Below are 47,682 nucleotides of genomic sequence, written 5' to 3' on the forward strand. Positions count from 1 at the left end.
CCGATAGTGGATTTATTTACCCAGGAAGTCGTGTCTTACCGAGTAGCGAAGAACATCCGCTTGCCTTTGGTTACAGACATGCTGAAAGAGGCAATAGACAAGCTTGATAAGGGAACCTCTCCTATTGTCCATAGCGACCAGGGTTGGCAATACCAGCACAAGTCTTACCAAAAGCTCCTTGTAGATAATGGGCTTCAACAAAGTATGTCGAGAAAAGGAAACTGTTTAGATAATGCAGTGACTGAAAACTTCTTCGCTTTACTCAAAACAGAGATGTATCACGGTCAAAGCTTCACTGATGCTGATGAACTGATTGCAAATATCGAAGAATATATAGAGTATTACAATACAAAACGGATTAAGGTGAAATTTAAAGGCCTGACTCCGATAGAATATCGAAATCAGGCCTTGCAAGCCGCTTAACAGAAATGTCCAACTTTATGGGGTCACTTCACTCTGCGTGGGAACGAGAGTTATGTCTTTTTGAGCTTAACTGACAGACATTAGTCATCAGACTGGTTTTTATTTATTGGTTACCAGTTGATATCAAAGACCAAGATCTTCAGATAATGCTTTAATTTGCTCCAAGTCCATCTGATGGATTCTCAACATCTGATCTATTTGGCTAATACGCGAGTTCGCTGCATCCTGTTTATCACAAGAGTCTGAAGTAGCATCCCATGACTTGCCTTCAAGATACACATCGCACTCTTTCTTCAACGTTTTCAGTTTCGGAACCAGTTCATCGCGTTCTTTTTGCAGAGTTTCAACCTCTTGCTTAATTTTCAGTTCTTGCTGGAACAACTCGCGTGAACGTTCAAGCATGGTTGTTTGCATATCTGACTGGCGATTAAGTTTATCGTTTTGCTGACTCGCCTGCTCTAGCTGAGATTTTTGTTCAGCCACTTGAGCTTCTAACGACATGTTCACTTTTTCAAGTTCAGTTAGCTGTGATTCAATATCCGAAATAGCTTGTTGATGTTTCTGCTGCTGCTCTTCCAACGCTGCTGCTAACTGTTTGTCGAACTCTTCTTTAGCGTTAATCTTGTTTTGTTCGACTACTGCCGCCTGCTCAGTCTCTGTATCCTGACTTTTCTGATATTGAATTTCCAACACCTGATAGGTTTTTTCCCACTTAGACGCGGTCAATGACGAACCGAGCAACCCTCCAAGCGCTAGACCCAATGCTGCGGCAACCGCTATGTATATGACACCGTTTTTATCACGCTGTTCGATGACAACAACATCATCATCATTCTCATCTAAATCTGTTTGATTCATTGTTAACTCCTAGTTCAAACATCAGCGGATCAATTCAGCCACAACAACCGTCACAACATAAATAACAAACGCAGAAGCCAATGTAGTGACAATCCACTTTTGAAATTTCGCATTAGTACCATAACGGATCAACAGAAAAGCGAGTATCACCAATACAGCGATAGCGATTAATCTATTCATGGATTCCTCCAAATCGTTGACTAGCTTATAACACGTATTATTGCCCAAAAGGTCATGAGAAAGTATATAAATCCGTAACTTGAACCACAATGTTACATTAAATTGATCTATCGCGTGACATCACATTTTGATTTCGCTAATATCCCAACGCAAATTATCCATTCGTATGGATAATTGTTCCGATGAAGACTGCAGGAGAGAGGTTATTAATCTAATAACAAATTGTTAGATTAGTGTTACCCGCCGAAGAAGTAAATCTTTCAGGTGCTTTATTCCATATTGGGAATGAGCGAGGACTGTAGTTGGAGGAACCTCTGGAGAGAACCGTTAAATCGGTCGCCGAAGGAGCAAGTCCTGCGTTTAGCAGGGTGAAACTCTCAGGCAAAAGGACAGAGGAGTGAAAGGCACGTTTGTATTCGTAGTGTTCTGCGCCACGGATCTGTTTATATTATTTAGCACCCTTTCTCTCTTCTCCTTATGTGTTGTTTTTTTAAGGGGAATTCATGACAAACCTTCAATCGTTATTACAATCCATCGACAATTTTATTTGGGGTCCACCACTTCTTATATTACTTGTTGGTACAGGTATCTATTTTACATTTCGTCTTGGCTTACTTCAGTTTCGCCATCTTCCGACCGCGTTAAAAATGGTCTTTTCTAAAGACAAACATTCAAACAAAGAAGGCGACGTATCCAGTTTTGCGGCCTTGTGTACTGCTCTATCTGCCACTATCGGTACAGGGAATATTGTGGGTGTTGCAACGGCTATCAAAGTGGGCGGTCCTGGCGCTTTGTTTTGGATGTGGCTCGCTGCGGTATTTGGCATGGCGACTAAATATGCCGAATGTCTACTCGCAGTAAAATACCGTAAAACCGACGCTAACGGTCAGATGGTTGGCGGACCAATGTACTACTTGCAAGACGGTGTTGGCTCAAAAGCGCTGGCGATTCTCTTTGCCGTTTTTGCTGTCGGCGTAGCCTGTTTTGGTATTGGTACTTTCCCTCAGGTGAACGCAATTTTGGATGCTACCCAAATATCATTTGGCGTATCACGCGAAGTAACGGCTGTTGTACTAACCCTACTAGTCGCATTTGTAACGATTGGCGGTATTCAATCGATTGCGAAAGTTGCCGGTAAAGTCGTACCAACAATGGCGGTATTTTACATCGTTGCTTGTTTAAGCGTTATCATCACCAATTCAGATCAACTGCTCAATGCGATTGAGCTAGTACTGGTTTCGGCGTTCACTTCTACTGCTGCAACGGGTGGCTTCTTAGGCGCAAGCATTATGTTGGCTATCCAGTCTGGTATTGCACGGGGGGTGTTTTCAAACGAATCTGGGCTTGGTAGTGCGCCTATGGCAGCAGCAGCTGCCAAAACCGATTCCTGCGTACGTCAAGGTTTGATCTCCATGACTGGCACATTCTTCGATACCATCATTATTTGTACCATGACAGGTTTAGCATTGATCCTTACAGGCGCATGGCAAACAGATTTGGCTGGTGCTGCGATGACAACGCACGCCTTCGCTGTGGGTTTAAACGCAAGCACATTAGGACCAATGCTGGTTTCAATCGGTCTGATGTTCTTTGCGTTTACGACTATCTTGGGCTGGAACTATTACGGTGAACGCTGTGTCGTGTATCTACTCGGTACTAAAGCCGTATTGCCATATAAACTCGTTTTCATTGCTCTAGTTGCATCTGGCGCATTCCTTCACTTGGATATGATCTGGATTCTCGCAGACATCGTAAATGGGCTAATGGCGATTCCGAACCTTATTGGTCTGATTGCTCTTAGACATGTTGTGATTGAAGAGACGAGGCGTTATTTTGAGGCGCACGTAAGTTATTCAAAAGCGGTCGCTTAAACGCGAAATAAGAGTATAAAAATAGCGCCTATTGGGCGCTATTTTTTTCATTCGATATAGAGAACGGTTTAAACCGATTCTTTCTCTAGCAGCAATTTGATACCTAAAGTCACCAGTACAACCCCTGTGGTACCTTCCATCCAACGCATAAATGAAGCATTTTTAAGTAAGTTTTTCGCAGAGCTTAACGCGGCAGCCAAACCACATTGCCAAATCATCGCAATCACAAAATGAATCGCCGCCATCAATAAAGATTGAAACAGTGGTGAATGCTCAGGATTAATAAATTGTGGCAAAAACGCTAAATAAAACACCGCTGTTTTGGGATTTAGAACGTTTGAGAGGAAACCTTCACGTAATGAACGCGTTAGGTTCAATGTAGAATGTGTTGCCACTGCGACATTAAGCCCTTGGCCTGAAGCCATAAGCGCTCTCAAGCTCGATAAACCAAGCCAAATGAGATACGCCGCACCAATCATCTTCACAAAATGAAACAGCTCCGCTGACTGAGCCAAAATGGCAGAAATACCGATTGCAGAAAAGGTAGCATGGACAAAAAGTCCCGTACAAATTCCCAAGCTAGTAGTACAACCATCGGCTAATCCCGCTCGCGAAGTATTGCGGATAACCAACGCGGTATCCAAACCTGGAGTGAGAGTTAAAATGGTAATTGCAATAAGAAAAGCTTCGAAATTTTGAATGTACATTATCAATCCCTGATGAATTATGAGATCTTCGTTATACAACAAAGATCTCATAGTGTCTCTATGACTTTTAAGTTAAATAACAATTAGCTGGCAAGCTGAGTTAATCGATGAGAAAAAGCGCGACAACATCGGTCTGTAACGATAAAGTAACTACCTCTCTGCTTTAACTAAGTCACCCTTTATTATGCAATCCAACCCATTACTGACGATCCCTGTTGGCGTTCGTTTTATGTTTCTTTCTGCACTGGGCTTTTCGTTGATGACTGCCAGTGTAAAAGCAGTACACGAATACGGTATTCCTGTATTTGAAATTGTCGCCGCAAGGGCTTTGGTATCTTTTGTTATCAGTTACGCTGATGTAAAGCGTAAAAGAATATCCATGTGGGGATTGAATAAGCCATTACTGGCACTGCGAGGTGCAGTAGGAACCTTCTCTCTTATTTGTGTGTATTATGCCGTGACCTCTTTACCGTTGGCTGAAGCGACTATTCTTCAATACACACACCCCATTTTCACGGCATTGCTTGCTGTATTTTTTTTGAAAGAGCGCATACAACCAACAACGTTAATCTGTATTGTGCTATGTGTATTAGGTTTATATTGCATATTGATACCGGAGTTAGACGGTTCAACAGATGTGACCTTACCCACCTTTAGTGTCGTGATTGCTCTTGTCGGTGCCTTTGGTAGTTCAATTGCTTATGTCATCGTACGGAAATTAAGCCAAACTGAAGACAGCTCCGTTATCATTCTTTATTTCCCAATGATAGCAACCCCCATTTCAATACTGCTCGTTTGGAATGATTTCATCATGCCAGATCTAAAACTGAGCTTCATGTTGATTATGATCGGTGTTTTCACTCAAATTGGACAATATGGATTAACAAAAGCAATGAAGACCCAAGAAGCGGGCAAAGCATCTGCTTTTTCTTATGTTCAGATAGTGTTCTCGATAGTGATTGGTGTTGTTTACTTTAACGAAATTCCGGCAATGTGGACTTATATCGGTGGCGCTCTGATTGTTACCGGAGCATTGATTAACGTATTCGGTCAGCGTTTGGGTCGCCTTAAAGCCAAACCGTTATAATGTGGTATATTTCGCTTGTGTTCAGAAAAAGGAAAGCTTTCTATGAGTTCATTCAGCAGTTTAGTGCAACATTTTAAAACCATTTCGCATTTCAGCCACCTATCCGCAATATGTGGTTGGGACCAAGCTTCCATGATGCCAAATGGCGGTGCTCAGGCGCGCTCAGAAGCCATGGCTCAACTCTCGGTTCACATTCATAGCTTAATGACTCAACCACAACTTGGTGAATGGTTTGAAAATGCGAATTCTGAGTCATTGACCAATGCTCAACAATCCACATTACGAGAAATGGAACGTCAATGGCAGCAAGCTAACGTACTGCCAGAGAGTCTGGTTCAGGCTAAATCGCTTGCTGGTTCTAAATGTGAACACGCCTGGCGTAGTCAGCGTAAAGCGAATGACTGGGAAGGTTTTGAAAAAAACTGGGCTGAGATTGTTAAGCTTTCTCAGGAAGAAGCGAAGATTCGAGCCGAAGCTACCGGGCTTACTCCTTACGATGCCATGCTCAATATTTATGAGCCAGGCACAACCACTCAATCTCTGAACTTAGTTTTCGATGATGTTAAAAGCTGGCTGCCAGATCTCATTGATACCGCGATTGAAAAACAAAAATCAGATCAGCTAATTTTGCCTAATGGCCATTACTCTCCAGAAAAGCAAAAAGCACTTGGCTTAGACGTAATGAAACTGCTGCAATTCGATTTTAATCATGGGCGTCTGGATGAAAGTGTTCACCCATTCTGTGGAGGGGTTCCATCGGATGTGCGCATCACAACCAGATACAGAGAAGATGAGTTTGTTCAGTCACTAATGGGAATCGTGCATGAAACCGGACATGCCCGCTATGAGCAAGGATTACCTTTATCTCTCGCCGGAACTCCTGCGGGAGAAGCCCGCTCTATGGGTATTCACGAATCTCAGTCCCTGTTTTTTGAAATGCAAATTGGCCGCAATGAAAACTTCATCCATCATTTAGCCGCTTTAACAGCGAAGCATTTCCCGGATGCTGATAACAAAGTACTGGATGTTGAAAATATGAAGAAGCTTTATACTCGGGTGAAGAAAGATTTCATTCGTGTCGATGCTGATGAGCTCACCTACCCTAGCCATGTCATTCTACGCTATGAAATTGAGCGAGATCTGATGAATGGTAAAATCAAGCATACTGATGTGCCAGAACTGTGGGATGCAAAAATGCAGTCTTACGTCGGACTAAGCACAAAAGACAATTACAAAAATGGCTGCATTCAAGACATCCACTGGTGTGATGGAAGCTTCGGGTACTTCCCTAGCTACACGTTAGGTGCCATGTATGCAGCTCAATTTATGGCTGCGATGAAGAAAACTGTGGATGTAGATAGCGTGATCAAATCAGGTAATTTAACGCCTATTTTCAATTGGTTATCTGAAAATATCTGGAGTAAAGGTAGTTTACTCACAACTGATGAACTGGTTAAGGCGGCAACCGGGGAAACACTGAATCCTGTTCATTTTCAGACCCACTTAAAAAATCGTTACCTTTAGTTCGGTTATTTAGATATGGGCTACTCTGAAGTAGCTCGTATATTTCTATTCACAGCCTTTTAGATGAGCGTAATAGCCCCACCCTCACAGATTATGTCGATTGAAAAAATAGCCGTACATAATGTAGCATCAATACTATATGGAATTGCTAATAGCAGAAGAAATATGAAGACAGAAAAAAAGAAAATCACTCAAAAGATGATCTATCGTGCGGTGGCAAGCTCGACTGCAATTGAGACAGGATCTCCTGTTCAAAATATTGAACAGCGTCTAAAAGCAAACAAGCGAAAGTATAACTCCTTATCATTAGCTAGCTAATGGTGTCTCTAACCAGTCTTTCCATATGCTGAAATTCATGCGCCACACCAGCTTGAATAGAAGCGATATAGAAGTCTTTGTGTTTGTCCCACAAACTGTAGTCTAATAGCCCTAATCCTGCCTTGTTGCACATCACGTCCATAAGTAGTCGACTTATTCTGCCATTCCCTTCCCGAAATGGATGGTTCAAGATAAATTCAATGTGGCTCCTAGCCAGTTTACCAATATTTAATTAGTAGATATTCTTAACATCACGATAAAAATTTTCATGTGAACCAAGTGCTATCAATTCAAGCGTAACAGTTCCATCTTCATAGCTATAACCCAACAATGTCAGTTGCTTTACCATTTTGAACTTATAAACACGCAGAAATGAAAGATCACCTTTTTTCTGTTCGCCTGCTAATGGTTTATCCATCAAAACTCTGATTGCAGTATCAAGATCTTTCTTTTGATTTTTATGAAGTTTTTTAACAGCTTTCTTAAATGTAGGCGTCTGAAGTACATTGGTTACTTTAGTCAAAGCTATAAGACTCCAGTTTACCTGCCTCTTTTTCCGCTTTAGCAATAATTGCCTGTTTTACAAACTCATAGGGCAAATCTGGGTTATCTTCCATCATTTCACCAATTTTAGCCCAGTGTTCAATTTGCTTTGGTGTCGTACGATTAAGAGCCTTAGCCATGATAGATGCTTTTTCGACAAGCTCTTGGTCAATTCTGATACTTGAAGTTGTCATAATTCATTCTCCTCTAACCTTTCTCGATTGTAGCAACACGCTACAATTGATGCAAATTGATACAAATTAACCATACTAACTTTTCTGTAATCACTATCTACACAACATTTTTAATCCGTGATACACGTAAAATCCCCATTGCATAAATGTCGCCATTACGGAATCAAATTGTGACTTTGTGGGTAAAATTGTAATCGAAATGATGCAAATTGATTTCCATCAAGTTTGTAGGGTTTTTATGTGCTACTTTGCCGCACAAATAAAAAATAAATAAAAACACTTTAATAATTAAAGCCCTACAACCAACAAAAGGAAATACAATGAAAAAAACATTATGCAGTGTTGCAGCTCTAACTCTTCTTGCCTCTGGAAGTGCTTTTGCACACAAAGAAGGAGACTTTATTGTTCGTGGCGGTTTAGCTGCGGTGTTACCTAATGACAGTAGCGATGCTATCTTAGATAGCAGCGAAGAACTGAAAGTCAATTCTGACATTCAGCTAGGCTTAACTTTAGGTTATATGATTACTGATAATATTAGTGTCGAATTACTTGCTGCTACGCCTTTTAAACATGATATTGATACCAACCTAGTTGCTCCCAGCAATATTGCTGATACCCAACATTTGCCACCAACACTAATGGTTCAATACTATTTTGGTCAGGCTGAAAGCAAAGTTCGCCCATATGTGGGTGCCGGTATCAACTATACATTCTTCTTCAATGAAGGGTTCAATGACAATGGTAAAGCGGCTGGTCTGGATAACCTGAAGCTGGATGACTCTTGGGGGTTAGCGGCAAACTTAGGTGTGGATTATAAGCTGACAGATGATTGGTTCTTAAATGCATCGGTTTGGTACATAGATATCGATACAGAAGCGAGCTACACAGCTGGCGGAACCAAATACACAACAGATGTTGAAATCGACCCTTGGGTATTGATGGTCGGTGGCGGCTACAAGTTCTAACCGCATCTAACATAACAAAAAAGCCAGCTCTGGTTTGGAGCTGGCTTTTAACATCATACACAGATGATGTTATAAAAAATGGAAAGTTACGTTTAGTGAGAATGAATCGACATCTTCGTCATCGATTGTGTAGTTGTTATAGCTAGCACCCACGGAAAATGGTCCCATAAAGAAGTATTCAGCACCAACGCCATACATGATATCTACACCATCATCAACTTTGCTGCCATTGACATCTTCGTCCCAAGAATGCAAACCACCTTTTGCGTAAACATGCAATGGTCCAAAATCAATACTTGGTTTTAGAGCTAAGTACATAGAGCTCAATGAAACTTCATCGGCACCGATATCAAAATCACCGTGGTTAGTGTAACCAGCTTCAACCCCAATAATTGGCAGGATACCTGTACCGACATGTATATTGTACGAAGATCCGTCTTCACCTTTATAGCTAGACTGACCAACAGTTGCACCACCGTAAATCCATGAATCAGCCAATGCTGCCGTTGAAGCCCCGATAAGAGCAATTGCTAATAGAGTCTTTTTCATAATAAACCTTCTCTGATAAAGCGAAGCAACTTGCCAGTTTTAGCTATCCGTTGCCGCATAACGCCAAATTATAGTGATTTCATTCAACTAAGCAAATATTATACCGAACATGCATCAATGGCGTTTTTCACTCGCTTATCCGAGACAGGATAAGGCGTGCCGAGCTGCTGTGCAAAGAAACTGACACGCAGCTCTTCAATCATCCAACGCACTTCTTTGATGTTTTCCGGCAATGCCATTCCCTTCGGTATTTTATTGAGCAGTTCCTTATAGTCATCGCGAATCGATTCCACTTTAAGCATATGCAGACGATCTTTATTCGGATCAATCGGCAACTTCTCTAAGCGGCGTTCTATTGCCTTCATATAGCGCAAAATATCCGGCAGTCGCTTCCAACCGCATTCTGTCGCAAACCCTTTGAATATCAGACCTTCGATTTGTGCCTTAACATCTGACAATGCGAATGCCATCGTAAAATCAACCTTACCTTTCAATCGCTTATTGATATTGAATGCCATGGTTAAAATCGCTTCTACTTGCTTCGCGATATCAACCACGGTGTCTCCCAGTTCCGCTCTAACAAACTCTTTAAGAGATTCAAATTCTTCTGGCGTCCAAGCTAAGCCACCACGTTCTTCAAGTAGCTTATCGATACCGCAAGCAATACAGTCATCAATCAAGTCCATCACTTTACCAAACGGATTGAAATACAATCCAAGTTTAGACTTGTTCGGTAAGTTAGTGTGCAGATATTTAATTGGCGACGGCACGTTAAGTAAAATCAAACGGCGTTGACCTTCGCGCATCGCACTTTGCTGCTCTTGCTCTGTCTCAAACAGCTTAATCTCGACACTGTCTTTTTTATCCACCAACGCAGGGTAAGCTTTGACTTGAAAACCACCACGTTTCTGCTGGTAAACTTTTGGCAGTTCACCAAACGACCAAGTGTGTAAACCCGATTGTTCGATATCATCATCGGCAACTTGAGACAGTGTTTGTTGAACTTTCTCTTTCAAACTCTCCTTAAGTTCGTAGAGATCTTTGTTTTCCTTCAGTTTATGGTTGCGGTGATCTACCGCTCTGAAGGTTACTTTCAGATGTTCTGCAACTTGCGATAAGTTCCAATCATCACGCGAGACTGCAACACCTGTCATTCGGCGTAGTTCTTTTTCCAATGCATCAAGCAAAGGAAGTTCCATTGCCGTTACGCGAGCTAAGAACGCATCCGCGTAATTTGGCGCAGGTACAAAGTTCTTACGTACCGTTTTAGGTAGTGACTTAATCAGGCTAACGATAAGTTCATGGCGCAAGCCCGGTATTTGCCACTCAAAACCCAGAGGCTCAATCTGGTTAAGGATAGGCAACGGAATATGCACAGTGACACCGTCACTATCCTCACCGGGTTCAAACTGATAACTCAGCTTGAGTTTGAGTCCATTCTGGTACCAGAAATTCGGATAATCTAACTCTGTGATATGGCTGGCATCACCTTTAAAAAGCATCTCTTTTTCAAAGTTCAGCAGATCTGGAGTTTTCTTGCTGATCGCTTTCCACCAAGTATCAAAATGGCGACCAGAAACCACTTCTGTACCAACGCGCTGATCGTAGAATTGAAATAAGTCTTCGTCTTCAACCAATATGTCACGACGACGTGACTTATGCTCTAACTCTTCCACTTCCTGCAATAGCGAGCGGTTAAGTTTGAAGAAGTTATGTTTGGTTTCCCATTCACCTTCAACCAGAGCACTACGAATAAAGATTTCCCGACTCAATACTGGATCAATATTGCCGTAATTGACTAGACGCTTAGGCACAATCGCAATGCCGTAAATCATCACTTTTTCATACGCCATAACAGCTGCACGTTTTTTCGACCAATGCGGCTCACTGTAACTGCGTTTGATCAGGTGTTTCGCCACTGGTTCAATCCATTCTGGCTGGATTTTCGCAACGATACGTGCCCATAATTTCGAGGTTTCAACCAGTTCAGCAGACATCACCCACTTAGGTTGTTTCTTAAATAGACCCGATGCCGGGAATATGTTGAAACGAGCATTACGAGCACCTTGATACTCATTCTTCTCTGGGTCTTTCATACCGATATGAGACAGTAAGCCCACCAGAATAGAGGTATGAACAGCGTCATAGCTTCCCGGTTCATCGTTCAGCTTGTACTCCATTTCTCGCATTGACTGATGCAATTGGAAATAGACATCCTGCCATTCACGAATGCGCAAATAGTTCAGATAATCTTGTTTGCATTGACGACGGAATTGATTGCTCGTTAACGCCTTCTGTTGTTGCTTAATATATTCCCATAAATTCACCAAAGTGAGGAAGTCAGATTCTTCATGGTGGAAACGACGATGTTTATCATCAGAAGCTTGCTGCTTATCGCTCGGTCTTTCACGAGGATCTTGAATAGAAAGCGCCGACGCAATAATCATCACCTCTTTCAAACAGCCCATACGTGGCGCTTCCAACACCATACGAGCTAAACGAGGGTCAATCGGCAGACGTGCCAGTTTACGCCCCACCTCCGTGAGTTGTTTATTGCTGTTTTTCGGCTCTTCTTTTACTGCACCTAACTCTTCAAGCAGGCGTACGCCATCTTGAATGTTACGCTTATCTGGCGCTTCCACGAATGGGAAGGCTTCGATGTCACCCAAACCAAGCGCTGTCATTTGCAAAATAACCGACGCCAAATTGGTGCGCAGAATTTCAGGATCGGTAAATTCCGGACGAGATAAGAAATCTTCCTCGGAATACAAGCGAATACAGATACCCTCTTCCACACGACCACAACGACCTTTACGCTGATTGGCACTCGCCTGAGAAATAGTTTCAATAGGAAGACGCTGTACCTTAGTACGGTAGCTATAACGGCTGATACGTGCCGTACCCGGATCGATCACATATTTGATACCCGGAACCGTTAGCGATGTCTCCGCCACGTTGGTCGCCAGCACAATTCGGCGCCCCGTATGTGGTTGGAAGATTTTATTTTGTTCACCCGCAGATAAACGAGCATACAAAGGCACAATTTCGGTATCACGAAGATTACGTTTAGAGAGTGCATCTGCGGTATCGCGGATTTCACGCTCACCGTTCATGAAAATGAGTATGTCACCCAACCCCTCATCGCAAAGCTCGTCAACCGCTTCAAAGATACCTTCTAGCTGGTCACGATCACTGTCCTCGTCACTCGCCAATGGACGATAACGGGTATCCACCGGATATGTCCGACCAGAAACCTCAATAATTGGCGCACCACTAAAGTGGTTAGAGAAACGCTCAGGGTCGATAGTTGCTGAAGTGATAATGACTTTAAGATCAGGGCGACGCGGCAGCAATTGCTTCAAATAACCAAGAATGAAATCGATGTTTAAACTGCGTTCATGCGCTTCATCGATGATAATCGTATCGTACTGATTGAGAAAACGGTCATGCTGAATTTCAGCCAGTAGAATACCGTCGGTCATCAATTTGATTTGAGTCTGGTCTGAAATCTGATCGTTAAATCGGACTTTGTAACCAACAAAGTTACCCAGTTCCGTTTCCATCTCTTGCGCAATACGGCTAGCAACCGAACGAGCTGCAAGTCGACGTGGCTGAGTATGACCAATCAAGCCATATTTACCTCGACCGAGCTCGGCACAGATCTTTGGTAGCTGAGTGGTTTTACCCGAGCCCGTTTCACCAGCCACGATCACCACTTGGTTCTCTTGGATGGCTTTTGCAATATCATCACGCTTTTGACTGACGGGCAAAAGCTCTGGATAGTCGATGGTGACTTTCTGATTGAGTCGTTGCTGCACAACCATCATTGACTGCGCAATATCTAAAGCAATTTCATCAAACACCGCGTTACGAGCAGCATCTTTGCTAATCTTACTTGCGCCTGAAATACGCTTGCTTAAGCGAAATCTGTCTTTTAGCAAGCATTGCTTCAGTGCTTTCTTCAAAGATTCTGCACTGTTCGCTTTTACTGAAGCATTGGCTTCTGTATTTGGCTGTGACTGAGTCAAAGCGTTTACCTATTCTTTTATTTAACAAAACTGCGCGGATTGTACCACAGTGTGGGCGTAGGATTAGCAATTCCTCTTATTCAATTTTTTTGAATGAGTTATGCGAATATTCCTGCTTTTTATGTGTTCCGCCTCTCATTATTATGCAAGCATCAATGTGATACCTTCAGCAAAGGAAAAATTATGTCTCAAGTACTTGCACTTAAATCCAGCATCCTTGGTGATTACTCTCAATCAAGTAAGCTGATTGATGCTTACCTAACCAAATTTGATCAAGAAAAACTTGTTGTTCGTGATCTGGCTGCTTCTCCACTTCCAGTACTTGATCTATCAATTGCAACAGCTCTTCGCGCTACCGACGATCTCACGGCAGAACAAAAAGAGGTTGTAGCACTGTCAGACACACTAATCGCAGAAGTAAAAACCGCAGATACGCTTGTTATCGCAGCACCGATGTACAACTTTACCATCCCAACTCAGCTTAAAAACTGGTTTGACTTAATTGCTCGTGCAGGTGTGACATTCAAATACACTGAAGCTGGCGTGCAAGGTCTTATTGAAGGCAAGAAAGCGGTTGTGATCACGACTCGTGGCGGTATCCACAAAGATTCAGCAACAGACATCGTAACGCCTTATCTAAAAACGATTCTAGGTTTTATTGGCATCACAAACGTTGAGTTTGTGTATGCAGAAGCTCTAAACATGGGCGAAGAACCAGCAGCTAAAGGGATTGAATCAGCACAATCTCAATTAGCAGCTATCGCACTGTAATCTCCAATCGTTGTAAAGCTACGACATAGCCCGTAGTCCATAACTCAGTGCCACTATAAAGCAGCCCATTGCGGGCTGCTTTTTTCTTGCTTGTGCAGAAATTGGACAAAATTGGTGGCACAAACCACATTTATTTAGACAAAGAGCTTATTTATTTAGACAAAGAGATTAAGAATACTTAGTTTTGATAACGTTTGGCCGTTAATATATGCAGACTAAAATACTAATAAGACTCGATTTTGAAAGCATCCGAACTTAAAGCGATATTAGACAATCTTCCACAAGGTTTCGACCCAGATATAGTAATGGGTGAAGAGTGGTTACCTGAGCGTTTGATCAATACCCATCTGAATGACGATTTTTTATTCCTCGAATTTGATAATGCCCCTGAAGAAAACCAGGGAGAGGAAGAAGGTCGCGGTTTTGTCGAACATGAAATCGAAATGATTCGCAGCCAGATCAAAGGTCTGATTGATGATAAAGATAAGGGGATCAAAACCAAAGCAGAGATGTTGCTGACCTTACTGATCATGGCACATGAACGTACCAGTTCTGAATTTATCGAGCTCATTGAACCTTATGCTGATGACCGAGAGTTTTAAAGCGAGAATTTTAAACCAAGAGTTTTAAAGCGTGTTTTCGTCATTCAAGCTAGATTTAGTGAACTGTTTATTGTGATATTGGTCTTTATATTAAGGTCTGTTGACCGAACAATCTGAATAAGCGAGCGAGATTTTATTATGTTCAACGCAATTACTTCTTTGTTTAAACAGCTACTTGAAGGGCAAGATCTTAGCCAACAACAAAGTCCAAATCTGGCGATTGCTTGTTTATTAAGTGAAGTTGCAGGTGCCGATTACCAAACGGACAGTAAAGAGCAAGAAGCCAAGCTGCATCTGGTTCAACGTTTACTCAGCTTGGATGACATGGAAGCACAACTGCTAGTGAACAAAGCAGACGAACAAATTAAACAGTCTGCCTCACTGTACGATTTCACTTCCCAATTGCGCGAACTTTCACAGGAAACGCGTTTCGAACTGATCAAAGCAATGTGGGAAGTCGCCCATGCCGACGGCGAAATCGACCCGTTAGAAGACGCGGTTATCCGTAAAGCCTCAGAACTACTCTACGTAGACCACCATCAGTTTATTCGCGCGAAATTGATGACAGCCAATAAACAATAAACGGCGACAGATACCACAAGGGGCACCGCAGTGTGTAATACCAATCAGTTATGTAATACCAATCAGTTAAGAGAATCCTCGTTCCCATGCTCTGAAGTGACCCCCAATAGTTGGACAACCAATTATTGGGGGTCACTTCAGGGGACCGTGGGAATGAGAAAATTCTGGAATAACGATAGGGTTTGTCAAAGCATAGTTAATGCAAGCTTCGCTAAGTTGTAGGCATCGACATATCCAGAATGCTGGCGACCTTCCCACTCAATACCTTTACCTTCTTGAGCCGCACGATGTCCAATACGCTTATCTTTAAGACGATTTTGAACCCGGTAAATAGTGGCAAGATTGAGGAACTCTTTAAACGGGACTTCAATGCCCTTTTGTTGGCACTCTTTAAGTAGGATCTGATCATCTCGCCCCCAAGAAGCGTAGATTTTATGCGGACCACCAAAGTTCTTTACTATTGATTTAAGTACTTCCGCCAATGGACGGCCTTGCTTTTCAACCTTTCTTGGCGTGATGCCTGTCAGCTCGCTACAAAACAGTGAAATCTCATCGTGTTCAGGTTTCACATAATATTGAGCCCGTTTGACAATTTCACCTGCTGACAAATCAATTTCAGCCAGTCCTATTTCAATGATCTCGCCAGTCGTGCCCACTCCGTTTTCATTCCAACAGCACATTTCCAAATCGAAGCAAACAACACGGTTATAATTCATTGATAAATCTAGTCCCTTTCTTTTAAAACTGAAAATCTAAAACGGAAAAGCCGCTATGTTACCTGAACGAAAGTAAAAACTCGACGTTCAAACGCAATTTTGCTCTGCATAGCATCTTAAGCACATTCATTCGCTTTTCAATTCTTCAAATGTGTTTAAAAGATAGACTATTGAACTAGATTAATAGTGAGAAAACCGCTTTTGTGTAAGTCTTAATCCTTGAATATGATAAGATCCACCCCTATTTTTCTGCTAACTTTTATCCAATAGTGCAAGTGCTTTTGTTCAACATTATCTGCATTATTAATCTATAGAGAATTCATCATGAACTTCGACTTAAACGCCATTCCAACCACCTTCGATATGCTTCATGCTGGTCTAGCCGCGTCTAGCGTTCTACTTCTTCTGATTGCCGTATCTCGCAAATCCAAAGTGATTGAGAAAGTGATTGAAAAGCCTATCGAGAAAATTGTTGAAGTCGAAAAACCTGTTGAGAAGATTGTAGAAGTTGAGAAGGTTGTCGAAGTAGAAAAAATCGTCGAAAGAGTCGTTGAAGTTGAATCGAAACTGGCAACGGCAAATACAGATTCAGCAATGCAGCTACTTTCTTTATTCCAACAGGAAGCTCGTTTGATTGATTTCCTAAAAGAAGACGTAACTGGTTTTTCTGATGAGGAAGTGGGGGCCGCAACACGTGTGATTCACGCAGGTGGTCAAAAAGTACTGAAAGAGTATGTGGCTCTCTCTCCTGTTCGTAGTGAAGAAGAAGACACACGTATCACTCTGCAAGAAGGCTTTAACGCTCAACAAGTGCGTCTAGTTGGTAACGTTTCAGGTTCAGCGCCATTTACTGGCACTCTGATCCACAAAGGCTGGAAAGCGGATTCGATGACGCTGCCAAAACTTGCAGAAAACTACGACACTTCTATCATTGCGCCAGCTGAGGTTGAGCTGTAATGGAACAAAACGCAAAATTCAGTATTGGTATTGATTTAGGCACGACCCACAGTGTGCTTGCTTACGTGGATACTCAAGTAGAAAACCCAACCGTCAATGTCATGGGCATCGCTCAGATGACAGCGCCGGGGACAGTGGAAACACGTGATCAGCTCGGATCTTTTTTATATCAGCCGCATGAGCATGAGATGTCTGAGTCTTCAAGACGTCTGCCTTGGACTGACAGACCACCCGCTCTAGTCGGCGCTATTGCTCGTAACCTTGGTGTCAAAACGCCGATTCGTTTGGTGGCAAGTGCGAAATCTTGGTTGTGCCACGGAGGTGTAAACCGACGCGAAGCATTTCTACCACAAGGCAGTCCTGAAGAGGTGGCAAAAGTTTCACCATTACGTGCGACTGAGCTGTACTTAGAACACATTAAACAAGCTTGGGATCATCAGCACCCTACTCATCCTATTTCAGAGCAAGATGTCACGATTACTGTCCCCGCATCTTTCGACCCGGCAGCGCGTGATCTGACTGCTGAAGCTGCTCGTAATGTAGGGTTCACCCAGCTAACTCTGTTAGAAGAACCGCAAGCTGCGCTATACAGTTGGATCAACAATAGTGCCGATGCATGGCGCAATGAAGTGTCAGTTGGTGAAGTGATTCTGGTGGTTGACATCGGTGGGGGTACCACTGACCTATCTTTGGTGGAAGTCACCGAAGATCAGGGCAATCTTTCACTGAACCGTATTGCAGTTGGAGAGCATATTCTGCTTGGTGGCGACAATATGGACCTTGCGCTTGCTTACCGTCTAAAAATGAAGCTGGCTCAGGAAGGCAAAGAGCTACAACTTTGGCAAGTTCAAGCAATAACACACACTTGCCGTGATGCAAAAGAAGCGCTTCTAAAAGATTCTGAGCTAAAATCTGTGCCGATTGTGGTACCAAGCCGCGGTTCGAAACTGTTGGGAACGACGTTAAAAACGCAACTGACCAAAGAAGAAGTTCAACAAACGCTGGTTGACGGCTTCTTCCCGCAAGTTGCAATTTCTGACCATCCAATTCAGAAAACACGCGGCGCATTAACACATATGGGTCTGCCTTATGCGCAAGATGCGGGTATTACTCGTCACATTGCAGCTTTCCTGTCAAAACAAGCTGATGCTCAAAGACACAGTGATACAAGCAGTCAGAGCTATGGCGAGCAAACTCCATTCAATATGGCAGGCATACCGGGCATGTCTACGCCTACTGTAGACTTCATTAAACCAAACGCAATTTTGTTTAACGGCGGTGTGCTTAAATCAGACCTGTTAGCCAATCGTCTGTTTAACACCATTAATGAGTGGTTAAGCAGCGCACAAGCCCCACAGGCAAAACGTCTGTCGGGTCTGGATCTTGATCTAGCCGTTGCTAGCGGCGCCGCATACTACGGCAATGTCCGCCGTGGTCAAGGTGTTAGAATTCGCGGTGGTATCGCTTCAGCCTATTACGTCGGTATCGAAAGTGCTATGCCTGCAATTCCGGGAATGGCGCCACCGATGGAAGCTTTATGTGTCGCACCATTTGGTATGGAAGAAGGCTCCCATGTTGAAGTTACCAACCAAAAGTTTGGTCTAGTCATTGGTCAGCCAGTTCACTTCCAGTTCTACGGTTCAACGACTCGCCGTGAGGATACAGCAGGTACTCACCTTGACTATTGGGCTCCAGAAGAGCTAGAGCAATTACCTGAAATTCAAGTAACACTTACTGTGTCACAAGGACGTCGAGAAGGCGAAGTCGTTCCTGTCACGCTCGCTTCGCGAGTAACAGAGCTAGGTACTCTCTATCTTGAAGCGATTGCAGCAGACAATGGTCAAAAATGGCATGTTGAGTTCGATGTAAGAGAATCCAACCAAGAATCCGTAGATTCATAATACTAACGATTAAACGGCATCCCCTAGCGATGCCGTTTGTCTATTATAGTCTCTTAATTAACAAAGGCTCTAACGAGGTTTCTCTAAATGGCAGCACCACGTTTTCTTGTCGGGATCGATTTAGGAACCACCAATACGGTGGTCGCATTCTGTGAAATAACGGAAGATCTTGAGCACGCCGCTGTAGAACTTTTTCCGATCGACCAACTGATTGGTCCTGGCGAAGTTGTCCGAAAACCACTGTTACCCTCCTTCCGCTATCATCCGGCACCGGGACAAATTGCTGCCAGTGACCTAACGCTTCCTTGGGATAACAAACCTGTTACTGGCGACATTGATCTTGCCATTATTGGACAATGGGCGAGAGATTTAGGCGCTAAAGTCGAAGGTCGTCAAGTCTCCAGTGCAAAAAGCTGGTTATCTCATCCGTCGGTTGATCGCTCAGAAGCGATTCTTCCTTGGGCGGGTGCAACTGATGTTGAAAAGGTTTCCCCTGTGGTGGCAAGTGCAAGCTACCTAAATCATATTCGTCAGGCATGGAACTACCGACATCCAAGTAATCGATTAGAAAATCAGCAAGTGGTCGTTACTGTTCCGGCTTCATTTGATGAGACTGCGCGAAAACTCACTCTAGAGGCAGCGAAACTTGCTGGGTTAGAGAACATCATTTTATTGGAAGAGCCTCAGGCAGTTTGCTATGACTGGTATTCCCGACACAAAGATTCTGCAAGTGAGCAGCTAGCTGAAGTCCCATTGATTCTGGTTTGCGACGTCGGTGGCGGCACAACCGACTTAAGTCTTATTGAAGCAAAATTTGATAATGGTAATTTGGCTCTTAACCGTATCGGCGTGGGCGAACATTTGATGCTCGGTGGTGACAACCTCGACCTAGCGCTCGCACACTTAGCAGAAAGTCGATTTAATCAAACGAAAAAACTGACAGCGGCAGGTCTGACGAAACTGATACAGCAGACACGGCAAGCAAAAGAAAACTTGCTCTCAAGTCACGCTCCAGAATCCGTTAAAATAACCATGCTTGGTAGTGGTTCCAAGCTACTTGGTGGAACAAAAAGCGTAAGCCTCAACAAAGAAGAAGTACACCAAATCGCTTTAGATGGTTTCTTCCCTATTTCCGATTTCTCTCGGTTGCCAAATAAACGCCGTAGCGCCATGATGGAATTTGGTCTTCCTTATGTTGCCGACCCTGCGGTGAGTAAACATGTCGCTGAATTTCTGACTCAACATCAGCAAGTATCAAAAGCCGCGCTTAACGAAATCGAGTCTGACCAGCCTTCTATCCCTGTAGGATTGTTGCTCAATGGAGGTGTGTTCAACAGCGAACTGATTACAGAGCGCATGAAGAATTTACTCGCTCACTGGCGTGGTACGAGTATTACTCAACTTGATAATCCGCATCCTGACTGGTCTGTAGCTCTCGGAGCGGTAGCGTTTGCTAAAGCTCGTCGTGGTGCTCAACTTAAAATTGGTGGCGGCTCGGCTCGCTCTTACTTCCTTCATCTGCAAGAAAAAAACAGCATGGGTAAAGCCCTATGCCTGTTGGCTAAAGGAACAGAGGAAGGTCAAGAGATTCGATTAACTAGTCGTCGTTTCTCATTAACGCTAGGCATGCCTGTACGTTTTAACCTGCTCACGTCAACGCACGACCAAATAGCTAACGACATCAGAATACAAAATGGTGTCTTGGTTGATATTGACGCGGATAAATTCCAGCCATTACCCCCCTACATCACCTCGTTACAAGGTGATGAAAACATTCAACTGCAAGCCAACCAAAAGCAGCGTGAAGAAGTACTCCTCGCCTGCCAGCTTACTGAAGTCGGTACACTGAAAATGGAATGTCTATCCACCAGCGATGAAACTAAACGCTGGTTGATGGAGTTTGAAGTTCGTAATAATAACCATCAGCAAACTAATGAAGAGTTGGCTAAGCCGAATCCAAAACTTGAACAGGCGAAAACACTGGTGACGCAAATATACAGCGGCAATAAAAACAGCGCTGATAGCAACGCCGTGAAAACCTTGAACAAAGATCTGGAGAAATTGCTCGGTAAGCGCGACGAGTGGGACTTTGACGTTCTGCGTTCGCTATTCGATACTTTGGCATTAGGTAGAAAACGTCGTCGTCGTTCTGAACAACATGAAAAAAACTGGTTACGATTAGCGGGTTTTGCATTGCGCCCAGGTTTTGGCGATGCCACTGATAGTTGGCGAATCGAACAAATTTGGGGTTTATACCAACAAGGCATTCAGTTCCAAAACCATCAGAGTTGGAGTGACTGGTGGGTATTCTGGCGACGTATCGCCGGAGGTTTAAACCAAGAGCAGCAAGAAACCTTGTTAGCGGACATTGCCAAATATTTGCATCCGGGCGCGGCTCGTAATCCTAAGTCCCATCAAGAAGCACAAGACAAAGGCTATGAAGCCATGGTTCGTCTGGCGGCATCTTTAGAACATTTGGATGTGGAAGACAAAGTACTGTTAGCAACTTGGTTTATTAGTAAGGCATTGAATCAAACTCAATTTGAACAAGCACACTGGTGGGCAGTCGGTCGTCTTCTGTCCAGAAAACAACTTTACGGCAGTACACATAATGTTGTGTCCCGCGAACAAGTTCAGCAATGGTTACCAAAGCTATTGGATAAAGATTGGGTTAAAGAGCCAATGATCGCGTTTGCCGCTGTAATGATTTGTAGAAAGACCGGCGATAGAACGTTAGACATTTCAGATGACTGCAGAACTTCTGTACTGGAAAAACTTAAACAAAGTCGAGCACCAGAGGCTTGGATCCAATTGGTAAAAAATGTGAGTGAGCTAAGTGAAACTGAATCGAAACGTATTTTTGGTGATGCGCTACCTCACGGTCTAACACTCATCCCCCATTAACCTTGCAGAAATTGGATAATAAAGCCGAATCCAAGTCAGTATTTTGTGGTTCGGTTGACTTTATAGGCACAGCTTTGAAATCAAACGATACAAAATTCCTCGTTCTTCAGTCGTTTTCATCACTGTTTTCTTTCAATTAGACGATAAAATGCACGTATTGAGGCTCGCCTTTAAACTATAAACCGTTGTAGAATATGCGCCCCAAGGTATAGAGTGACCTCACTACCTTAACATTCGAAATGGCAATAACTTTCGTACTAATTCTCTGACAGCATGATTCAAAGATTGTGAAAGCTAATGGATAAAGATAAGTTTACTAACGTTTATCGTCTGCCGGGTTCTATTCAGGTTCGTATTGCCAAATGGCAAGCGACATTCCGTGGTACTTCGGATATTGTTCTGCATGAAGCTCTGCTTGCTCGTAACAAGCAATTTCAAAAAGCAGCTTTCCTTCCACGAGGTTGGTGTTTAACGCCGTTCTCTGAAGATGATATTTCGATTACTCATCATGGCAAATATATTCAAACAACGATGCTCACCATGATTGATAAGAAAGTGTCGTATAAACGCGTATATTTGTCTCGAGTTCCGCTTGAACAAGCTGAACCGGCCTTGCGTCTGTACAAAATTGAGTGGATGCGTAAGTACAACGACATCGTCAATAAATACAACAAAATCAAAAAGAAAGAGTTGATGGTTTATGCTTGGGAAGAAGTAGAAACGCTCTACCCATCGATTCCTAAAGAACAATTTGACAAGAACTTGTGGAATAAATTAGTCACATCACAATTTGGACCTGAACGTAAATACACCAACCCATATTTTGTGAAAAAAGCTGACTTTTAAATCTAGCATTTTAGTCACTAAATTAGATTTCGAGATGCTCTCCCTTTCAGTTGACCACTACAAATACATAAGGCTCATGTGATTACACATGAGCCTTTTTCTTATCACTGTTTTTCAGTAGTGGTGCAGCAGCGAATGAACATAGGTTACAGTTGCGATTAATGCTGAACACCTGAAGGATTTGAGCCGAAATCGGATTGTTTATAAATATCGGCTAGTGATTTGTTTTTGTGTTTAGTGGTATGGCGTCGAGACCGTTTCGGTTCAAATTCTTGCTCAACATGTTTGAGAGTGGCTTCGTGTTCTTTAGCCAGCTCAATAAAATCAGGGTTAGACATCGCCTCTTGGCGTAGGCGGTTAATGCGTTCTAATGTTTCTAACAACATAAGTTACCTCCTCTAGCACTGTTTATGTATACAGTATAGTCAAGGTTACTTAATTGTCAACACAAACACTGGTTATTAACACAGTGTTTGTGAATGCGATCTTAGTTCAGGATCTTTAATGATTCTGAATTATCTACTCTGCAAATAATTGTTTTATAAAACATTAGTAAAAGTTTGGATGTCGATAAAAATAAGGAACCGTTGTTGAGATAACTTTAAAACCATATTTTTCCACAATTGGGCGACTCATTGCGGATGCATCAATATATAAATACTTCTTGCCTGCTAATATCGCGTCACGAATCCTTTGTTTAAGCAGTGCTTGATAGTGACCACGCCTGCGCTGACTTTGTACTGTACTTCCCCCCCAAATACCAGCAAACGGCGACTGATCATTATTAAAGATCACCCAAGCAGATGAGACCGGCTGCCCTTGGTCATAGATAACATAGATGCGGATATGGTCTGGACGAGTTTGTTTCAGATTAAGCAAATGTAAATAATAAGCGCTAAAATCTTCACCAGTCTGAAGTCGTTTCACTTCAATTGCATCGCGAATTCCGCAGACATCAAACACTTCCACACACTGAGTTTGAAATTCTGGCAACGAGTCATAAGTCGTCAGATCAAGCACCATAAAGGACTCTTCTTCCTCTTGGTAGAAGCCTTTGTCTAGCAGCATATGTTCGATATCGCTAGGCGTATCGAAACCATACACTTTCCATTCAAAGTTTTTACCTAGGCGATAGAAATAATCCCTCTGCTGTTCAATGACATTAGGCGCTTGCAAATCCTCGAGATTGAAATAAGCAATAAAACTTCCATCCACATCAGGAGAAACCACTCTGACAATTGATTCATCTGCGCAGATTTCCCACCCAGGAATCTCAATATTCATTCGCTCATAACGGTTAAACTGACTCATGATATCAGTTGCGTTCAAGGCATTTCCTCGCAATGACTAAAAGTAAAGATCAATAGACCCGATTATTTTCGCGGCATTATCCACTGACTTTGCAAATAGTGTTAGAACTTTCGCATCCCTAATACTTTTTTATTTAAATTTATACCCAAACTACTTGGAGTTGTAGGTAGGCGGCAAGTGAGTGAATCCCCATGAGCATAGATAAACTATGTGATTGGGGTGAACGAACGTAGACAACACCGCTGCAGCTTCAAGTAGGAAGGGTATAGTAGGTTAAAACGAAATTCGTCTTTAAAATGCAACTTATCTAAAGTGAATTTCGGCACATTTCACAGATTATTATCGAACTAAAATAACCAATTGAGAGCCGATTTTCACGTGCATATAGTGTTCAGGTTTTTTCGCCACACCGCCATAAATGCACTCAATGTTCCGTATTTGCTCAACCATACTTTTGTTATCTCTTTGTACTTTTCTATCGATAGCTCATGCCAGCGAAAGAGCTCAATGGGAAGCCGTAGTCAATAAATCAATAAATAGAGATCCAGATTTAGTATTGCAACTGTTAAAAGATAGATACGCATCGCTGCCACCTAGTGTAGAAAAACTCTATATTGCTGGGCGCATTCATGAGTTTATGACCAATAAAGACCAACACTATTTTGCCAATAAGAGCACATTTCTGCTGACTTACAGCGATGAAGAACAGCGTTACATAGCGGCGCTTAATCATGAGAAAAACAAACGTTTTTCAGACGCGGTCAATAGTTATCTAGAGCTTTATTCTCAAATGAAACTAAGACAAGACCGTGATGGCACATTTTTTTTTGAATATCACCTTTGTCGACTGTTAAATTTTCAGGGCAATTATCTGCAAAGCCAGAATTACTGTACACAGCTACAGTTGAGGTTGGACGAAAATGCAGACCCCATCATCCCTCGTCATCGAATTCTCAGTGTGGTGGCTAAAAATCTCGATAATATTGGCGATTACAAAGGAGCGCTAAGTACCTACAAGCGTCTGTTGGATGAAGTTCCGGAAGGCAACCACACCGCCAAAGAAACCGCAAAAGTGTTTAATGACATCGGAATTCTGCTCTGCACATTAGGACAATATCAACAAGCGTTAACTTATCTATATCGCGCCCTAACACTGCATGTTGAGAATCAGAATGATGAAGGTATTGCACAAACTGAACATAGCTTAGGAGAGGTCTATTATCACAAAAGAGACCTACATCAAAGCATTAGCCACTTTAACAAAGCACGCTTGGCTCACCTGAAGCACAACGATGTGCAAAGTCTGGCTTATGTTCACCTTGGACTGGGGAAGTCATATACTGAACTAGGATCGTTCCACGAAGGTATCAATCAACTTCTAAAGGGGCTCGACTATGCTACCCAGTACAAAGATATACGTCTTAACACTGATGTTGTTTTAGCGCTCTCCAATTCTTATCTTCAAAAGCGATACTACAGACAAGCGGAATACTACGCCTTAAGAGCTAAAAGGCTTGCGGAAGAATCACAGAATATTAGAACCTTGACAGAGACGTTAAGACAGTTAGCGAAAATCGCAGATAAGAGTGGGAAATATCAACTCGCACTCGCCTACTATCGTCAATACGTTGCAAATGAAATCACCATTCGAGATCGAGAACACTTCAAAGCACTAGAAGCGCTTGACCAGTCTACGTCATCGCTAGAGCAAAAATTATTGAATTCTGAGTTACTCGCACGGAACGAACAGTTGTATGTCAATATAAAACGTCTAAAACAAGAACAACGCTATACTTTGCTGATGATTTTATTCTTGTTGATGATCATTGCGTATCTGGTGCATAAGGCCACTAACTTAAAGAATTATCAACAAATGGACGGCCTTACCAACGCCCTTCATCGAACAGTTTTCATCAACAAGCTGAAAAGTGCAGAAACCTATCCAATTCAAGCAACAAGTAATGTAGTAATACTTTTTGATATTGATAATCTCAAGTTAATTAACGACATACACGGTTATTCGATCGGTGATCAGGCGTTAAAAACCCTTTCAGATACCGTTGAGCTGAGTCTGAACAAAGAGGATTTCTGGGGGCGCTTAGGCGGTGACGAATTTATGCTTGTATTAAGAAATGTCGAACTGTACGAAGTACAACAACGGGTAGAAACATTACATAAAGCTGTCACATCAAAGCCATACTCATACCAAACCAATGATGCTGGAAACAAAAAGCCGCTGTATGTCTCCACCAGTTTTACCTTTTTGGCAACGGAAGGACAAATCAGCGACTTCAATCAGCTCTATTCAGTTTTGGATCAGGCACTTTTCAAGATCAAACAAAAAAGACAGAACTGCATCTTTGATGCTTGCAGAGACTCTATTGATTGCGCTTTTGTTTCAAAGCAGCCATAACTGCGGTGCGATTATCCAGGTAATCATTCAGCCCAGTTTGACGTAGATGACAGGCAGGGCAATCACCACAACCATTGCCAATAATGCCATTGTAACAAGTCAGTGTTTCATTACGCACCAGATCCAACGCCTCGTATTGGTCAGCGAGAGCCCACGTTTCCGCTTTGTTTAACCACATGAGCGGAGTACGGATTTCCAGTTCACGATCCATTCCTTTAACGAGTGCGCTGTTCATCGACTTGATGAATTCATCACGACAATCTGGGTAGCCTGAAAAATCGGTTTCACACACACCTGTAATGACCGTCTGAGCACCAATTTGATAGGCATAGATACCCGCTAATGTTAAGAACAGAATGTTACGACCAGGAACAAACGAATTTGGCAAACCGTTGTCCTGAAGTTCATGAGAAACCGGAATATCATCACGAGTCAGAGAACTGATCGCCAGTTCGTTTAGCAGGCCAACATCTAATACTTTGTGCGCAGTAACAGCGAGCTTTTTGCTCAATGCCTGAGCCACTTCAATTTCGAGCTTGTGGCGCTGCCCATAATCAAATGTAATCGCATGAACTTCGTCAAAGTCTTTCAGAGCTTGGACTAAACATGTTGTTGAGTCCTGACCACCACTAAATACGACAACCGCTTTTTTCATGGGTAAATTCCTTTAGGCAATACTGAGATACTTGTGAGTTTGAATCGATAGCCGCCAATTTCGCGCCACACAGGTATCGATACACAGTTGAGTTGCTCGAAGCTTCTGGCTAATAGGTTGCAAAGCAATCACCGTTGAATTAGGCACGTTGGCAGATTGCAGCAGTTGCTCCAAATTCCCAATGTCTTTGTCGGTAGCCACAGGATGTTTGATCTCGTTGGCACGCAACAAAGCCGAATGAATAACGGGGAGTTTACCTTTCATTGCCACTTTTGGTGACACTGTCACCCATGTATCTTTGGATGCTTGCACTTCATAAGTGCCACTGGTTTCGATCTGACATCGACAGCCAATCGCTTCAAACGCTTGCGTCAGAGGAAGCAAATCGTAAATACAAGGTTCGCCGCCAGTAATGACAATATGCTTAGCGGTATAAGCTTGTGATTGATACATAGCGACGATCTGCTCAGCGCTTGCTGAACACCAATTAGGAGATTCACCAGTTTTGACAATAATCTGCGCAAAAGACTGTTGGTTTTTCTCTTCGGCTTGCCACGTTTGCTGAGTATCACACCACGCACAACCGACCGGGCATTGTTGTAAACGAACGAAAACAGCCGGAACGCCAGTAAATACGCCCTCTCCCTGTATCGTTTCAAACATTTCATTAACTTTGTACAAAGTAAGGTGCCTAATTCAATTTTCCGAAAAATCGCAGCCGCAGACCATAATAGAAGGTCTGCCTGAGGTCAATTTAAACCTCGCCGAAATCACAAATATCATGTTCATTAAACACAAGACAGTGACTGTCGAGTTCAAAACGAATGATGTAATTTGTTTTGCGCTTTACATGATAAACGAGCAAACTGTCATAAATTATAGATATTCTTTTCCAAATTAACGCATTTCAGGTATCTCATGTACAAAATCATTGCCCTTGATATGGATGGCACTCTGCTCAATAGCCAGAAACAAATTACACCACGTACCAAACAGGCTATTGCCCGAGCCAAAGAGCAAGGGGTACGAGTAGTACTTGCATCAGGTCGCCCTATTGATGGTATGCGCAGCAAACTAGAAGAACTGGAGTTAACGTCAGACCAAGATTACGTCCTGCACTACAACGGCTCAATGGTTCAGAATGTAGCCACTGGCGAAGTTATCTATCAACAAATCATCGATGGTAAAGCCGCGAAATCCGTGGCTAAACTTGCACAGGAGCTTGGCGTCAATACTCATGCATTTAGCCAAATTCACGGTCTGATCACTCCACGTATCAGCAAGTTCACTGAGCTTGAATCGACAATTAATGACGGCTTAAAAATCACCGAAATGGATTTTTCTGAACTCGAAGATGATCACCCAATCATAAAAACCATGATTGTGGCTGAGCCGAGTCTGCTATCTGCTGCTATCAAGAAGATTCCAGCTCATATGCATGAACAATTCACTGTGGTGCAAAGTGCCCCACACTTCTTAGAGTTCCTCAACACTCAGAGCAACAAAGGTGTAGGAATCAAAGCCATCGCTGATCATCTTGGCGTACCAGCTAGTCAGGTTATGTGTATGGGTGATGCTGAAAATGACCATCATATGATTGAATATGCTGGGATGGGGATTGCAATGGCGAATGCGATGGAAGAAACAAAACGCATTGCTGATTACATTACCTTGAGCAACGATGAAGACGGCGTTGCGGTGGCAATCGAAAAGTTCGTTTTGTAATCAAAATTCTTAAACACAAAAGGGCTGAATCCAACCGTGGTATTCAGCCCTTTTGCTATCAGAGTGAACAAATAAAACTCTAACAGCTTGTATTAACGAATACTTTAGTTATTTCTTTTCGCTACCTGGCTTAATCACTCTTTGTTGACTGTGAAGCAAAGAAAATTCTTGAGTAAGCTTAGATACCAAGACACAAACACGCTTTCTCGCTGATTTAACCTGTTTTAAACGCTCTCCCAAATGGGCAGAGCTGGCAAATTCTTCCCTTTCTGCGTCTCTACGACAAAGATCAATCACATCAAACATACAGCCTTTTTCAAACAGAATCATCTCTGCTTGCTGCATGTACCGAAGTGCTTTCAGCGGCAAAAGCTCAACATCATTGCCGTATTCTATCCATGTGACATCACCGTGGTTTTCTATCTCATTTTCTAAAGCCGCAACGTACAGGACTTCTAACTGTTCTCGTGAACTTGCGTCCTTCACTTGTGTTGATGAGAAAAACACTTCCCAAAACTTACGACGTAAATCAACTGTCGGCAGATGCTCTTTTATTGATGTTCGCTTAGAAGCTCCAAATTCAGCGAGTAGACCTAAATTTTGTGGCAATACCGCTTCCAATGTTTCGCGAATATTACGTACAAGCACTGGTGATGCGCCACCGCTCGAGATCGCAATCTGTATTCTGCCTCTGTCTATCATTGAAGGCGTGATGAAATCACAATGTGGCATATCGTCCACGACATTGACTAACACACCGATATTTTTCGCATCTTTATAGACTTGATGATTAAGATCAGGGTTGTCTGTTGTCGCCCATACCTGTACGAAGCGATTAGTTAACACGCTGGGTGAGTAGAAGTTTTGAATCCAATCACACTTTCCTTGTTCGACCAGCGAATGCAAATAGTCAGCGATTTGAGGAGAAACGATTGTGACACGAGCACCGGCACGTAATAACGAGTCAATTTTTCGGCATGCGACTTCGCCTCCACCAACAACTAAAACGGCTTTATTTGAGAGATCTAAAAACAGCGGAAAATATTGCATTTATTTTTCATCACAATGTAAATAACTATTCGATTATGCTAACAAAAAAGGTGCAACAAAAGCACTAGCAAACATACATCAAATAATTAATGACTGAATTTTGAGCAGTTAATAGATAAAAATATAGGAATATTCTTACAACGCTATTTTTATATATTAACCGTTTAGTCAATTGTCCCGAAGACATTCTGTTGCACCAATGATGAGCCTGGTTGCACTATTTACATTGGAACAACATTTAGACATTCTAAACCTAGCTTAGGTATGTGATTTCCATCGAAAATCTTTTTTAAATTATGTATTTGAGAAATCCGCGCTTTATATCTACGCTTATAAACGATTGATTATTAAATGCACAAGAAAGTGCAATTCAATCACAAAACTAATTATAAAACACAACATTTATAAAGCTTGTATCAGGGATCACCTGGTCAAACATGGATCATACAGGAAGGATACAAATGGCGAATAAACTCACACTTCTTGCCACAGTTGTAGCGGCATCTTCTGCCTTTGCAGCAACATCAGCATCGGCAGCAGAAAGTACTTTAGATAAAGTATTGGCTGCTGGTGTTCTGTCATGTGGTGTAAGTACTGGTCTTCCAGGCTTCTCTAACCCTAACGCTAAAGGCGAATGGGAAGGAATTGACGTTGAATACTGTCAAGCAGTAGCTGCTGCAGTTCTTGGTGATAAAACGAAAGTAAAATTCGTACCACTTACAGCTAAAGAGCGTTTCACTGCACTTCAATCTGGTGAAATTGACATTCTATCGCGTAACACCACTTGGACACTTCAACGTGATACGGCGTTAGGTTTGAACTTTGCTGGCGTAAACTACTACGACGGTCAAGGTTTCATGGTTAAGAAAGATCTAGGTGTTAAAAGTGCAAAAGAGCTTGATGGCGCATCTATTTGTATCCAATCTGGTACAACTACAGAGCTAAACCTTGCTGACTATTTCCGTGCAAACGGCATCAGCTACAAGCCAGTTGTATTTGATACCTCGACTCAAACTGCTGCAGGCTTCGATACTGGCCGTTGTGACGTTCTAACAACTGACCAATCCGGTCTATATGCACTACGTCTAAACCTTGCAGATCCAAACTCAGCCGTTGTACTACCAGAAATCATTTCTAAAGAGCCTCTAGGTCCAGTTGTTCGTCAAGATGACGACAAATGGTTCAACGTTGCTAAGTGGACTCTTAACGCGATGATCAACGCTGAAGAGTACGGCATCACTTCTGCTAATGCAGATGAAATGTTGAAGTCTGATAACCCAGAAGTTAAACGTATTCTTGGGGTAGATGGTCCTAAAGGTTCTGGCCTAGGTATTCGTGACGACTGGGGCTACCAAATCGTTAAACAAGTTGGTAACTACGGTGAGAGTTTTGAACGTACCGTAGGTAAAGGATCTCCACTACAAATTGCTCGTGGTGCTAACGCACTATGGAATGCGGGTGGCTTCATGTACGCTCCACCAATTCGTTAATTCCTCTCCGTTTATAGATATGGAAAGAAATGGGCGGTGTAAAGCCGCCCTTTGTCTAAATGGATAAAGAGGTTATCGCTGTATGAAACCTATGACAAATTCGGTGCAGAAGGTATCAGTACCTTCGAGCAAAAGCACCAACCTTCTATACAATCCTACTTTTCGCTCGATTGTCTTCCAGGCGATCGCCATCGCGGCTCTGGTCTTTTTCTTCTATACCATTATCAACAATGCGTTAACCAACCTTAGTGCTCGTGGTATAGCTACAGGCTTTGCCTTTTTGGATCAGCCAGCGGGCTTTGGGATTGGTTTAACTCTGATTGAGTATGACGAAACATTTTCGTATGGACGTACGTTTTTTGTTGGTCTGCTTAATACGGCACTGGTATCAATATTAGGTATCTTTTTTGCTACGATGTTGGGCTTTATCTTAGGTATTGCCCGTCTCTCAACTAACTGGTTAGTTAGCCGCCTGGCTGCTGTGTATATCGAAACATTCCGTAATATTCCATTACTACTACAAATTTTGTTTTGGTATGTCGCAGTACTTCAAACGCTGCCATCAGCACGCCAAAGCCTAAGCTTCGGCGAAGCTATTTTCTTAAACGTTCGCGGACTATTTCTACCCAAACCTGTTTTCGAAGCAGGAAGTGGTGTTGTGGTTGGAACTTTCATTTTAGGTGCAATAGCAACCATTGCTATTAGCATCTGGGCTAAAAACAAGCAACGTTTAACGGGTCAACAGACCCCGATGCTAAAAATCGCTCTTGGCTTGTGTGTCGTGTTGCCTTTGCTTGCTTACTTCACCATGGGGTCACCAATTTCTGCACAATACCCTGTATTGAAAGGCTTTAACTTCCAAGGAGGTGTCAGCATCATTCCTGAATTGGCAGCGCTATTACTAGCGTTAACGATTTATACCGCTTCGTTTATCGCAGAGATCGTCCGTTCAGGTATTAATGCTGTTAGCCATGGTCAAACAGAAGCGGTAATGTCGCTAGGTTTACCGCGTTCTAAGACATTGAAGTTAGTTGTGATTCCGCAGGCTTTGAGAATCATTATTCCGCCATTAACTAGCCAATATCTGAACTTAACTAAGAACTCATCGTTAGCGATGGCTATTGGTTTTCCAGATCTTGTTTCGGTATTTGCGGGAACCACGCTCAACCAAACAGGTCAGGCGATTGAAATTATCGCAATGACAATGGGTGTTTACTTAGCACTAAGTTTGCTCACATCACTATTGATGAACATCTACAACCGTAAAGTAGCATTGGTGGAGAGATAAGATGAAAGTACATCAATTTCAACCAAGTCTTCCGCCACCAGTTAAAACCACAGGTTTTATCGGCTGGTTTAAGAAAAACTTGTTTAACAGCCCAGCCAACTCCATTGTAACCATCATATTGGCTTACTTCGCGCTTCAAGGCATATGGAGCATCTTCAACTGGGCATTTATTAACGCAGATTGGGTTGGTACCACTCGCGATGCGTGTACTGGTGAAGGCGCTTGTTGGGTTTTTATTAGCGTCCGTTGGCAACAATACATGTACGGGTTCTACCCAGAAGCAGAGCTTTGGCGCCCTCGTCTATTCTTCTTCACGCTAGCGGTACTCGTTGGTTTAATTGCTTACGACAAAACGCCAAAGCGTACTTGGATTTGGCTGTTCTTCGTCAACATCTACCCATTCTTAATTGCGGCATTGTTATACGGCGGTGTATTTGGCCTAACCGTGGTTGAAACCCATAAATGGGGTGGATTGCTAATCACGCTTATTATTGCTCTGGTTGGTATCGTTGTTTCACTGCCTATCGGTGTGGTTTTAGCGCTCGGACGTCGCTCTAATATGCCAATCATCCGCAGCCTATGTACTATTTACATTGAAGTTTGGCGTGGTGTACCACTTATTACAGTATTGTTTATGGCTTCAGTTATGCTGCCGCTGTTCCTTGCGCAAGGTTCAGAAACAGACAAACTGATCAGAGCCTTGATTGGCGTGGTGATGTTTAGTTCAGCGTATATGGCAGAAGTGGTTCGTGGTGGTTTACAAGCCATACCTAAGGGTCAGTATGAAGCAGCCGATGCTTTAGGCTTGACGTATTGGAAAAAAGTGGGGCTCATCATTCTTCCACAGGCTTTAAAGATCACGATTCCATCCATCGTAAATACCTTTATCGGTCTATTTAAAGATACCAGTTTGGTACTCATCATCGGTATGTTTGACGTACTTGGTGTTGGTCAGTCATCAAACACTGACCCAAGTTGGCTTGGTTTCGCTACAGAAAGTTACGTATTTGTCGCGTTAGTGTTCTGGGTGTTCTGCTTTAGCATGTCGAGATACTCGATTTGGCTCGAAGGCAAACTCCATACCGGTCACAAACGATAAACAATAATTCAGGGAACGTATTATGACGCAACAAACTGCAGAAGATTTCATGATTCAAATTAAGGACATGAACAAGTGGTACGGTGAATTTCACGTACTAAAGAACATTAATCTAGATGTTAAAAAAGGCGAAAAAATCGTTATTTGTGGGCCTTCGGGTTCAGGAAAATCAACTATGATTCGCTGTATCAACCACCTAGAAGAACACCAAAAAGGTCAGATTCTAGTAGCAGGTACCGAGCTAACTGAAGACTTAAAAAACATTGAGGCAGTTCGCCGTGAGGTCGGTATGTGTTTCCAACACTTCAATCTCTTCCCTCATCTGACCGTTTTGGAGAACTGCACGCTTGCGCCAATTTGGGTTAAGAAGATGCCTAAAGAGGAAGCAGAAGCGATCGCTATGAAGTTTTTAAAACGCGTTAAAATTCCAGATCAGGCAGACAAATACCCCGGCCAACTTTCTGGTGGTCAGCAACAACGCGTGGCGATTGCTCGCTCTTTATGTATGAACCCACAAGTCATGCTGTTTGACGAACCAACTTCGGCACTAGATCCCGAGATGGTTCGTGAAGTACTGGATGTCATGGTTGAGCTTGCAGGCGAAGGTATGACTATGCTTTGTGTTACTCACGAAATGGGTTTTGCCAAAGAAGTCGCAGACCGAGTGATCTTTATGGACGCCGGTGAAATCATCGAAGAGAACAACCCAAAAGATTTCTTCGAAAATCCTCAGTCCGATCGCACACAAAACTTCCTGGCGCAGATCCTTCATCATTAATTGCTTAAAGGATCACTGGTAATACTTAAAGAGGCGATTTGCCTCTTTTGTTTTCAGTGTGTTCATTTTGTTTTGTAACTAATGGTTTAATTCATCCATTCCCGACATCAACAACAGTAAATTAGTGTTAGTATTGAAACAGATATAAACTTAGATGAACGGAAATATTGTGTTACAACTTGTCACGCTTATTTCGCCCGTTTTTGTTTATTATTTTTAGTAACAACCTAGGCAGAGGCTTGAAAAATGGAACTATTGGCCTCATTAATGTCTATATAAATAAGAAACACCTTTCAATGAGGAAGAGTAAAAGTATGAACACTCCAATGTATTCTCGCACATCGTCTTATGACGGTGCTCTACAAACCAACAAAGTGCTAAGAAACACTTATGCACTGCTTTCGCTGACGCTTCTATGGTCAGCGGTGGTTGCTGGTGTTTCAATGGCAATGAATCTACCACGTCCGGGTCTTATCATTATGCTAGTTGGCTTCTACGGCTTACTATTTCTGACTGAAAAGAACCGTAATAACAGCATGGGGCTAGTATTCACATTCCTGTTTACCGGTTTCCTTGGCTACACCATCGGTCCAATTCTTAACATGTATGTTGGTGCTGGTATGGGTGATGTTGTGCTAACTGCACTAGGCGGTACTGCACTGGCTTTCATGGGTGCATCTGCATACGCCCTGACAACTAAACGTGACCTATCATTCCTAAATGGCATGCTGTTAGCTGGTTTTGTTGTTCTACTAGTAGGTATGGTTGCAAATATCTTCCTGCAAATGCCAATGCTATATATGGCGATGAGCGGCCTGTTTGTTCTGTTTTCAACTGGTGCAATCTTGCTGACTACTCAACAAATTGTTCGTGGTGGAGAAACAAACTACATCTCAGCGACCATCACACTATATGTTTCAATCTATAACTTGTTCATCAGCCTGCTAAGCATCCTAGGCATCATGAATGACGACTAATCAGTCTTCAAATTGATTGAATGAAGGGCCCGAGAAATTTTCTCGGGCTTTTTTTCTTCTTGAGCAAAATGAATCCCTTCGCTACCCTATGCGCAATTATTTAAGCTACTCACTGTTAAACACAATGTTTGAATACAACGGCAACACAATTGAAACTGACGCTCAAGGCTATCTATTAGATTCAGCACTATGGGTTGAAGGTATGATGGATATTTTGGCGGAACAAGAAGGCATTAACCTGACGGAAGCGCATATTGAAGTGGTACTTTTTGTGCGCAAATTCTATGAAGAGTTCAACACATCCCCAGCGATCCGCATGCTTGTAAAAGCGATGGAAAAAGAACACGGAGCAGAAAAAGGCAACAGCAAGTATCTGTTTAAACTGTTCCCTAAAGGGCCGGCAAAACAAGCGACTAAATTAGCAGGTTTGCCAAAACCAGCTAAATGCTTATAGACCTTTGCTTATCTATAGAAAATTCTGTGAGCCTTTATGGAAGAGCAAGGTTTACAGAATTTCAAACCCGCGGTAGCTTTTATCGGTGGTGCAGGTTGTACGCACAATCTTCTCAACCGATGCCGTTCTTGGTCCTGCTTTTAACCACTCATAAAACTCATCGACGCGCTCGTTTGAGCCACATGCTATGACTTCGACATCACCATTATTAAGGTTTTTGGCGTATCCTGTTAAACCCAGTTTTAGACCCTGATGAGAGGTGTGATAACGGAAACCTACGCCCTGCACTACCCCAGAAACAATAAATTTTTCACACTTTGCTACCATACGAATTCATCCCCAGTTTTCGATTCCTATAAAGCATAGCCAATAGTTAGCCTATTGTTTTAACAAGGACTCACTATTGGATAATGATCTTAGTTTCTAAAAATTTGCCTGTTTATAGGTTGATGAGTATCACTTAATTATGAACACAATAAGTCGAGTTGCTTTTCATGCTCAGTTCCACGACAATACTCGACCTTTTCTATCATTCTTCAGAGTAGAGCAATGACTTCTGCAATCTATTTGGTCAAAGGCCGCGATAAATCATTACGTCGTAAACATCCATGGGTATTTTCTCGTGGTATTCAACGCATCGAAGGTGAACCAACGTTAGGCGAAACTGTAGATGTTTATGCAAACGACGGTCAGTGGCTAGCCAAAGCAGCGTACTCTCCTCATTCACAAATTCGTGCTCGCGTTTGGAGTTTCGACAAAGAAGACATTGATAGTGCGTTTTTCGTTAAGCGTATTCAACAAGCTCAAATGCTACGTGATGATTTTATCGAGCGTGACGGCTTAACCGGTTATCGCTTAATTGCTGCGGAATCTGACGGCCTCCCCGGCATTACTATCGACAAATACGATAACTACCTAGTTTGTCAGCTTTTAAGTGCTGGTGCAGAATACCAAAAAGAGGCTCTGGTAAAAGCATTGAACACCTGTTTCCCTGACTGCCACATTTACGAGCGCTCTGACGTTGCTGTACGTAAAAAAGAAGGTTTGCAAGAGCGTGTCGGTGTGCTTCACGGCCAGCTTCCACCGAAATCTGTGGTTATTGCAGAGAATGGTATCAAAATCAATGTTGATATCGTCAACGGACACAAAACCGGTTTTTATCTTGACCAACGTGACAGCCGCTTACAATCAATGAAGTATGTAAAAGATAAAGAGGTCTTGAACTGCTTCTCATACACAGGCGGATTTGGCTTATACGCGCTTAAAGGCGGAGCAAAACGCGTTATTAATGCGGATGTTTCTCAACCAGCACTTGATACTGCTAAATTTAATGCTGAATTGAATGAGTTTGATATTTCTAAAAAGCGTGCAGTTTTCTTAAACGCTGACGTATTCAAGCTATTACGCGAATACCGAGATCAAAGCACTAAGTTTGATGTGGTCATCATGGATCCACCAAAATTTGCCGAGTCTAAAGCGCAGTTGACGGGTGCATGTCGTGGCTATAAAGACATCAACATGCTAGCGATGCAAATCTTAAAACCGGGTGGCACGCTATTGACTTATTCTTGTTCTGGTTTGATGGATCAAGCACTGTTCCAAAAAATCATTGCAGACGCTGCATTAGATGCGGGGCGTGATGTGAAATTCGTAGAACGTTTTGAGCAAGCCGCAGACCACCCAACAGATACCGCTTATCCCGAAGGTTTCTACCTAAAAGGTTTTGCTTGTAAGGTATTCTAATACCATAGATAAAAATGTGATCAGAAAACTCCCCCTCATCTGAGGGGGAAGAACCAAAAGAACAATGCCTGATCTATTTGTGACTAAGACACAGGTATTGGTTGTCCGAAGGGTTTTATTTAAAAAGGTTCGTCCATAAAGTTTTTAAGCCAGAATTTCAACTAGATTTTAAATAATTGTCCAAACTCGCTTATCACTTGTGCAGATTTCGCGACTTTTTGACTTATTTGTAATAGTTGTTCTGAGTTTTCTGCATTGTCTATTGATATTTCATTAATATGGATTACTTCTTTATTTATACCATCAAAGACTTGAGTCTGTTCTTCAGAACTCCGTTCAATTAAAGATATTTGCTCATCAATGTTGGCAATAAGCGTCGATATTTCATCAAACACCTGCTGAGTATTTTCAGAAAGATTGCTTGTTGTTCCCGCTCTTTGAGTACTGATACTCATTGCTTGATGAACAGCATATGCAGAATTCTTAATTGCGCTTGTCATCGTTTGAATTTCTAAAGCAGAATCTTGCGTTCGTTTTGCTAATTTTCTCACCTCATCAGCAACGACAGCAAAACCGCGACCAGCCTCGCCCGCTCTCGCCGCTTCTATCGCAGCATTAAGAGCTAATAGGTTTGTCTGTTCAGTAATATCTTGAATAACCGTTAAAACACTGTCGATTTTGTTACTATTTCCCTGCAAAATTTGTACGTTATTGGTTGTCTCGTTAACCGATGAAGTTAGTTCTTTTATTGACAACAGATTCTGCTCAAGTATTGCCACACCTTCTTTACTTTTTTTCGCTGCATTTTCTGACTCTTCAGCGACATAATGAGTACTTTTTGCCATATCTAGCGTTGAGCTTGTCATTTGCTCAATAGCCGTCATGACATGTACAACATCTTGTTGTTGTAATTGGATATTATTATTTGCTTGATGAGCGTTCTCAGCGAGAATTTGCGCTTCTTTCTTCAAATCTAACGCAGCTAAATTCATTTTAGAAATCATATTGTTTAATGAGCATCTCATTTGTTCTACATTCAAGTAAAGCTCACCGATCTCGCCACCTTTGTTACAATCAAGCGGAGAAGAAAGATCTCCTTTAGCAATGATCGCAATGACTTTTGATATACCTCCTAGTGCGGTAAGCATATAAGAAACAGCAAAATACAAAGCAACAACGACTAAGAAAAATATCAAAAACACGGTTGCGCTACTGTAAGTCACAGCAGATGACGCATCATTAAGTTTAACCAATTCGTCATGAGAACGACTTTCTATTTCTAGTAAAAAATCATCCACAGCTTCACTCATCTTAGCAGCAGTTTGATCAAACTCTCCCATAATGACATTGCCACCTTTAGGTCCTTGCTCAATATAAGCATGAGCCATTTTCTGACCATCACGGTAATAGGCATCAAAAATAGGTAACATTGAATCATAATTAGCTGAATTTTCTGAGCCTAAGTTTTTAAGCTCAGTAATTAATGTTTTAAAACGTTGAGCATTATATTCCGCTTCGTCAAAACCATCATCGAGACCATCTTTCCCTTGTGTTGCACTAATATCAGTCAACCATTGCTGTACTTGTACAACAGCTAGCTTCAATTCATGAGCACGATTAAGCACGGGAATCACTTTCTGTTCGATATGTTGCGAGCTTGATTGTATTGCAAGATTTTTGCTTATAATAAGGCTGCCACCAACAAATAATGTTATAAAAAGCAATGAATTAATCAGTAAAAAGCTTTTTCTTATTGTCATATTCAATCCCCAAAAATTCATAGGGTTAATGCCTTATAATGAGAGTAAACCGAAGTCATCCTGCTCTGACATGCTTATAGCAACCAATTACATTAATTCGAAGAAAATGTTTATTACAAAGAGACGAAGCAGGAGCAGTGCTAATGGTTGAGTATGCTATATCTAGCTCGGATTTATGTAAGTACAAGAATACAAAATACGTAGATAATTTCTGATATAGAAAAAAAAATGATTTGATTCACATAACGTCAACCGGAGACTCTCTATCAAACGCCCCAAAAGGTCTAACTTCAAAGCTAGAGCTTGACCTGTCATTGACGAACAGTTGATGACTCAAATTTTCTCTCACTGCCCTATGACGTTGTTACCGCTAAACCACGAACTATGATGTTTACCAAAAAATCTTGCGCATCTTCGAACTCATCTGCTGACATGGGAGAACCTTTTATCAACTGGATCTCTGTATCGAAATCTGAATAAAACTGTGTTGAGCTCCAAATCAAAAACAGCAGGTAGAGTGGTTCAACCGGACGAATCAATTCTTTATCAATCCATGTGCGAATCACTGAAGATTTCCCTGTCGCCCAGTCGACCACAGGGAACTGGATCTCATCGCGAATGATGGGAGCCCCTTGGATGATCTCTTGTGCAAAGATCTTGGACTCCTGCGGATGAGTGCGGCTGTAGCGCATTTTGCCAACAATGTAGTTCCTCAGTACCGTTTCTGGCGGCATATTGGCGGCATCTTCGGAGAAACCTTCATTCCATAAATTTAAAATGTCTTGTAATAAGGCTTTGTACAACCCGGTTTTCGACTTGAAATAATACAGAATATTGGCTTTGGGCAAATTGACTCTATCTGCGATCGCCTGAACCGAAGTACCTTTATACCCGTGTTTGACAAATTCATCAGCAGCAGCTTGAAGAATCAAGGTTTCATTGCGACGACGTATTTCGCCTGAAATTGATCGCTTGTGCTGAGCAAGTTCGTTATCCAAAACAACTCCTTTTAATTTGGGACTATATTTAAAGTAATCAATGAGTAAGCTTGTGTTGTCAAGTGCCTATTTTTTGCACCAACTTCAACATCAAGCACCATATTAGTGCGCTGCAATGACAAATGCTTAACGTCAAGCCTTTCGCCTATTGATATTGAACACTTGGTCAAGTTTTTGCATTTGGCTTTTCCAGATTCAGACCAGGAATAAATAATTAAACAAAAATAGCCGTAAATTGATTAGAAAGGAATCTGCTCAACATGGACACACCACTACTCGAGCTGTGGAACATCAGTAAGTTTTTCCCCGGCGTCGTGGCGAATAACAAAGTGAATTTAAAACTCCATCAAGGGGAGATCCTAGCTCTGTTAGGGGAAAACGGCGCAGGAAAATCAACGCTGGTAAAAATGATTTATGGCGTAAATAACCCTAGTGAAGGGGCTATTATGTGGAATAATCACGAAGTCACAATCAGCTCGCCCAACCAAGCAAGAACCATGGGTATCGGCATGGTATTTCAACACTTTTCCGTATTCGAAACACTGACGGTATTGGAAAACATTCAACTGGGTTTAGATAAGGAATTTCTCGCTTCAGTTGCCGATTTACGTAAACTCATCATCGACAAGAGTGAGCAATACAAACTGCACGTTGAGCCCGACCGATATGTACACAGTCTAAGTATCGGAGAGAGACAGCGTGTAGAAATTCTTCGCTGTCTAATTCAAAACGTAAAACTTTTGATCCTTGACGAACCCACTTCTGTGCTTGCTCCACAAGAAATTGAAGGCTTGTTTGAAGTACTGAACCAACTTTCAAACGAAGGTTGCGCTATTTTATTCATCAGTCACAAACTGAAAGAAGTCACCTCTTTATGCCATCGCGCAGTGATTTTACGTGGCGGTAAAGTCATCGGGGAATGTGATCCAAGCCAAGAGACGCCAAACTCGATTGCGCGAATGATGGTGGGTGATGAAACTCAGCTATCGGAAAGCTATCCGAAAACGGAAACCAGCGATGTCATTCTGCAAACAAACAATCTGACACTCTCTCCTTCTCACCCTTTCGGTTGTGGTCTAGAGAAAATAAATCTGCAACTCCGCGCTGGCGAAATCTTCGGTCTCGCAGGTGTTGCTGGTAACGGTCAGGAAGATTTGCTTGCGGTACTCAGTGGTGAAGACACGCGTAGCAACGCCGAAAGTATTCAATGGCAAGATATCAACATCGGTGATTGGGACGCAGGTAGACGTCGCGAACTGGGTCTTGCCTATGTTCCGGCAAACCGCCTTGGTCAAGGCGCAGTACCTGAAATGAGTTTGCAAGAAAACACCCTACTCACTCATTCTCGTGCACTCAGCTCTCGTGGGGTGATTAACTTCCCTAAACTGAAACAATTGGCTCAGCAGCTCATTAGCCATAACCAAGTGAAATGCCGCAATGAAAACTCTCAAGCGAAGAGTCTTTCAGGCGGTAACTTACAGAAGTTTATTATCGGGCGCGAAGTCGCTCAACAGCCCAAAGTTCTCATCTGTGCCCATCCAACATGGGGCGTAGATATCGGTGCAGCCAGCGCGATTCACCGTCAGCTCATCGCATTGCGTGATGCTGGCACAGCGGTTCTGGTTGTCTCTGAAGATATCGACGAACTGTTTATTTTATGTGACCGTTTAGCTGCCATTTATGAAGGACAAGTGTCAGACGCAGTTAAAACCAGCAATACCTCTATCGATCAAATTGGCGAATGGATAGCCGGTGGTTTCGTTTCTCATGGGGAGGTAGCAAATGCTTAAGGTTCAACCTCGTTTAGAAAGCTCTAAGCTGATGTCTTGGCTTTCTCCATTCATTGCTGTCGCGCTAACTATGGCGGTATCCAGCCTGATGTTTTCCTGGTTAAATGTTGACCCAATCAAAGCCTTCCAAGTATTCGTCCTGATGCCATTTTCCGACAGCTACAACTTAGGCGAACTATTAGTGAAGTCCGCACCACTGATGTTGTGTGCAATCGGTTTGGCACTATGTTACCGAGCAAACATGTGGAACATTGGTGCTGAAGGCCAATTATTGATTGGTGCGGTTGCCAGCAGTGCGGTGGCAATCACGGCGACCGATGATTCTGGCTTTGGCTCTTTCCTGTTGACCGTTGGCGCAGGTGTTATCGCAGGTGCGCTATGGGCTGGTATTCCAACTTGGTTGAACCGCCGCTTTCATACCAACATTATTCTAACCACCATCATGCTTAATTACATTGCTTTGTACACTTTGCTTTGGGCGGTACATGGTCCGCTACGCGATCCTTCAGGATTTGGTTTCCCTGAATCTGCGATGTTTGCTGATGCGGTGATTATGGCGCCAATCATTGAATCAGGTCGCGCAACGATGTCGATTGTGCTTGCGGTGGTTGTGGCTATTGCAGCAGGGTTAATGTTATTCAAAACAGTTCCAGGGTTTAAACTTCGCGTCATGGGTTCAGAACGTACCGCGGCAAAATACGCAGGATTTTCCGAAAACAAATTGGTGTGGGGCGTGATGCTTTTCTCCGGAGCAATGGTAGGATTTGCAGGCGCAGCGGAGGTTATGGGACCCATTGGTCAACTTGTTCCTTCGGTATCTCTGGGATACGGCTATGCTGCCATTATCGTTGCTTATCTTGGTCGCTTAAACCCGATAGGTGTCATTATTGCAGCGCTGTTCATGGGTGCCCTTTATATGGGAAGTGACCTCGCTCAAATCGAACTGAATTTACCGACTGCCGTCACTGGCTTGTTCCAAGGTACTTTGCTGTTCTTCTTATTAGCTTGTGATTTTTTAATCTACTACCGATTCGTGCCGAGTCGTTCTTTAAGCAAGAAAACCGCTGGTTCACTAGTTAAAGAGAAAGGAGCCGCATAATGGATGCAATGCTAATTCAGGCGCTGTGTATCGCGGCGCTTAAAACAGGAACCCCACTGCTGATCATCGCTTTAGGCGAACTGATCTGCGAAAAAACAGGGGTGTTAAATCTTGGTCAGGAAGGCATGATGTTGATGGGCGCAATGGCAGGTTTTGCCGGCGCTATGGTATCAGGGAGCTTGCTAGTTGGTGTGTTGGTTGCCATGTTTGCAGGCATGATGATGGCGTGGTTGTTTTGTGTATTAACGCTGTCGCTTAGTTCAAATCAGGTTGCAACCGGTTTGGCTCTCACCATCTTCGGTACCGGGCTTAGTGCCTTCTTAGGCGGCAGCTTAGTGGGCAGCACCATTCAAGGGTTTAAGCCAATCGCGATTCCCTTACTCAGTGATATTCCATTCTTAGGTCCGCTGCTGTTTAACCACGACATTCTGGTTTACGCAAGTTTCGCCCTTGTTGGCAGTTCTTGGTGGATACTGCATAAAACGCGTATTGGTCTGGTGATTCGCGCTGTGGGCGAAAACCCGCACTCTGCAAACGCACTGGGTATCAAAGTGATCAAAGTGCGTTACATGGTCACATTACTCGGTGGTGCTTTCGCCGGTCTTGCGGGTGCTTACATGTCGTTATCGTATACACCGATGTGGATGGAAAACATGACCGCAGGGCGTGGTTGGATCGCACTGGCTTTGGTTGTGTTCGCTTCGTGGCGCATTGGTTATCTGCTGTTAGGCGCATACTTGTTCGGTTTTACCTCCATCATGCATTTGATGATGCAGGGAGCAGGAATCGACATCTCTCCTAACCTGCTCGCGATGACCCCTTATGTAGCAACGGTCGTTGTCATGGTTTTACTGAGCTCGAATGAGCTACGCCAGAAATTGGCAACTCCAATGAGTTTAGGCAAACCGTTCGACCCGAAACGTCAATAGCACCTAAACGTCAATAACAGCAGTTTCACTCAGCCCGCTTTCGCGGGCTTTATGCCTCTGCTAACTACGCATCAAAATGGTGCATTTTGTATACAACAAAGCACCATTGTAAAACGTTCACTTAAAGTCACTTTCACGTCAACGTCTATACTCAATGTATACAATTTAGCTAACTCCTTTGTGCACAATGCTTACGAGAGCATTGAAAAGTTTTTATTTAAAACACGACCAGTTGGTCAACTTTTTGCTAACAAATCATTATCACAAATCTTTTACCAGAAAACATAGCACAACCAAATAGCTATCTTAAAAATGGCGATATCTTTAAAATGGAGAGTTTCATGAAAATAAATCAGTGGATGACGGTTGCAGCACTTTCAGTGTCTGCAGTATTTTCAACTTCCACCCTTGCGGAAGGTCCGATGAAAGTCGGTTTTGTATATGTGGGGCCTGTTGGTGACCACGGTTGGAGCTATGAGCACGACCAGGGCCGTCTGGAAATGGAAAAACACTTCAACGGCAAAGTGCAAACTACATTCGTGGAAAACGTACCGGAAGGCGCAGATGCTGAACGTGTTATCACTCAGCTCGCTAAGTCAGGCAATGAAGTTATCTTCACTACCTCATTCGGTTTTATGAACCCAACAGCGAAAGCTGCAAAACGTTTTCCTAAAGTAACGTTTGAACACGCCACAGGCTACAAAATGGATAAAAACCTAGGTACTTACGCACTTCGTACCTACGAAGGTCGTTATGTATCGGGTGTTGCAGCGGGTATGGCAACAAAAACAAACACGCTTGGCTACATTGCTACGTTCCCAATCCCTGAAGTTATTCGTGATATCAACGCGGTTTATCTTGGCGCGAAAAGCGTAAACCCAGATATCAAACTAAAAATCGTTTGGGTGAACACTTGGTACGATCCAGGTAAAGAATCGGATGCTGCAAACGCGCTTATGGATCAAGGCGCAGACATTATTCTTCAACATACTGACAGCCCAGCACCACTTATCGCAGCTGAAAAACGCGGCATGATGGGTATCGGTCAAGCATCAGATATGAGCCACTTTGCTCCTAAAGCACACATGTTCTCTGTACGTGACCACTGGGCACCACACTACATCAAGAGCGTGCAAGCCGTTATGGATGGCACTTGGAAATCTGAAGATTACTGGGGTGGTTTAAAAGACGAATTGCTACAAATCGTATCTATCAATCCTAGTCTTCCTGAAGAGATCAAGACTGCTATTTCTACAACTGAAGCAAAAATCATCTCTGGCGAAATCGTTCCATTTACGGGTCCAATGAAAGACAACCAAGGTAAAGAAGTGATCGCTGCGGGTCATTCGTTAACTGACCAAGAGTTGGCAGCAGTAATGTGGTACGTTGAAGGTATCGACGCAAAAATTCCTAACTAATAAAGCCCGACTCGCGTATCCGCTCAAGATGCGCGAGTCTTTTTTTAACCAAATAGTTGACCAGTTGGACAAGTTTAATAACAAAAACCCGTACTCATTGAAGCAAGGAAGCGCAGAAAGTAAGGCTCAAGCTACAATTAGCAAGGAAGAGAGGAAGTTATGTTAGAGCTAATGATTAATAGCGAAGTGGTCAAAGTGGAGTCTGTTAAAGCCGATACCATGCTATTGAACTACCTACGCGAACAGAAACAAATGACAGGCTCTAAAGAGGGATGCGCAAGCGGAGACTGCGGAGCTTGTACTGTCGTTTTAGTCAGCTTAGATGGTGATAACGTCAATTATCGCCAAATAAACGCCTGTATCACGCCAATCCACTCACTGCATGGCAAGCAGGTCGTTACGGTAGAACACCTGGAACAGGGCAACCAACTCCACCCTGTTCAACAAATAGTGGTAGATAAACACGGCACTCAATGTGGCTTCTGCACACCGGGTTTTGTCATGTCTCTTTATGCTTTATCCAAACAGACCGAAAAACCACAACATCCTGCCGATTTCTTAGCTGGTAACTTATGTCGTTGTACCGGTTACGGCCCGCTGATTGAAGCCGCCAATACCATTGCAACCACTGAAATTGAAGACCCACTTAGCGCTGAAGTCGAAAGCGTAAAAGAATGGATGAAATCTGTTCAGCCTCTCGAAAGTGCACAATATATCAAGCCAATCACTCGTAAAGCTCTGGCAAAGGCACGTGCTGAACATCCGAATGCAAAACTGATCGCTGGCGGTACTGATTTGTCGCTGGAAGTCACGCAACAACTGAAATCTATTCCCGAACTGATTGATATTTCACACGTTGACGACCTGCTTGGTATTACCGAAACCACCTCAGGCTGGCGTGTCGGCGCAGCAGTGCCGATGAACATTGTTCATGAATTTATGAAAAAGCACTTCCCAACAACGGATGAAGTTATAGAACGTTTAGGAAGTTTAACCATTCGCCACCGAGCAACATTGGGTGGCAGTCTTGGTCACGCATCCCCTATTGGTGATATTGCACCGCTATTGATGAGTCTTCAGGGCAAAATTGAACTCGATGATGGCGCAACCAAAACCCTGTATGCACCTGAAGACTATATTACTGGCTATCGTGAAACGTTGATCAAACCAAATCAGTGGATCAGCGCGATTCATCTACCACATTTGGCACCTAACCAGCACCACGCAATCTACAAAGTGAGTAAGCGTTACGAGGACGACATCGCAACGGTCACTCTGGCTATCAACATGACAATCGGTTCAGACAAACGCGTTAAGAGCTGCATTATTTCAGCAGGCGGTGTGGCCGCTAAATCTGTACGTTTATTTGAACTGGAAGAAGTCTTTGTTGGTCATTCACTCACCCAACCTATCGTGAACAAAGCACGTCAAAAGGTTACTCAGGTGATTCATCCGTTAAGTGACGTTCGCGGCTCTGCGGAGTATCGGGTAAAGCTGGTACAAAACCTGCTGCAACGCTTTTACCTAGAATCACAGCAAGTTGAAACAAGGTTGGTGCAACATGCGTAAGTTAACTTCCGTTTTTAAACAAACTGCTGTTGATAAACAAACTCCTGCTCAACAACTTGTCACTGAGATTGTCGGCAAACCGCACAAACATGAAAGTGCCGATAAACAAGTCAGTGGCGAAGCCCTGTTTGTTGATGATTATGTAATTCCTAGAAACTGCCTTCATGCTGCGGTTGTCATCTCATCGATTGCCAAAGGCAAAATTATTAACTTGGATCTTTCTTCTGTTGAGAATGCCGAAGGTGTGGTGAAAGTCTTTACAGCGGATGCGATTCCCGGTGAAAAAGACATTGGTACTATTTTCAAAGGCGACCCACTGCTGGCTTTGGACAATGAAATTCGTTATTTCGGTCAGCCTATCGCGCTAGTATTGGCAACCTCTCACGACCAAGCATGGAAAGCCACACGTTTGGCTTCTGTTGAATACCAACAAGAAGAAGTTGTGCTAAGCCACGAAAACGCCAGTGATCTGCTCCCTTCGCACCAAATGGGCAAACACATTGAACAGAGCGTGTTTGATAATGCGGATATCGCCATAGACAGCGATATGCACGTCGGCGGTCAAGAGCATTTTTATCTGGAAGGACAAGTGAGCCTTGCAGAAATCACC

At 42.9% G+C, this 47,682-nt stretch carries 44 protein-coding genes, 1 pseudogene and 1 riboswitch; of the genes and pseudogenes, 28 read left to right on the forward strand and 17 right to left on the reverse strand.

Annotated features, from left to right (window positions below; translation table 11 throughout):
* The coding region (locus ACK5MF_RS14015) for an IS3 family transposase (protein WP_416923218.1) at positions 1-423 on the forward strand (423 nt) is incomplete at its 5' end.
* Positions 424-546: 123 nt separating this feature from the next.
* On the opposite strand, the gene ACK5MF_RS14020 is transcribed toward ACK5MF_RS14015, so the two are convergent.
* Positions 547-1,281: a chromosome partitioning protein ParA gene (locus ACK5MF_RS14020; RefSeq protein WP_416923219.1), complete on the reverse strand. Its 735-nt coding sequence runs from the start codon at positions 1,279-1,281 to the stop codon at positions 547-549.
* 21 nt (positions 1,282-1,302) lie between these two features.
* Positions 1,303-1,461, reverse strand: a complete 159-nt coding sequence (locus ACK5MF_RS14025; RefSeq protein ID WP_416923220.1) for a hypothetical protein — start codon at positions 1,459-1,461, stop codon at positions 1,303-1,305.
* A gap of 304 nt (positions 1,462-1,765) precedes the next feature.
* Positions 1,766-1,864: riboswitch (glycine riboswitch) on the forward strand.
* Positions 1,865-1,964: 100 nt separating this feature from the next.
* Here ACK5MF_RS14025 and ACK5MF_RS14030 point away from each other — a divergent pair.
* Positions 1,965-3,332, forward strand: coding sequence for an alanine/glycine:cation symporter family protein (locus ACK5MF_RS14030; RefSeq protein WP_416923221.1), 1,368 nt, complete (start codon positions 1,965-1,967; stop codon positions 3,330-3,332).
* A 68-nt stretch (positions 3,333-3,400) separates the two neighbouring features.
* On the opposite strand, the gene ACK5MF_RS14035 is transcribed toward ACK5MF_RS14030, so the two are convergent.
* Positions 3,401-4,039: a LysE family translocator gene (locus ACK5MF_RS14035; RefSeq protein ID WP_416923222.1), complete on the reverse strand. Its 639-nt coding sequence runs from the start codon at positions 4,037-4,039 to the stop codon at positions 3,401-3,403.
* Between the two features lie 184 nt (positions 4,040-4,223).
* On the opposite strand from ACK5MF_RS14035, the gene ACK5MF_RS14040 reads away from it, so the two are divergent.
* The 3 genes from ACK5MF_RS14040 to ACK5MF_RS14050 all read left to right on the forward strand — a co-directional run bounded on the left by ACK5MF_RS14040 (position 4,224) and on the right by ACK5MF_RS14050 (position 6,968).
* The gene (locus ACK5MF_RS14040) at positions 4,224-5,126 is read left to right on the forward strand and encodes a DMT family transporter (RefSeq protein ID WP_416923223.1); all 903 of its coding nucleotides are present in this window, start codon (positions 4,224-4,226) and stop codon (positions 5,124-5,126) included.
* 42 nt (positions 5,127-5,168) lie between these two features.
* Complete coding sequence (locus ACK5MF_RS14045) at positions 5,169-6,650, forward strand: carboxypeptidase M32 (protein ID WP_416923224.1); 1,482 nt, start codon at positions 5,169-5,171, stop codon at positions 6,648-6,650.
* A 165-nt stretch (positions 6,651-6,815) separates the two neighbouring features.
* A complete protein-coding gene (locus tag ACK5MF_RS14050) occupies positions 6,816-6,968 on the forward strand; it encodes a hypothetical protein (RefSeq protein WP_416923225.1) in 153 nt (50 codons plus the stop codon).
* On the opposite strand, the gene ACK5MF_RS14055 is transcribed toward ACK5MF_RS14050, so the two are convergent.
* From ACK5MF_RS14055 to ACK5MF_RS14065, 3 genes are read right to left on the reverse strand one after another with little or no spacing between them, the layout of a single operon-like run.
* Positions 6,961-7,194 (reverse strand): Fic family protein, encoded by a 234-nt coding sequence (locus ACK5MF_RS14055; RefSeq protein WP_416923261.1) that lies wholly within the window; start codon positions 7,192-7,194, stop codon positions 6,961-6,963. The two genes, ACK5MF_RS14050 and ACK5MF_RS14055, sit on opposite strands and share 8 nt — an antisense overlap.
* A gap of 6 nt (positions 7,195-7,200) precedes the next feature.
* A complete protein-coding gene (locus ACK5MF_RS14060; protein WP_416923226.1) occupies positions 7,201-7,491 on the reverse strand; it encodes a type II toxin-antitoxin system RelE/ParE family toxin in 291 nt (96 codons plus the stop codon).
* Entirely contained in the window at positions 7,484-7,705 is a 222-nt protein-coding gene (locus ACK5MF_RS14065; protein WP_416923227.1) for a TA system antitoxin ParD family protein, read from the reverse strand. The genes ACK5MF_RS14060 and ACK5MF_RS14065 overlap by 8 nt, the downstream gene beginning before the upstream one ends.
* A gap of 320 nt (positions 7,706-8,025) precedes the next feature.
* Here ACK5MF_RS14065 and ompW point away from each other — a divergent pair, with 320 nt between their 5' ends.
* Complete coding sequence (ompW, locus tag ACK5MF_RS14070; RefSeq protein ID WP_416923228.1) at positions 8,026-8,670, forward strand: outer membrane protein OmpW; 645 nt, start codon at positions 8,026-8,028, stop codon at positions 8,668-8,670.
* A 69-nt stretch (positions 8,671-8,739) separates the two neighbouring features.
* Here the strand turns inward: ompW and ACK5MF_RS14075 are convergent, their stop codons facing one another.
* Both ACK5MF_RS14075 and hrpA read right to left on the reverse strand, forming a co-directional pair.
* Positions 8,740-9,219, reverse strand: a complete 480-nt coding sequence (locus tag ACK5MF_RS14075; protein ID WP_416923229.1) for a porin family protein — start codon at positions 9,217-9,219, stop codon at positions 8,740-8,742.
* A 98-nt stretch (positions 9,220-9,317) separates the two neighbouring features.
* Entirely contained in the window at positions 9,318-13,247 is a 3,930-nt protein-coding gene (hrpA, locus tag ACK5MF_RS14080) for an ATP-dependent RNA helicase HrpA (RefSeq protein ID WP_416923230.1), read from the reverse strand.
* Positions 13,248-13,430: 183 nt separating this feature from the next.
* Between hrpA and ACK5MF_RS14085 the strand changes: the two genes are divergently transcribed.
* The 3 genes from ACK5MF_RS14085 to ACK5MF_RS14095 all read left to right on the forward strand — a co-directional run bounded on the left by ACK5MF_RS14085 (position 13,431) and on the right by ACK5MF_RS14095 (position 15,202).
* Positions 13,431-14,018 (forward strand): FMN-dependent NADH-azoreductase, encoded by a 588-nt coding sequence (locus ACK5MF_RS14085; RefSeq protein WP_416923231.1) that lies wholly within the window; start codon positions 13,431-13,433, stop codon positions 14,016-14,018.
* A gap of 239 nt (positions 14,019-14,257) precedes the next feature.
* Positions 14,258-14,620, forward strand: a complete 363-nt coding sequence (locus tag ACK5MF_RS14090) for a hypothetical protein (protein ID WP_416923232.1) — start codon at positions 14,258-14,260, stop codon at positions 14,618-14,620.
* Between the two features lie 138 nt (positions 14,621-14,758).
* Positions 14,759-15,202, forward strand: a complete 444-nt coding sequence (locus ACK5MF_RS14095) for a TerB family tellurite resistance protein (protein WP_416923233.1) — start codon at positions 14,759-14,761, stop codon at positions 15,200-15,202.
* A gap of 185 nt (positions 15,203-15,387) precedes the next feature.
* Here the strand turns inward: ACK5MF_RS14095 and ACK5MF_RS14100 are convergent, their stop codons facing one another.
* Positions 15,388-15,918, reverse strand: a complete 531-nt coding sequence (locus tag ACK5MF_RS14100; protein WP_416923234.1) for an exonuclease domain-containing protein — start codon at positions 15,916-15,918, stop codon at positions 15,388-15,390.
* 324 nt (positions 15,919-16,242) lie between these two features.
* On the opposite strand from ACK5MF_RS14100, the gene ACK5MF_RS14105 reads away from it, so the two are divergent.
* The 4 genes from ACK5MF_RS14105 (at position 16,243) to ACK5MF_RS14120 (ending at position 22,526) form a co-directional block, all read left to right on the forward strand.
* Positions 16,243-16,875, forward strand: a complete 633-nt coding sequence (locus ACK5MF_RS14105; RefSeq protein ID WP_416923235.1) for a DUF2760 domain-containing protein — start codon at positions 16,243-16,245, stop codon at positions 16,873-16,875.
* On the forward strand, positions 16,875-18,776 hold the full coding sequence (locus ACK5MF_RS14110) for an Hsp70 family protein (protein ID WP_416923236.1): 1,902 nt from the start codon (positions 16,875-16,877) through the stop codon (positions 18,774-18,776). The genes ACK5MF_RS14105 and ACK5MF_RS14110 overlap by 1 nt, the downstream gene beginning before the upstream one ends.
* Positions 18,777-18,863: 87 nt before the next feature.
* Positions 18,864-21,680 (forward strand): Hsp70 family protein, encoded by a 2,817-nt coding sequence (locus ACK5MF_RS14115; protein WP_416923237.1) that lies wholly within the window; start codon positions 18,864-18,866, stop codon positions 21,678-21,680.
* A 297-nt stretch (positions 21,681-21,977) separates the two neighbouring features.
* A complete protein-coding gene (locus ACK5MF_RS14120) occupies positions 21,978-22,526 on the forward strand; it encodes a hypothetical protein (protein ID WP_416923238.1) in 549 nt (182 codons plus the stop codon).
* A gap of 158 nt (positions 22,527-22,684) precedes the next feature.
* On the opposite strand, the gene ACK5MF_RS14125 is transcribed toward ACK5MF_RS14120, so the two are convergent.
* A complete protein-coding gene (locus ACK5MF_RS14125) occupies positions 22,685-22,912 on the reverse strand; it encodes a hypothetical protein (protein ID WP_416923239.1) in 228 nt (75 codons plus the stop codon).
* Positions 22,913-23,075: 163 nt separating this feature from the next.
* A complete protein-coding gene (locus ACK5MF_RS14130; RefSeq protein ID WP_416923240.1) occupies positions 23,076-23,855 on the reverse strand; it encodes an N-acetyltransferase in 780 nt (259 codons plus the stop codon).
* A gap of 538 nt (positions 23,856-24,393) precedes the next feature.
* Between ACK5MF_RS14130 and ACK5MF_RS14135 the strand changes: the two genes are divergently transcribed.
* Entirely contained in the window at positions 24,394-26,250 is a 1,857-nt protein-coding gene (locus tag ACK5MF_RS14135) for a diguanylate cyclase (RefSeq protein WP_416923241.1), read from the forward strand.
* Here ACK5MF_RS14135 and queC read toward each other — a convergent pair.
* Positions 26,216-26,905, reverse strand: coding sequence for a 7-cyano-7-deazaguanine synthase QueC (gene queC / locus ACK5MF_RS14140; protein ID WP_416923242.1), 690 nt, complete (start codon positions 26,903-26,905; stop codon positions 26,216-26,218). The genes ACK5MF_RS14135 and queC overlap by 35 nt on opposite strands.
* A 12-nt stretch (positions 26,906-26,917) precedes the next feature.
* Positions 26,918-27,586 (reverse strand): 7-carboxy-7-deazaguanine synthase QueE, encoded by a 669-nt coding sequence (gene queE, locus ACK5MF_RS14145; RefSeq protein ID WP_416923243.1) that lies wholly within the window; start codon positions 27,584-27,586, stop codon positions 26,918-26,920.
* A gap of 237 nt (positions 27,587-27,823) precedes the next feature.
* On the opposite strand from queE, the gene yidA reads away from it, so the two are divergent.
* A complete protein-coding gene (gene yidA, locus ACK5MF_RS14150; RefSeq protein WP_416923244.1) occupies positions 27,824-28,630 on the forward strand; it encodes a sugar-phosphatase in 807 nt (268 codons plus the stop codon).
* Positions 28,631-28,738: 108 nt separating this feature from the next.
* Here yidA and ACK5MF_RS14155 read toward each other — a convergent pair whose 3' ends face one another.
* A complete protein-coding gene (locus tag ACK5MF_RS14155; RefSeq protein ID WP_416923245.1) occupies positions 28,739-29,680 on the reverse strand; it encodes an NAD(P)-dependent oxidoreductase in 942 nt (313 codons plus the stop codon).
* Between the two features lie 461 nt (positions 29,681-30,141).
* On the opposite strand from ACK5MF_RS14155, the gene ACK5MF_RS14160 reads away from it, so the two are divergent.
* From ACK5MF_RS14160 to ACK5MF_RS14185, 6 genes are all read left to right on the forward strand, one after another.
* The gene (locus tag ACK5MF_RS14160) at positions 30,142-31,170 is read left to right on the forward strand and encodes an amino acid ABC transporter substrate-binding protein (RefSeq protein WP_416923246.1); all 1,029 of its coding nucleotides are present in this window, start codon (positions 30,142-30,144) and stop codon (positions 31,168-31,170) included.
* 82 nt (positions 31,171-31,252) lie between these two features.
* On the forward strand, positions 31,253-32,458 hold the full coding sequence (locus tag ACK5MF_RS14165; RefSeq protein ID WP_416923247.1) for an amino acid ABC transporter permease: 1,206 nt from the start codon (positions 31,253-31,255) through the stop codon (positions 32,456-32,458).
* 1 nt (position 32,459) lies between these two features.
* Positions 32,460-33,557 carry an amino acid ABC transporter permease gene (locus tag ACK5MF_RS14170; protein WP_416923248.1) on the forward strand — a complete coding sequence of 366 codons (1,098 nt, stop codon included), beginning with the start codon at positions 32,460-32,462 and terminating at the stop codon, positions 33,555-33,557.
* Between the two features lie 22 nt (positions 33,558-33,579).
* Positions 33,580-34,335: an amino acid ABC transporter ATP-binding protein gene (locus ACK5MF_RS14175; protein ID WP_416923249.1), complete on the forward strand. Its 756-nt coding sequence runs from the start codon at positions 33,580-33,582 to the stop codon at positions 34,333-34,335.
* A gap of 314 nt (positions 34,336-34,649) precedes the next feature.
* Positions 34,650-35,312, forward strand: coding sequence for a Bax inhibitor-1/YccA family protein (locus ACK5MF_RS14180; RefSeq protein ID WP_416923250.1), 663 nt, complete (start codon positions 34,650-34,652; stop codon positions 35,310-35,312).
* Positions 35,313-35,436: 124 nt separating this feature from the next.
* On the forward strand, positions 35,437-35,766 hold the full coding sequence (locus tag ACK5MF_RS14185) for a TusE/DsrC/DsvC family sulfur relay protein (RefSeq protein WP_416923251.1): 330 nt from the start codon (positions 35,437-35,439) through the stop codon (positions 35,764-35,766).
* Positions 35,767-35,817: 51 nt separating this feature from the next.
* Here ACK5MF_RS14185 and yccX read toward each other — a convergent pair whose 3' ends face one another.
* Positions 35,818-36,093 carry an acylphosphatase gene (gene yccX / locus ACK5MF_RS14190; protein WP_416923252.1) on the reverse strand — a complete coding sequence of 92 codons (276 nt, stop codon included), beginning with the start codon at positions 36,091-36,093 and terminating at the stop codon, positions 35,818-35,820.
* Positions 36,094-36,315: 222 nt separating this feature from the next.
* Here yccX and ACK5MF_RS14195 point away from each other — a divergent pair, with 222 nt between their 5' ends.
* Positions 36,316-37,509, forward strand: coding sequence for a class I SAM-dependent methyltransferase (locus ACK5MF_RS14195; protein WP_416923253.1), 1,194 nt, complete (start codon positions 36,316-36,318; stop codon positions 37,507-37,509).
* Positions 37,510-37,670: 161 nt separating this feature from the next.
* Here the strand turns inward: ACK5MF_RS14195 and ACK5MF_RS14200 are convergent, their stop codons facing one another.
* Both ACK5MF_RS14200 and ACK5MF_RS14205 read right to left on the reverse strand, forming a co-directional pair.
* A complete protein-coding gene (locus ACK5MF_RS14200; protein ID WP_416923254.1) occupies positions 37,671-39,290 on the reverse strand; it encodes a methyl-accepting chemotaxis protein in 1,620 nt (539 codons plus the stop codon).
* 332 nt (positions 39,291-39,622) lie between these two features.
* Complete coding sequence (locus tag ACK5MF_RS14205) at positions 39,623-40,267, reverse strand: TetR family transcriptional regulator C-terminal domain-containing protein (RefSeq protein WP_416923255.1); 645 nt, start codon at positions 40,265-40,267, stop codon at positions 39,623-39,625.
* A 260-nt stretch (positions 40,268-40,527) separates the two neighbouring features.
* Here ACK5MF_RS14205 and ACK5MF_RS14210 point away from each other — a divergent pair, with 260 nt between their 5' ends.
* From ACK5MF_RS14210 to ACK5MF_RS14235, 6 genes and pseudogenes are all read left to right on the forward strand, one after another.
* Complete coding sequence (locus ACK5MF_RS14210) at positions 40,528-42,057, forward strand: ABC transporter ATP-binding protein (RefSeq protein WP_416923256.1); 1,530 nt, start codon at positions 40,528-40,530, stop codon at positions 42,055-42,057.
* On the forward strand, positions 42,050-43,156 hold the full coding sequence (locus tag ACK5MF_RS14215) for an ABC transporter permease (RefSeq protein ID WP_416923257.1): 1,107 nt from the start codon (positions 42,050-42,052) through the stop codon (positions 43,154-43,156). The genes ACK5MF_RS14210 and ACK5MF_RS14215 overlap by 8 nt, the downstream gene beginning before the upstream one ends.
* On the forward strand, positions 43,156-44,085 hold the full coding sequence (locus ACK5MF_RS14220) for an ABC transporter permease (RefSeq protein WP_416923258.1): 930 nt from the start codon (positions 43,156-43,158) through the stop codon (positions 44,083-44,085). The genes ACK5MF_RS14215 and ACK5MF_RS14220 overlap by 1 nt, the downstream gene beginning before the upstream one ends.
* Before the next feature lie 341 nt (positions 44,086-44,426).
* Positions 44,427-45,503, forward strand: coding sequence for a BMP family ABC transporter substrate-binding protein (locus tag ACK5MF_RS14225; protein ID WP_416923259.1), 1,077 nt, complete (start codon positions 44,427-44,429; stop codon positions 45,501-45,503).
* Between the two features lie 159 nt (positions 45,504-45,662).
* Positions 45,663-47,072, forward strand: a complete 1,410-nt coding sequence (xdhA, locus tag ACK5MF_RS14230; protein ID WP_416923260.1) for a xanthine dehydrogenase small subunit — start codon at positions 45,663-45,665, stop codon at positions 47,070-47,072.
* Positions 47,065-47,682: pseudogene (locus ACK5MF_RS14235) on the forward strand (xanthine dehydrogenase molybdopterin binding subunit); the annotation flags it as partial. The gene xdhA and the pseudogene ACK5MF_RS14235, both read left to right, overlap by 8 nt.

Source organism: Vibrio sp. (assembly GCF_047973365.1).
Classification (GTDB): domain Bacteria; phylum Pseudomonadota; class Gammaproteobacteria; order Enterobacterales; family Vibrionaceae; genus Vibrio.

What these genes read in the sequence shown, in the direction of transcription:
- ACK5MF_RS14115 (WP_416923237.1), top strand. Translation starts at nt 18,864, where the DNA reads ATGGCAGCACCACGTTTTCTTGTCGGGATCGATTTAGGAACCACCAAT.
- ACK5MF_RS14175 (WP_416923249.1), top strand. Translation starts at nt 33,580, where the DNA reads ATGACGCAACAAACTGCAGAAGATTTCATGATTCAAATTAAGGACATG.
- ACK5MF_RS14170 (WP_416923248.1), top strand. Translation starts at nt 32,460, where the DNA reads ATGAAAGTACATCAATTTCAACCAAGTCTTCCGCCACCAGTTAAAACC.
- ACK5MF_RS14105 (WP_416923235.1), top strand. Translation starts at nt 16,243, where the DNA reads ATGAACTTCGACTTAAACGCCATTCCAACCACCTTCGATATGCTTCAT.
- ACK5MF_RS14025 (WP_416923220.1), bottom strand. Translation starts at nt 1,461, where the DNA reads ATGAATAGATTAATCGCTATCGCTGTATTGGTGATACTCGCTTTTCTG.
- ACK5MF_RS14035 (WP_416923222.1), bottom strand. Translation starts at nt 4,039, where the DNA reads ATGTACATTCAAAATTTCGAAGCTTTTCTTATTGCAATTACCATTTTA.
- ACK5MF_RS14085 (WP_416923231.1), top strand. Translation starts at nt 13,431, where the DNA reads ATGTCTCAAGTACTTGCACTTAAATCCAGCATCCTTGGTGATTACTCT.
- ACK5MF_RS14220 (WP_416923258.1), top strand. Translation starts at nt 43,156, where the DNA reads ATGGATGCAATGCTAATTCAGGCGCTGTGTATCGCGGCGCTTAAAACA.
- ACK5MF_RS14020 (WP_416923219.1), bottom strand. Translation starts at nt 1,281, where the DNA reads ATGAATCAAACAGATTTAGATGAGAATGATGATGATGTTGTTGTCATC.
- ACK5MF_RS14160 (WP_416923246.1), top strand. Translation starts at nt 30,142, where the DNA reads ATGGCGAATAAACTCACACTTCTTGCCACAGTTGTAGCGGCATCTTCT.
- ACK5MF_RS14065 (WP_416923227.1), bottom strand. Translation starts at nt 7,705, where the DNA reads ATGACAACTTCAAGTATCAGAATTGACCAAGAGCTTGTCGAAAAAGCA.
- ompW (WP_416923228.1), top strand. Translation starts at nt 8,026, where the DNA reads ATGAAAAAAACATTATGCAGTGTTGCAGCTCTAACTCTTCTTGCCTCT.
- ACK5MF_RS14050 (WP_416923225.1), top strand. Translation starts at nt 6,816, where the DNA reads ATGAAGACAGAAAAAAAGAAAATCACTCAAAAGATGATCTATCGTGCG.
- ACK5MF_RS14125 (WP_416923239.1), bottom strand. Translation starts at nt 22,912, where the DNA reads ATGTTGTTAGAAACATTAGAACGCATTAACCGCCTACGCCAAGAGGCG.
- ACK5MF_RS14030 (WP_416923221.1), top strand. Translation starts at nt 1,965, where the DNA reads ATGACAAACCTTCAATCGTTATTACAATCCATCGACAATTTTATTTGG.
- ACK5MF_RS14075 (WP_416923229.1), bottom strand. Translation starts at nt 9,219, where the DNA reads ATGAAAAAGACTCTATTAGCAATTGCTCTTATCGGGGCTTCAACGGCA.
- yccX (WP_416923252.1), bottom strand. Translation starts at nt 36,093, where the DNA reads ATGGTAGCAAAGTGTGAAAAATTTATTGTTTCTGGGGTAGTGCAGGGC.
- ACK5MF_RS14120 (WP_416923238.1), top strand. Translation starts at nt 21,978, where the DNA reads ATGGATAAAGATAAGTTTACTAACGTTTATCGTCTGCCGGGTTCTATT.
- queC (WP_416923242.1), bottom strand. Translation starts at nt 26,905, where the DNA reads ATGAAAAAAGCGGTTGTCGTATTTAGTGGTGGTCAGGACTCAACAACA.
- ACK5MF_RS14040 (WP_416923223.1), top strand. Translation starts at nt 4,224, where the DNA reads ATGCAATCCAACCCATTACTGACGATCCCTGTTGGCGTTCGTTTTATG.
- ACK5MF_RS14045 (WP_416923224.1), top strand. Translation starts at nt 5,169, where the DNA reads ATGAGTTCATTCAGCAGTTTAGTGCAACATTTTAAAACCATTTCGCAT.
- ACK5MF_RS14215 (WP_416923257.1), top strand. Translation starts at nt 42,050, where the DNA reads ATGCTTAAGGTTCAACCTCGTTTAGAAAGCTCTAAGCTGATGTCTTGG.
- ACK5MF_RS14225 (WP_416923259.1), top strand. Translation starts at nt 44,427, where the DNA reads ATGAAAATAAATCAGTGGATGACGGTTGCAGCACTTTCAGTGTCTGCA.
- ACK5MF_RS14200 (WP_416923254.1), bottom strand. Translation starts at nt 39,290, where the DNA reads ATGAATTTTTGGGGATTGAATATGACAATAAGAAAAAGCTTTTTACTG.
- ACK5MF_RS14195 (WP_416923253.1), top strand. Translation starts at nt 36,316, where the DNA reads ATGACTTCTGCAATCTATTTGGTCAAAGGCCGCGATAAATCATTACGT.
- ACK5MF_RS14100 (WP_416923234.1), bottom strand. Translation starts at nt 15,918, where the DNA reads ATGAATTATAACCGTGTTGTTTGCTTCGATTTGGAAATGTGCTGTTGG.
- ACK5MF_RS14155 (WP_416923245.1), bottom strand. Translation starts at nt 29,680, where the DNA reads ATGCAATATTTTCCGCTGTTTTTAGATCTCTCAAATAAAGCCGTTTTA.
- yidA (WP_416923244.1), top strand. Translation starts at nt 27,824, where the DNA reads ATGTACAAAATCATTGCCCTTGATATGGATGGCACTCTGCTCAATAGC.
- ACK5MF_RS14095 (WP_416923233.1), top strand. Translation starts at nt 14,759, where the DNA reads ATGTTCAACGCAATTACTTCTTTGTTTAAACAGCTACTTGAAGGGCAA.
- ACK5MF_RS14185 (WP_416923251.1), top strand. Translation starts at nt 35,437, where the DNA reads ATGTTTGAATACAACGGCAACACAATTGAAACTGACGCTCAAGGCTAT.
- ACK5MF_RS14180 (WP_416923250.1), top strand. Translation starts at nt 34,650, where the DNA reads ATGAACACTCCAATGTATTCTCGCACATCGTCTTATGACGGTGCTCTA.
- ACK5MF_RS14165 (WP_416923247.1), top strand. Translation starts at nt 31,253, where the DNA reads ATGAAACCTATGACAAATTCGGTGCAGAAGGTATCAGTACCTTCGAGC.
- ACK5MF_RS14210 (WP_416923256.1), top strand. Translation starts at nt 40,528, where the DNA reads ATGGACACACCACTACTCGAGCTGTGGAACATCAGTAAGTTTTTCCCC.
- ACK5MF_RS14110 (WP_416923236.1), top strand. Translation starts at nt 16,875, where the DNA reads ATGGAACAAAACGCAAAATTCAGTATTGGTATTGATTTAGGCACGACC.
- xdhA (WP_416923260.1), top strand. Translation starts at nt 45,663, where the DNA reads ATGTTAGAGCTAATGATTAATAGCGAAGTGGTCAAAGTGGAGTCTGTT.